The organism is Mesorhizobium sp. B2-1-3A (genome assembly GCF_006442655.1).
In the GTDB taxonomy this organism is placed as follows: Bacteria; Pseudomonadota; Alphaproteobacteria; order Rhizobiales; family Rhizobiaceae; genus Mesorhizobium.
In genome coordinates, this window is record NZ_VFWK01000003.1 from 508,692 (window position 1) to 557,500 (window position 48,809).

45 protein-coding genes, 1 tRNA gene and 2 rRNA genes (2 of these 48 cut by a window edge) are annotated in these 48,809 nt (G+C 63.0%); 26 read left to right on the plus strand and 22 right to left on the minus strand.

Annotated features, from left to right (window positions below):
- The 6 genes from FJ977_RS13755 to phnE (FJ977_RS13780) form a co-directional block, all read left to right on the plus strand.
- Nucleotides 1-7, plus strand: partial view of a DapH/DapD/GlmU-related protein gene (locus FJ977_RS13755; RefSeq protein ID WP_140772147.1) — the final stretch only. The gene continues 611 nt to the left of window position 1, outside the view; 7 of the gene's 618 nt are visible here — the last part of the coding sequence; its start codon lies off the left edge, out of view; the stop codon is at nucleotides 5-7.
- 105 nt (nucleotides 8-112) lie between these two features.
- Nucleotides 113-823: a DUF1868 domain-containing protein gene (locus FJ977_RS13760; RefSeq protein ID WP_140772149.1), complete on the plus strand. Its 711-nt coding sequence runs from the start codon at nucleotides 113-115 to the stop codon at nucleotides 821-823.
- 130 nt (nucleotides 824-953) lie between these two features.
- A complete protein-coding gene (gene phnC / locus FJ977_RS13765; protein WP_140772151.1) occupies nucleotides 954-1,811 on the plus strand; it encodes a phosphonate ABC transporter ATP-binding protein in 858 nt (285 codons plus the stop codon).
- A gap of 102 nt (nucleotides 1,812-1,913) precedes the next feature.
- Nucleotides 1,914-2,822: a phosphonate ABC transporter substrate-binding protein gene (gene phnD / locus FJ977_RS13770; protein WP_140772153.1), complete on the plus strand. Its 909-nt coding sequence runs from the start codon at nucleotides 1,914-1,916 to the stop codon at nucleotides 2,820-2,822.
- 56 nt (nucleotides 2,823-2,878) lie between these two features.
- Entirely contained in the window at nucleotides 2,879-3,835 is a 957-nt protein-coding gene (phnE, locus tag FJ977_RS13775; protein ID WP_140772155.1) for a phosphonate ABC transporter, permease protein PhnE, read from the plus strand.
- A 95-nt stretch (nucleotides 3,836-3,930) separates the two neighbouring features.
- On the plus strand, nucleotides 3,931-5,307 hold the full coding sequence (gene phnE, locus FJ977_RS13780; RefSeq protein WP_140772157.1) for a phosphonate ABC transporter, permease protein PhnE: 1,377 nt from the start codon (nucleotides 3,931-3,933) through the stop codon (nucleotides 5,305-5,307).
- 67 nt (nucleotides 5,308-5,374) lie between these two features.
- On the opposite strand, the gene FJ977_RS13785 is transcribed toward phnE (FJ977_RS13780), so the two are convergent.
- The 3 genes from FJ977_RS13785 to FJ977_RS13795 all read right to left on the minus strand — a co-directional run bounded on the left by FJ977_RS13785 (nucleotide 5,375) and on the right by FJ977_RS13795 (nucleotide 8,696).
- Nucleotides 5,375-6,226 (minus strand): sugar phosphate isomerase/epimerase, encoded by an 852-nt coding sequence (locus tag FJ977_RS13785; RefSeq protein ID WP_140772158.1) that lies wholly within the window; start codon nucleotides 6,224-6,226, stop codon nucleotides 5,375-5,377.
- A 78-nt stretch (nucleotides 6,227-6,304) separates the two neighbouring features.
- Nucleotides 6,305-7,492 carry a Gfo/Idh/MocA family oxidoreductase gene (locus tag FJ977_RS13790; protein ID WP_140772159.1) on the minus strand — a complete coding sequence of 396 codons (1,188 nt, stop codon included), beginning with the start codon at nucleotides 7,490-7,492 and terminating at the stop codon, nucleotides 6,305-6,307.
- 148 nt (nucleotides 7,493-7,640) lie between these two features.
- The gene (locus FJ977_RS13795) at nucleotides 7,641-8,696 is read right to left on the minus strand and encodes a sugar phosphate isomerase/epimerase (RefSeq protein WP_140772161.1); all 1,056 of its coding nucleotides are present in this window, start codon (nucleotides 8,694-8,696) and stop codon (nucleotides 7,641-7,643) included.
- Between the two features lie 401 nt (nucleotides 8,697-9,097).
- Between FJ977_RS13795 and FJ977_RS13800 the strand changes: the two genes are divergently transcribed.
- Genes FJ977_RS13800 through FJ977_RS13820 form a run of 5 tightly spaced genes read left to right on the plus strand, consistent with a single transcriptional unit; the run spans nucleotide 9,098 to nucleotide 13,360 of the window.
- Nucleotides 9,098-9,985 (plus strand): sugar phosphate isomerase/epimerase, encoded by an 888-nt coding sequence (locus FJ977_RS13800; RefSeq protein ID WP_140772162.1) that lies wholly within the window; start codon nucleotides 9,098-9,100, stop codon nucleotides 9,983-9,985.
- 60 nt (nucleotides 9,986-10,045) lie between these two features.
- Entirely contained in the window at nucleotides 10,046-11,215 is a 1,170-nt protein-coding gene (locus FJ977_RS13805; RefSeq protein ID WP_056568326.1) for a mandelate racemase/muconate lactonizing enzyme family protein, read from the plus strand.
- Nucleotides 11,216-11,217: 2 nt separating this feature from the next.
- Complete coding sequence (locus FJ977_RS13810; RefSeq protein WP_140772164.1) at nucleotides 11,218-11,934, plus strand: FadR/GntR family transcriptional regulator; 717 nt, start codon at nucleotides 11,218-11,220, stop codon at nucleotides 11,932-11,934.
- Nucleotides 11,935-11,936: 2 nt separating this feature from the next.
- Nucleotides 11,937-12,929, plus strand: a complete 993-nt coding sequence (locus FJ977_RS13815; RefSeq protein WP_246683077.1) for a hydroxyacid dehydrogenase — start codon at nucleotides 11,937-11,939, stop codon at nucleotides 12,927-12,929.
- Nucleotides 12,930-12,970: 41 nt separating this feature from the next.
- The gene (locus FJ977_RS13820; protein ID WP_140772166.1) at nucleotides 12,971-13,360 is read left to right on the plus strand and encodes a hypothetical protein; all 390 of its coding nucleotides are present in this window, start codon (nucleotides 12,971-12,973) and stop codon (nucleotides 13,358-13,360) included.
- Nucleotides 13,361-13,385: 25 nt separating this feature from the next.
- Here the strand turns inward: FJ977_RS13820 and FJ977_RS13825 are convergent, their stop codons facing one another.
- Nucleotides 13,386-14,681, minus strand: a complete 1,296-nt coding sequence (locus tag FJ977_RS13825; RefSeq protein ID WP_140772167.1) for an amidase — start codon at nucleotides 14,679-14,681, stop codon at nucleotides 13,386-13,388.
- Nucleotides 14,682-14,881: 200 nt separating this feature from the next.
- Here FJ977_RS13825 and FJ977_RS13830 point away from each other — a divergent pair, with 200 nt between their 5' ends.
- Complete coding sequence (locus FJ977_RS13830; protein ID WP_140772169.1) at nucleotides 14,882-15,229, plus strand: GFA family protein; 348 nt, start codon at nucleotides 14,882-14,884, stop codon at nucleotides 15,227-15,229.
- Between the two features lie 16 nt (nucleotides 15,230-15,245).
- On the opposite strand, the gene FJ977_RS13835 is transcribed toward FJ977_RS13830, so the two are convergent.
- Nucleotides 15,246-16,154 (minus strand): SDR family oxidoreductase, encoded by a 909-nt coding sequence (locus FJ977_RS13835; protein ID WP_140772171.1) that lies wholly within the window; start codon nucleotides 16,152-16,154, stop codon nucleotides 15,246-15,248.
- Between the two features lie 98 nt (nucleotides 16,155-16,252).
- Between FJ977_RS13835 and FJ977_RS13840 the strand changes: the two genes are divergently transcribed.
- Entirely contained in the window at nucleotides 16,253-16,825 is a 573-nt protein-coding gene (locus FJ977_RS13840; protein ID WP_140772173.1) for a TetR/AcrR family transcriptional regulator, read from the plus strand.
- A gap of 43 nt (nucleotides 16,826-16,868) precedes the next feature.
- On the opposite strand, the gene FJ977_RS13845 is transcribed toward FJ977_RS13840, so the two are convergent.
- Entirely contained in the window at nucleotides 16,869-18,083 is a 1,215-nt protein-coding gene (locus FJ977_RS13845) for an MFS transporter (protein WP_140772175.1), read from the minus strand.
- Nucleotides 18,084-18,156: 73 nt separating this feature from the next.
- Here FJ977_RS13845 and FJ977_RS13850 point away from each other — a divergent pair, with 73 nt between their 5' ends.
- The gene (locus tag FJ977_RS13850) at nucleotides 18,157-19,143 is read left to right on the plus strand and encodes an AraC family transcriptional regulator (protein ID WP_140772176.1); all 987 of its coding nucleotides are present in this window, start codon (nucleotides 18,157-18,159) and stop codon (nucleotides 19,141-19,143) included.
- Nucleotides 19,144-19,191: 48 nt separating this feature from the next.
- Here FJ977_RS13850 and FJ977_RS13855 read toward each other — a convergent pair whose 3' ends face one another.
- From FJ977_RS13855 to FJ977_RS13885, 7 genes are all read right to left on the minus strand, one after another.
- On the minus strand, nucleotides 19,192-20,277 hold the full coding sequence (locus FJ977_RS13855) for an ABC transporter ATP-binding protein (RefSeq protein ID WP_140772178.1): 1,086 nt from the start codon (nucleotides 20,275-20,277) through the stop codon (nucleotides 19,192-19,194).
- Nucleotides 20,277-21,380: an ABC transporter ATP-binding protein gene (locus FJ977_RS13860; protein WP_140772180.1), complete on the minus strand. Its 1,104-nt coding sequence runs from the start codon at nucleotides 21,378-21,380 to the stop codon at nucleotides 20,277-20,279. Before FJ977_RS13860 ends, FJ977_RS13855 begins: the two co-directional genes overlap by 1 nt.
- Complete coding sequence (locus tag FJ977_RS13865; protein WP_140772182.1) at nucleotides 21,377-21,601, minus strand: hypothetical protein; 225 nt, start codon at nucleotides 21,599-21,601, stop codon at nucleotides 21,377-21,379. The genes FJ977_RS13860 and FJ977_RS13865 overlap by 4 nt, the downstream gene beginning before the upstream one ends.
- The gene (locus FJ977_RS13870) at nucleotides 21,598-22,557 is read right to left on the minus strand and encodes a carbohydrate ABC transporter permease (protein ID WP_140772184.1); all 960 of its coding nucleotides are present in this window, start codon (nucleotides 22,555-22,557) and stop codon (nucleotides 21,598-21,600) included. Before FJ977_RS13870 ends, FJ977_RS13865 begins: the two co-directional genes overlap by 4 nt.
- A gap of 1 nt (nucleotide 22,558) precedes the next feature.
- Nucleotides 22,559-23,464, minus strand: coding sequence for a sugar ABC transporter permease (locus FJ977_RS13875; RefSeq protein ID WP_056568286.1), 906 nt, complete (start codon nucleotides 23,462-23,464; stop codon nucleotides 22,559-22,561).
- Between the two features lie 68 nt (nucleotides 23,465-23,532).
- On the minus strand, nucleotides 23,533-24,849 hold the full coding sequence (locus tag FJ977_RS13880; protein WP_140772186.1) for an ABC transporter substrate-binding protein: 1,317 nt from the start codon (nucleotides 24,847-24,849) through the stop codon (nucleotides 23,533-23,535).
- Between the two features lie 359 nt (nucleotides 24,850-25,208).
- Nucleotides 25,209-25,865, minus strand: a complete 657-nt coding sequence (locus tag FJ977_RS13885) for a TetR/AcrR family transcriptional regulator (RefSeq protein WP_246683079.1) — start codon at nucleotides 25,863-25,865, stop codon at nucleotides 25,209-25,211.
- 90 nt (nucleotides 25,866-25,955) lie between these two features.
- On the opposite strand from FJ977_RS13885, the gene FJ977_RS13890 reads away from it, so the two are divergent.
- Genes FJ977_RS13890 through FJ977_RS13900 form a run of 3 tightly spaced genes read left to right on the plus strand, consistent with a single transcriptional unit; the run spans nucleotide 25,956 to nucleotide 28,454 of the window.
- Nucleotides 25,956-27,152, plus strand: a complete 1,197-nt coding sequence (locus FJ977_RS13890) for a Tm-1-like ATP-binding domain-containing protein (protein ID WP_140772190.1) — start codon at nucleotides 25,956-25,958, stop codon at nucleotides 27,150-27,152.
- 11 nt (nucleotides 27,153-27,163) lie between these two features.
- Nucleotides 27,164-28,030, plus strand: coding sequence for a phosphoenolpyruvate hydrolase family protein (locus FJ977_RS13895; protein ID WP_140772192.1), 867 nt, complete (start codon nucleotides 27,164-27,166; stop codon nucleotides 28,028-28,030).
- A gap of 7 nt (nucleotides 28,031-28,037) precedes the next feature.
- Nucleotides 28,038-28,454 (plus strand): cupin domain-containing protein, encoded by a 417-nt coding sequence (locus FJ977_RS13900; protein ID WP_140772194.1) that lies wholly within the window; start codon nucleotides 28,038-28,040, stop codon nucleotides 28,452-28,454.
- Between the two features lie 210 nt (nucleotides 28,455-28,664).
- Here the strand turns inward: FJ977_RS13900 and FJ977_RS13910 are convergent, their stop codons facing one another.
- Nucleotides 28,665-29,855 (minus strand): Xaa-Pro peptidase family protein, encoded by a 1,191-nt coding sequence (locus tag FJ977_RS13910; RefSeq protein ID WP_140772196.1) that lies wholly within the window; start codon nucleotides 29,853-29,855, stop codon nucleotides 28,665-28,667.
- 367 nt (nucleotides 29,856-30,222) lie between these two features.
- Between FJ977_RS13910 and FJ977_RS13915 the strand changes: the two genes are divergently transcribed.
- The 6 genes from FJ977_RS13915 to FJ977_RS13945 all read left to right on the plus strand — a co-directional run bounded on the left by FJ977_RS13915 (nucleotide 30,223) and on the right by FJ977_RS13945 (nucleotide 36,041).
- Nucleotides 30,223-31,833, plus strand: a complete 1,611-nt coding sequence (locus FJ977_RS13915) for an ABC transporter substrate-binding protein (RefSeq protein ID WP_140772198.1) — start codon at nucleotides 30,223-30,225, stop codon at nucleotides 31,831-31,833.
- Nucleotides 31,834-32,100: 267 nt separating this feature from the next.
- On the plus strand, nucleotides 32,101-33,087 hold the full coding sequence (locus FJ977_RS13925; RefSeq protein ID WP_140772200.1) for an ABC transporter permease: 987 nt from the start codon (nucleotides 32,101-32,103) through the stop codon (nucleotides 33,085-33,087).
- Nucleotides 33,084-33,914, plus strand: coding sequence for an ABC transporter permease (locus tag FJ977_RS13930; protein WP_140772202.1), 831 nt, complete (start codon nucleotides 33,084-33,086; stop codon nucleotides 33,912-33,914). The genes FJ977_RS13925 and FJ977_RS13930 overlap by 4 nt, the downstream gene beginning before the upstream one ends.
- Complete coding sequence (locus FJ977_RS13935) at nucleotides 33,911-34,756, plus strand: ABC transporter ATP-binding protein (protein ID WP_140772204.1); 846 nt, start codon at nucleotides 33,911-33,913, stop codon at nucleotides 34,754-34,756. The genes FJ977_RS13930 and FJ977_RS13935 overlap by 4 nt, the downstream gene beginning before the upstream one ends.
- The gene (locus tag FJ977_RS13940) at nucleotides 34,753-35,538 is read left to right on the plus strand and encodes an ATP-binding cassette domain-containing protein (RefSeq protein WP_140772206.1); all 786 of its coding nucleotides are present in this window, start codon (nucleotides 34,753-34,755) and stop codon (nucleotides 35,536-35,538) included. Before FJ977_RS13935 ends, FJ977_RS13940 begins: the two co-directional genes overlap by 4 nt.
- A complete protein-coding gene (locus tag FJ977_RS13945; RefSeq protein ID WP_140772208.1) occupies nucleotides 35,535-36,041 on the plus strand; it encodes an L-2-amino-thiazoline-4-carboxylic acid hydrolase in 507 nt (168 codons plus the stop codon). The genes FJ977_RS13940 and FJ977_RS13945 overlap by 4 nt, the downstream gene beginning before the upstream one ends.
- A 75-nt stretch (nucleotides 36,042-36,116) precedes the next feature.
- Here the strand turns inward: FJ977_RS13945 and FJ977_RS13950 are convergent, their stop codons facing one another.
- From FJ977_RS13950 to FJ977_RS13965, 4 genes are all read right to left on the minus strand, one after another.
- The gene (locus tag FJ977_RS13950) at nucleotides 36,117-36,872 is read right to left on the minus strand and encodes an ATP-binding cassette domain-containing protein (RefSeq protein ID WP_027043364.1); all 756 of its coding nucleotides are present in this window, start codon (nucleotides 36,870-36,872) and stop codon (nucleotides 36,117-36,119) included.
- Nucleotides 36,865-37,926 (minus strand): ribose ABC transporter, encoded by a 1,062-nt coding sequence (locus FJ977_RS13955; protein WP_140772210.1) that lies wholly within the window; start codon nucleotides 37,924-37,926, stop codon nucleotides 36,865-36,867. Before FJ977_RS13955 ends, FJ977_RS13950 begins: the two co-directional genes overlap by 8 nt.
- A 100-nt stretch (nucleotides 37,927-38,026) precedes the next feature.
- Nucleotides 38,027-39,004 carry an ABC transporter substrate-binding protein gene (locus FJ977_RS13960; RefSeq protein WP_140772212.1) on the minus strand — a complete coding sequence of 326 codons (978 nt, stop codon included), beginning with the start codon at nucleotides 39,002-39,004 and terminating at the stop codon, nucleotides 38,027-38,029.
- Between the two features lie 449 nt (nucleotides 39,005-39,453).
- Nucleotides 39,454-40,359: a sugar-binding domain-containing protein gene (locus FJ977_RS13965; protein ID WP_140772214.1), complete on the minus strand. Its 906-nt coding sequence runs from the start codon at nucleotides 40,357-40,359 to the stop codon at nucleotides 39,454-39,456.
- 289 nt (nucleotides 40,360-40,648) lie between these two features.
- Between FJ977_RS13965 and FJ977_RS13970 the strand changes: the two genes are divergently transcribed.
- Both FJ977_RS13970 and FJ977_RS13975 read left to right on the plus strand, forming a co-directional pair.
- Nucleotides 40,649-41,557 carry a tagatose-bisphosphate aldolase gene (locus FJ977_RS13970; protein WP_140772216.1) on the plus strand — a complete coding sequence of 303 codons (909 nt, stop codon included), beginning with the start codon at nucleotides 40,649-40,651 and terminating at the stop codon, nucleotides 41,555-41,557.
- An 84-nt stretch (nucleotides 41,558-41,641) separates the two neighbouring features.
- Entirely contained in the window at nucleotides 41,642-43,087 is a 1,446-nt protein-coding gene (locus tag FJ977_RS13975) for an ROK family protein (RefSeq protein ID WP_246683081.1), read from the plus strand.
- Between the two features lie 18 nt (nucleotides 43,088-43,105).
- Here the strand turns inward: FJ977_RS13975 and FJ977_RS13980 are convergent, their stop codons facing one another.
- Nucleotides 43,106-43,885 carry a DeoR/GlpR family DNA-binding transcription regulator gene (locus tag FJ977_RS13980; protein ID WP_140772220.1) on the minus strand — a complete coding sequence of 260 codons (780 nt, stop codon included), beginning with the start codon at nucleotides 43,883-43,885 and terminating at the stop codon, nucleotides 43,106-43,108.
- Nucleotides 43,886-44,065: 180 nt separating this feature from the next.
- Here FJ977_RS13980 and FJ977_RS13985 point away from each other — a divergent pair, with 180 nt between their 5' ends.
- Nucleotides 44,066-44,848: a hypothetical protein gene (locus FJ977_RS13985; RefSeq protein WP_140772222.1), complete on the plus strand. Its 783-nt coding sequence runs from the start codon at nucleotides 44,066-44,068 to the stop codon at nucleotides 44,846-44,848.
- Nucleotides 44,849-45,395: 547 nt separating this feature from the next.
- Here FJ977_RS13985 and FJ977_RS13990 read toward each other — a convergent pair.
- From FJ977_RS13990 to FJ977_RS14000, 3 genes are all read right to left on the minus strand, one after another.
- Nucleotides 45,396-45,472: transfer RNA gene (locus FJ977_RS13990), tRNA-Met, on the minus strand.
- Nucleotides 45,473-45,769: 297 nt separating this feature from the next.
- Nucleotides 45,770-45,884, minus strand: a 5S ribosomal RNA gene (gene rrf / locus FJ977_RS13995).
- A 148-nt stretch (nucleotides 45,885-46,032) separates the two neighbouring features.
- Nucleotides 46,033-48,809, minus strand: a 23S ribosomal RNA gene (locus FJ977_RS14000) (it continues 21 nt past the right edge of the window).

Genomic DNA, 48,809 nt, shown 5'->3' on the forward strand with positions numbered 1-48,809 from the left:
GGGGTAGGCAGTTCCAGGAAAGGTGGCTCCCTCGCATCATCGTCATCGGGGAGCCCTTTCATATCCCTGACACAGGACTCGGACAGGACGCCATCTCCCCAAGGAGATCGCCATGCTCGATACAGTCAAACCCTCACTCGCCGGATTCTTTGCCGGCTCCAATCCGATGCCGCCGGCGCATCTCGGCACGCGCTACGACACCTCAGGCAATTTCCTGACCGAGCCCGGCAACACCGTCGTCAGCCATCTCGTCAGCGGCTCACCCTCCGAGGCCGTGGTGCTTGCGGTGCGCGACAAGATGCTGGCGATGCCCGATGCCGATCGGCTGGCCTTCACGCCCGTCTCCAGCCTGCACATGACCCTGTTCCAGGGCATCATCGAGTACCGCCGCCGCCTGCCCTATTGGCCGCAGGACGTGCCGCTCGACACCAGCATCGACGCCATGACCCGGCTTTATCTGGAGCGCCTGAAGGGTTTCGAAGGCTTCGGCCCCTTCAACATCAAGGTGGTCGAGATCGTGCCGACCGGTCTCACCGTTGCCGGCGCGACCGACGAGGATGTGCGCATCATGCGTCAATGGCGCGATGCGCTGGCGGTGCCGTTCGGCTACCGGCATCCCGATCACGACACTTACGTCTTCCACATCACCTTCGCCTATCAGATCCAGCGTCTGGCGGACGACAGGGCGGCTGCGTGGCAGGCGCTGTTCGATGATGGCCTGGCGCTTTTCGCAAGGCAGGCGCCGGTGATCGAGATTAAGCCACCCGCCTTCTGCGCTTTCCGCGACATGAAGCATTTCGAGGAATTGCTGGTGCTCGGCTGATCGCCGGCAAGGCGCCAGCCGCCAAGCCTGTGGAGCGTAACAAAACTGACATGCTGGCGACACGGCAGGTTCATGTGGCTGCGTTAGGCGAATGCCTGACGATCAATATGGACCGGACTGGAACCAGCCCATGTCAGCAAGCTCTGCCACGCTCGAAATCCGCGGTGTCAGCCGACGATTTGGCAAGAACACCGCCGTCAGCGACGTCACCATCTCGATCCCGCAGGGTCAGATGGTCGGCGTCATCGGCCGTTCGGGCGCCGGCAAATCGACCCTTCTTCGCATGATCAACCGTCTCGTCGACCCCAGCCAGGGGTCGATTTTTTTTGACGGCGCCGAGGTCTCCCAGTTGCGCGGCTCACCGCTGCGGCGCTGGCAGCGCGACTGCGCCATGATCTTCCAGCAGTTCAACCTAGTGCCGCGCCTCGACGTGTTGACCAATGTGCTGCTCGGCAAGTTGAACCATCGTTCGACCCTGTCCAACCTTCTCGGCATGTTTTCGCGCGCCGAATGCGCCGAGGCAGTCGCCGCCCTGGAGCGGCTCGACATCGCCCGTACCGCTCTGCAGCCAGCCGGCACGCTGTCAGGCGGACAGCAGCAGCGCGTCGCCATCGCCCGCGCCATGATGCAGCAGCCAAAGGTTATCCTCGCCGACGAGCCGATCGCCTCGCTCGACCCGCTCAACGCCAAGGTGGTGATGGATTCCCTGCAGGACATCAACCTGCGCGAAGGCATCACCGTCGTCACCAATCTGCATACGCTCGATACCGCGCGTGCCTATTGCAACCGCATCATCGGCATGGCCGCCGGCAAGGTCGTCTTCGACGGCCCGCCCGAAGAGCTGAACCGTGAGGCCGTGCGCCTCGTCTATGGCGCCGACAGCAATGGCGCGGAGATATCGGAGGCCATCACCTCCACCAGCGTTGCCTTCAAGCAAAAGATCGCAGCATCCGCCGGACCGCTCGAACCCGCATTCCCGGGTTACTGAGTTCAAGAAAGAGCGGCCTGGATCGTCCGCCCGCGTCAAGGGCACTTTTCAAGATCAAGAACGCTGCCGGCGCGGGGCCGGAACTTACAGGAGAGACATCAAATGTTCAGGAAGATGGTTTTCGGCGCCGTTTCGGTGCTCGCCATGGCGACCAGCATGGCCCACGCCGCCGATCTGAAGGAATTCCGCGTCGGCATCCTCGGCGGTGAAAACGAAACCGACCGGCTGCGCAACTACCAGTGCCTGGCCGACCATCTGAAGGCCGAATTCGGCTTCGAGAAGGTCTCGCTGTTCCCCGCCGCCGACTATGACGGCGTCATCCAGGGCCTGCTCGGTGGCACGCTCGACTTCGCCGAACTCGGCGCCTCCGGCTATGCCAGCGTCTATATCAAGGATCCGAAGGCGGTCACCCCGATCCTCACCACCCAGCAGACCGACGGCGCGACCGGCTATTATTCGATCGGCCTGGCGCTCAAGTCTTCCGGCATCACCGACATCAAGTCGGCCAAGGGCAAGAAGCTCGGCTATGCCGATCCGGATTCGACCTCCGGCTACCTGATCCCGCTAACCCAGATTCCGAAGGACACCGGCGCCTCCAACGAGACCTATTTCGCCTCGACCCAGTTCAACGGCGGCCATGAGAACAACATCCTGGCCGTGCGCGACGGCAAGGTCGATGTCGCTGTCGACGATTCCTCGGGCATCGGCGACTTCAAGAACGGCTTCACCTCCGGCACCTTCCACAAGGTCGTCGCCAAGGGCGCTGTCGACCCGAACGACTTCGTCGAAGTCTGGCGCTCGGGCCTGATCCCGAACGGCCCGCTGGTCGTGCGCACCGCGCTCGGCGACGAGATGACCGCCAAGCTCGCCGCCTTCTTCACCGAACTGCCGAAGAAGGACAAGGCTTGCTTCGAAGGCGTCGAAGGTGGCGATTTCACCGGCTACGTTCCGGTGAAGCCGGACTTCTACAACGTCATCGTCGAAGCCCGTAAGGCAGCCATCGGCGGCTAACGGCGAAATCAAGAAGGGCGGTGTTCAAAAACACCGCCCTTTTTGCATCTCCGATCATGACCCTTTCCGTGACAGCCCCCTCCGGCGCCCCTCATCCGATGGCCGATGCCTGGCGACGCCAGACGTCGCTGCGCAGGCTCTATACCGTGCTCGGCGTCGGCCTGCTGCTCGCCGCGATGTTCGCCAGCATGTGGTTCGCCGACGAAGCCAATGCCGGACACTTCTTCGATCGGCTGCCGCATATCCTGGATTTCTTGAGCTGGCTGGTCCCCAAGGACTGGAACGACGTCTGGCGGGCACTGTTCGACATTGCCTCGCCGCATGATACCGGCACCCAGGAATACAATTTCCCGCTCGGCCGCATCTATGTCTGGGGCGGGTTCTACATTCCCGAATATTTCGAGCTGATGCTGACCACGGTGAACGTGGCGCTGGTTTCCACCTTCATCGGCTTCATCTTCGCCGTGCCCTTTTCCTTCATCGCGGCCCGCAACCTGACGCCCCATCCGGCGCTGCGGCTGATCGTCAAGCGTTTCATGGAGCTGCTGCGCGCCTTCCCCGAGATCGTCATTGCCGGCCTGTTCGCGGCAATTGTCTCCATCGGTCCGATCGCCGCCATCATCGCCATCGGCCTGCATTCGATCGGCGCGCTCGGCAAGCTGTTCTACGAGATCAACGAGAACATCGACATGCGTGCCGAGGAAGGCCTTCGCGCGGTCGGCGCCAACTGGTTCGAGCGGGTGCGCTTTGCCGGCCTGCCGCAGGTGCTGCCAAATTTCACGTCCTACACGCTGCTGCGCGTCGAGATCAATGTCCGCGCCTCGACCATCATCGGCGCCGTCGGCGGCGGCGGCATCGGGGAGGAGTTGAAGCTCTCCATCTCGCGCGGCTTCGGCGCCAAGACACTGGCGCTGGTGCTGCTCTTGTTCACGACCATCTTCATCATCGACCAGTTTTCCGCCTGGCTGCGCCGCAAGCTGGTCGGCGAGCAAGCCTTTCTGATGGGGGCTTAGGCCATGACACCGAACCGAAGGACCGCGTTAGCGAAAAGTGGCATCCGGTTTTCTCGGACAAGCGGGAACCGTTTTGTCCAAGAGGTCATGGCCAAATGGAAAGACAAACGACCATGACCGCCGAGGAAATGCTGTCGATCGAGGAGCGCTATCCGCAAGTGTTCCGGCGGCCGCTGCACAAGCGCTTCGCCCCGCTCTTCCTGTTTGTCGGCATCCTGACTTACCTCATCTATGTCCTGTGGTTCTTCAGCCTGCCGCAAGTGCTGCGGGAATCGCACTGGGAGCGTCTGCCGCTCTTCCTGACACAATGGATCAGTTACGATTTGCAGCCGGAATTCCGTCTCGACCAGCCGGAGATCACGCCAAAATACCCGCGCTTTTCGGCCCTTGGCGAGAACCCGAACCCCGACTGGGTGATCAAGAACACGGACGGCACCTTCACCGTGCTGATCGACGGCCCGGCAAAATCCGTCACCTTCGACAAGGCGCAGGCGACGATCACGGCCAACGGCGAGACCGTGCCTGTTGCGCTGACCAGCGGCAAGCCGGTGATATCAGGTCCGGTGCCGGACTGGATCACCGCCCATGACGACGAGGTGGTCGCCAAGATGGGCTTCGTCGGCGAGGTGCGCGTCACCGTCGACCGCGTCAAGGTGCGCAAGCGCTTCCTCGGCTGGGCGAATTTCGTCTTCGACACACGCTCGCCCTTCTTCGGCAAATCGGCGGGCGAAGTGCTCTCGCTGATCGTGTCGGGGCCCGAATTGAAGCCGGGCACCTCGAACCTGGCACTGGCCGGCGACAACATCTGGAACAACGCCCAGTGGCAACACGGCGACGTCTGGACGAAGCTTTTGCAGACCATCGTCATGGCGTTTCTGGGTACGCTGCTCGGCGCCATCGTCGCCTTCCCGCTTGCCTTCTTCGCCGCCCGCAACATCACGCCGAGCGGCGTGCTCGGTCAGGTGCTCAAGCGCTTCTTCGACTTCATGCGCTCGGTCGACATGCTGATCTGGGCCTTGTTCTTCACCCGCGCCTTCGGCCCCGGCCCGCTCGCCGGCAGTGCCGCGATCTTCTTTACCGAGATCGGCACGCTCGGCAAAACCTATTCCGAGGCGCTGGAAAACATCGACGACAAGCCGCGCGAAGGTGTGCTGTCGACTGGCGCCAACGGTCTCCTGGTGCAGCGCTACGGTGTGATGCCGGAAGTCATTCCGGTCTTCATCAGCCAGACCCTCTACCAGTGGGAATCCAACACCAGGGGCGCCACCATCATCGGCGCCGTCGGCGCCGGCGGCATCGGCCTGAAATTGTGGGAAGCGATGCGCACCAACTCCAACTGGGCCAACGTCTTCTACATGGTGCTGCTGATCCTGCTCGTCGTCTTCATCTTCGACAACATATCCAACTTCCTGCGCCGCCGGCTGAGCCGGACGATCCATGACTACAACCGGATCCAGGCCGAGCAGGGTTAGGTCGTCCTGTGGTGCACGATTAGGAGAGGTCGGTGGGACAGCGCTCGTCAGACGGCGTCCCGACGCCCTAAGCGGCCTTCTTCCACCCGTTCTTGATATGCTTGTAGCCCTCGCGATAAACCGCTTCCGGCGTTTCCGAGAAATCGCGCCACACCTTGGTCGCCGCCGCCAAATCCTTCAGCGAGCGCCCAAACGCCTCGATCGTCAGCCAGTCGTCATAGCCGCTCTTGCGGATCGCGGCGAACGTCTCTTTCCACGGAATATTGCCGCGCCCCGGCACGCCGCGATCGTTTTCCGATATGTGGATGTGCACGACATTTCTGCGATGCTTCGTATAGGCGCCGATCGGGTCGGCCTCCTCGATATTGGCATGAAAAGTGTCGTACATCGCCTTGATGTGCGGCCGGTCGATGGCATCGATGTGCTCCGACAGATCAGCCATCGTGTTGAGAAGATAGCATTCGAAGCGGTTCAGCGCCTCCAGCCCGATGGTGACGTTGCGCTTGCCGGCGTGGTCGCCAATGGCGCGCTGCGAGGCGACGGAACGGTTCTTCTCGGCGGCCGTCGGCCCGGAGCCGGAAAACGCGCCCAGCGTCGAATGCAGCGGTCCGCTGAGCGTCCTTGCGCCAAGCGCATCGGCGCAATCGACAGCCCATTTCATGTACTTGACACCGGCCTTGCGCGTCGCCGCGTCGGCCGAGATCAGGTTCATTGACGGATCGCCCATCGCCGAGACCGCGGTCCGCTCCAGCCCGATCCGGTCGAGCAGTTCGCCGAGCTTCCTGTAGTCGTCTGGCACACCGGCAAAGACCGGGATCTCGACACCATCGAAGCCAGTCGCCTTGATGTCCCGCAGCAGCGCCTCGTGTTTCTTCGAGACGCTGGTCGTCCATAAGAACATGCACATGCCGATTTTCATCGACACTCCCTCCCCATTTAACGGCGCGCCGGCTGTTCCCGCCGGCTTCACGCCATGCCTCCTCACCCGGTCATGCGACTAGAGCTTGGTCCACGCTCCATTCTTCTTCGACGACTTCACGCAGGCCTCGATGAAGGCCATGCCTTCGACGCCGTCCTGGATGGTCGGGAAGACGACATCCTTTGCCGGCTTGCCACCCTTGCGGCGCGCCGCGCGAATGGCCCGTGCCGCCTCCTGATAGATATTGGCGAAACCTTCGAGATAGCCCTCGGGATGACCTGATGGAACGCGGCTGACACGACCCGCGACCGGCAGCGCACCGGCGCCGTTGCGCGTGATCAACTGCTTCGGCTGGCCGAACGGCGTGTACCAGAGATAGTTCGGATCGGCCTGCACCCATTCCAGCCCGCCCTTCGAACCATAGATACGCAGCTTCAGCCCGTTTTCGTGTCCGGGCGCCACCTGGCTCGCCCAGATCATGCCCTTGGCGGGATGCGTCTTGCCGGCGGGCTTGAAGCGCAGCATGACGTTGACATTGTCGTCGAGCAGCCGCCCCGGCACGAAGGCATCGAGATCGGCCGACAGCGAATCGAGCTCCAGCCCGGAGACGAAGCGGGCGAGATTGTAGGCATGGGTGCCGATATCGCCCAGCGCGCCACCGGCGCCCGCCTGCTTGGGATCGCCGCGCCATGAGGCCTGCTTCTGGCCTGTGGCGGCGAGATCCTCGGTCAGCCAGTCCTGCGGATATTCCGATTGCACGATGCGGATGTCGCCGAGCACGCCCTTTGCCACCATTTCGCGTGCCTGCCGCACCATCGGATAGGCGGTATAATTGTGGGTCAGCACGAACACCTTGCCGGTCTTCTCGACGACCGCGGCGAGCTTCTTCGCCTCGGCCAGCGTCGTCGCCAGCGGCTTGTCGCAGATCACGTGGATGCCGGCCTCGAGGAAGGCCTTGGCTGCCGGCACATGCACATTGTTGGGCGTGACGATGGCCACCGCCTCGATGCCGTCGGGACGCTTCGCCTCGGCCTTGGCCATCTCGGCGTAGGACGCGTAGCTGCGGTCCGGATCGAGGCCGAGTTCGGCGGCCGAAGCCTTGGCACGCGCCGGGTCGGACGACAGTGCGCCGGCAACCAGCACGAAATCATTGTCCATGCGCGCCGCGATGCGGTGCACCGCGCCGATGAAGGCGCCTTGCCCGCCGCCGACCATGCCGTAGCGGATCGGGCCGCCTCCCGTTTCCGACTTCGATGCGCCGACCATGTCTCTCTCCCTCGTGCTATTTACCTCTCCTCGAGGAGGGGTCGATCCGCGCAGCGGATCTGGTGGGTCGTAGAGGCGGAGTTCGGCACGAACCGACCCCACCCGGCCCTTCGGGCCACCCTCCCCCTCGGGGGAGGGACAAGCCGCGCTAGATGCCCATCATCGCGCGCAGCAGCTTCTTGTCGGTGGTGCCGCCGGCAAAGTCGTCGAATGCCTTTTCCGTCACGCGGATGATGTGGTGCTGGATGAAGGGTGCGCCTTCGGCCGCGCCGTCTTCGGGATGCTTCAGGCAGCACTCCCACTCCAGGACCGCCCAGGAATCATAATTGTACTGCGTCAGCTTGGAGAAGATGCCGCCGAAATCCACCTGCCCGTCACCGAGCGAGCGGAAGCGGCCGGCGCGGTTGGTCCAGCTCTGATAGCCGGAATAGACGCCTTGCCGGCCGGTCGGATTGAACTCGGCGTCCTTCACGTGGAACGCCTTGATGCGCTCGTGGTAGATGTCGATGAATTCGAGATAGTCGAGCTGCTGCAAGAGGAAGTGCGACGGGTCGTAGTTGATGTTGCAGCGCTTGTGGCCGCCGACCGCATCGAGGAACATCTCGAAGGTGGCGCCGTCGAACACGTCCTCGGAGGGATGAATTTCGTAGCCGACATCGACGCCATTGTCCTCATACACATCGAGGATCGGCTTCCAGCGTTTGCCGAGTTCGCCAAAGGCCTCCTCGATCAGTCCGGCCGGCCGCTGCGGGAAGGGGTAGAGATAAGGGAAAGCCAGCGAGCCGGTGAACGACACCGAGGCGTCAAGCCCGAGATTGCGCGATGCCTTGGCGCCGAACTTCATCTGCTCGACCGCCCATTTCTGCCGCGCCTTGGGATTGTTGTGGACCGAGGCCGGTGCGAAGCCGTCGAACTGCGTATCATAGGCCGGATGTACCGCCACCAACTGCCCCTGCAGATGCGTCGACAGTTCGGTGATCTCGACGCCGGCATCGGCACAGATGCCCTTGACCTCGTCGCAATAGGTCTTGGAAGAGGCTGCCTTCTTGAGGTCGAACAGGCGCCCGTCCCAGGTCGGGATCTGCACGCCTTTATAGCCGAGACCGGCGGCCCATTTGGTGATCGAGGCCAGCGAATTGAATGGCGCCGCGTCACCCGCGAACTGCGCCAGAAACAGCCCAGGGCCCTTCATTGTCGTCGGCATCGGCATCCTCCCTCATTTTGTCGCGACCAAGCATAGCGCCGATTGGAAGCAGGGCCAGCCATTTTGGTCTTTTCGCACCGGGCGCTTTGCAGGCACTGCCATTCTGGTATTACCAAATAGCGGAATTTGGTCAAGCCTCGCAATGCATCTTCAAAGCCGTCGGCACACCCGAAATATCGTCATATATCGCAATACAATCAATGGAATAATTCACACAAGAAGTTGCGCTTCCGCACTTCTTGCCGTTCCAGGCAATTTGCTGTAGACCTCACTTCAGGCCCAATTGGTCGAACCAGTTTGCAGGAAAAGGCTGGGGGTGCCTTGGGGAGGAACCCTTGCGTCGCCTTTCGGCGATGCATGTCGCAGGCAAACCATACGGACGAATTTGGGAAGGACAGACCATGCATCTTTCGACGCACAACTGGATGCGCGCGGAACCCCTGGAGACTACCCTCAAGCGCATCAAGAAGTTCGGCTATGAGTCGATCGAGATTTCCGGTGAGCCCGAACAGTACAAGACCAAGGAGACGCGGGCGCTGCTGAAGGAGCATGGCATCCGCTGCTGGGGCGCGGTGACCTTGATGCTGGGCGAACGCAACCTTGCCGCCAAGAACCAGGGCCAGCGCGAGCGCTCGGTGCAGTACGTCAAGGACGTGCTGACCATGGTCAGCGAACTCGACGGCGAGATCATCACGCTCGTTCCGGCAACGGTCGGCAAGGTGGTGCCGGACGGCACCGAGGAAGAGGAATGGAAGTGGGTGGTCGACGCGACCCGCGAGTGCTTCACCCATGCCAAGAAGGTCGGCGTCAAGATCGCCGTCGAACCGCTCAACCGCTTCGAGACCTATCTGTTCAATCGCGGCGCCCAGGCGCTGGCGCTGGCCGATGCCGTGAGCCCCGAATGCGGCGTCTGCCTCGACGCCTACCACATCCACATGGAGGAATTTAACGTCTACGACGCCATCCGTAAGATCGGAAAGCGGCTGTTCGACTTCCATGTTGCCGACAACAACCGCTTCGCCGCCGGCCTCGGTCAGATCGACTGGCCGAAGATCGTCGCCACCTTGAAGGAAGTCGGCTACGACGGCGCGCTGACCAACGAGTTCGTCGCTCCGGTCGACCGCACGCCGGCGGCGCCCTATCCCGAAATGGTCGAGCGCCACCCGGTCGATATCTCTCCTGAGCAACTGAAGTTCATCCAGGATCACGGCTCCAGCGTGCTCACCGAGAAATTCTACACCGACCAGATGCGCATCACCGCCGAAACGCTGCTGCCGCTGATCAAGTAGTCGACACTTTTTGGGAAATTTGCCCTTCCGCCCTGACCGGCGGCAGGGCTGGGGAAAAACATGCGCATCAAGACCGTCCAAGCCTGGTGGGTCCGCATCCCGATCGAAGCCGCTCGGCAGCACCGCAGCGACTTCGGCCAGGTGACGACCTTCGACGCCGCCATCCTGCGCATCGAAACCGATGACGGGCTGGTCGGCTGGGGCGAAGGCAAGAACGCCGCCGGCAGCGCCGGCAGCTACGGCGCCCTCGTCCACATGCTGAACCATGAGGTCGGCCCGCAGCTGATCGGCCGGGATCCGGCCGATATCGGAATCATCTGGGAGATGCTCTACAACGGCGTGCGCCACGACAGTGCCGCGCGCACCGGCCACGCCATGCCGCAGCTCGCCCGGCGCGGCATGAGCATCGCCGCCATCAGCGCGATTGACATCGCGCTCTGGGACATCCTGGGCAAGTCGCTCGGCGTGCCGGTCTGGCGGCTGCTCGGCGGCCGCAAGGTCGACCGCATGCAGGCCTATGCCTCGGGCGGCTGGGCGTCCGCGGATGCCATCGGCGAGCAATTGAAATCCTACATAGCCCGGGGCGGCTTCAAGGCGCTGAAGATGCGGGTCGGCGCCATGGATGGGGCAGCACACGTCTCCGCCGCCCGTGTGCGCGCCGCACGCCAGGCGCTCGGCCCCGATGTCGAACTGATGGTCGACGCCCACGGCACCTATACGGTGGCGGAAGCCAAGCGCTTCATCCACCTTGTCAACGACCTCGATCTCGCCTGGTTCGAGGAGCCGATCATTGCCGACGACAAGCCGGGCATGGCGGAAGTGCGGGCCTCCGGCGCTGTTCCGATCGCCACCGGCGAGAGTGAGGCGACGCGTTATGCCTTCCGCGATCTTGCCGTGCTCAAATCAGCCGATATCTTCCAGCCCGATCCCGCCTTCTGCGGCGGCATCAGCGAGGCGATGAAGATCGGCACCATCGCCAGCGCCTTCAATCTGCGCTTTGCGCCACATCTGTGGGCCGGCGCGCCCTGCTTCTTCGCCGGCTTGCATGTCTGTGCCGCCTCGCCGTCGAGTTTCATCGTCGAATATTCGCTCGGCGCCAACCCGATGATCCATGATCTGATCGAAGAGACTGTCGAAGCAACGGACGGTATGATAGCGATCCCGGAAAAGCCTGGATTGGGGTTCACCATTTCTGAGCGATTCCTGGAGGCGCACGCGCAACGCAGTTGACGATGAAAGAAAAGAACCTCCTCGCGGAACTCGCCGCCTATCTGTTCTCCCACTCGGACAGCGAGACCGGCCGCACGCCGTCGGAGCGTGAACTGGCCGAGCATTTCGGCGTCAGCCGCGGCCAGATCCGCGAGGCGCTGGCCATTCTGGAAGCCATGCGCATCGTCGAGCGTCGGGCGAAGTCCGGCATCTACATCGACACCAAGCAGGCGAGCGTCGAGGCGCTGGCGCTGTTCGCGCGCGCCGGCCTGCCGCTCGATCCGCTGCAGATCTACGAGACGGTCGAGCTGCGCAAGATCCACGAAATCAAGGCCGCCGAGCTTGCCTGCTCGCGCGCCACCGAGGAGAATTTCGAGCGGCTGCGTGAAATCCTCAGGGCTTCCGAGGAGCGCATCGCCGCCGGCGAAGGCCTCGCCAAGGAAGACCGCGAGTTTCACCTCGAGATCGTTCGCGCCACCAAGAACAGCGTCTTCCACAACATCTGCAGCGTCTATTATCTGATGGGCGAACAGCGCCTGCCGATCTACTTCAACGATCCCGAACGCAGCGTTCGCTCGCATGCGGAGCACGTGCAGATCTACGAGGCTCTGCTGCGCCGCGACGGCAACCTCGCCCAGGCGCTGATGAGTGCCCACCTTCAAGGCGCGGAGAGCTATTGGAAGGGGCTGATCGAGGGCGGCAACGCGGTTGCCGCGAGCCCGGCGCTCGAAAAGGCCTGACCGTGGTCCAGTCCGTGCCAAAGATCCTGTCGACCCATCCGCTGCACCCGCGCGCCTCGGCCAAGCTCGCCGGCGCCGGTCAACTCGTCATCGCTTCGGCCCTCGATGCCGCCACCTTGACCCGGGAGGCGAAGGATTCCGACATCGTCATCGTGCGCGCGCCGCTGCCACCAGCGCTGTTCGAGGGTGCCTGGAAGCTGCGGGCGGCGATCCGCCATGGCGCCGGGCTCGACATGATACCAATGGAAGCGGCGGCGGCCGCCGGCGTGCTGGTGGCCAACGTGCCGGCTGTCAATGCGCGCTCGGTCGCGGAACACGTCATGTTCACCGCACTGGCGCTGCTGCGGCAATTCCGCAAGGTCGACCGCGACCTGCGCGCCAAAGGCTGGCTCGCCGGACGCGAGTATGCCAACGCCAATATAGAGCTTGCCGGCAAGACCATCGGCATCGTCGGCCTCGGCGCTGTCGGCCAGGCCGTCGGCCATATCGCGGCGCATGGTTTCGACCTGAAGGTGGTGGCAACGACGCGCAGCATGCAGCCGGCGCCGGACAAAGTCGGCTTCCTGTCGATCGACGCGCTGGTCGAGCAGAGCGACATCATCGTGCTCTGCTGTCCGCTGACGCCGGAGACGCGTGGCCTGATCAGCCGTGAGCGCATCGCCCGCATGAAACCCAACGCGGTTTTGATCAACGTTTCGCGTGGGCCGGTCGTCGACGACGACGCCCTGATCGAGGCCTTGCGGGAGCGCCGCATCGGCGGCGCCGCGCTCGACGTGTTCTCGACGCAGCCGCTGCCGCCCAATCATCCCTATTTCGGCTTCGACAACGTCATCATCACCCCGCATATGGCAGGGATTACCGAGGAATCGATGATGCGCATGGGCGTCGGCGCAGCGGGCGAAGCCTTGCTCGTGCTGGCCGGCAAGCTGCCGGTCAATCTGCGCAATCCCGAAGTTGTCGATCATTACCGGAGCCGGTTTCCGCTCGACATCTAGAGCATCGCGGTTTCGCCCCAATTCTTCGCGACGGTGCGGCCATGTCCGGTCTTCAATTCGCATTTCTGATTGCCGCAGCCTCGTCCATTTGCGCCTTGCCGGCAGTCGCCGCAGCCGAGAGCAGCTATGTCTATTGTGACAATGGGCTGCGCTGCTTCAAGGCGCCCTGCCCATCGAACAGCGCGCTTGATCTTGCCACTGGCACGATCATCAAGGGTGTGTCGATCGACACCAGCGGTTTGCCGCAGGCCGACAAGGCGATAACGGATCAGTCCGACGTGCTGTACAGCGGGGAGATCGTCGTCAGGGGCTCGATCGAGCACCGCACCCAGACCATCACCGGCAAGGACTACAGCCTGCCCTGGCTGGTCGCGACCCGCATCGTGCGCACCGCCAAGGACAGCGAACGCAAGCATTGTTCGTCACACTGATCCGCAATTCGCGGCTCCCTACCGATCAATCAGCCAGCAGCCTCTCCACTTCGGCGGCAATCCGCAGCAGATGCCGATCGTGGCCATTGCGTGCGACCAGCATCAGCCCCGCCGGCAGCGCCATATCGGGCATCGGCAGCGAGATCGCGCAGAGGTCGAACTGGTTGGCGACCTGGGTGTTGCGCAACAGCAGGCCTTCGACGTGATCGCGCAACTCGGCATTCTCGGCCATGGAGACGATGGTCGGCGCCGCCACCGGCGTGGTCGGCAGCGCCAGCACATCGATCGCCGTCAGCCGCTCATCCATGGCGGCGACAAGCGCGCGGCGGCGGCGCAAGGCCCTGATATAGACCGGCACCGGCAGCATCGCCGCTCGCGACAAAGGCCCGCTGACATGCGGGTCGACTGGCGCCGATGCGCCTGTCGCCAGCCAGTCGGCATGCACCTCGGCCCCTTCCATGGCAGCGATCGAGCCACGTTTGGTCGCCGTGCGCAGATCGGCAATCATGTCGTCGATCGACAGATCCGCAATGCGCGCGCCAGCCTGTTCGATCTTGCCGAGACAACGCTCGAACGCCGTCATGACCTCACCTTCCGTGTCGCCGAAAAGAACGCCGCGCGGCACACCAACGCGAAGTCCCGCGAGCGATACGGCCACCAGCTCGGTCGGCACCTCGCCGGCCATCACGGCATCGGTGGCGGCACATTGCGCGACGGTTCGGGCAAGCGGCCCGATCGAGTCCAAGGTGCCAGACAGCGGAAAGGCGCCGGCCAGCGGCACGCGCCGCGCCGTCGGCTTGAAGCCGACGACGCCATTGAGCGCGGCAGGAATGCGGATCGACCCGCCGGTGTCGGATCCGATCGAGACGTCGCTCGTCCCCTCGCCGACGGAAACGCCGGCGCCGGACGACGAACCGCCGGGGATGCGGGTGGCGTCAACGGCATTGCCTGGCGTGCCGTAGTGCATGTTGTCGCCGATCGCGGTGAAGGCGAATTCGGTCATGTTGGTCTTGCCTATGATGACCGCACCGGCTTGCCGCAGCCGGCGGACGATGGCGGCGTCATCCGAAGCGGGCGCGGCGGTTCTGAGCATCAGCGAGCCCGCCGTCGTTTGTTCGCCCGCGACATCGAACAGATCCTTGATCGAGACGATGGTGCCGTCGAGCGGCCCAAGCGTCACACCGGCGCGCTTACGGGCATCGCTGGCGTCCGCCGCGGCCCGCGCGGGTTCGGCATAGAGCCTGGTGAAGACCTTCTCGTCGGCCGCACGATTGGCAAGACGTGACAGGATGATTTCGAGACGGTCACGGATGGATTGCATGTAGATGTCGGACTCCGCCAGAATGCAACGTCTTTAAAGCAATTCCAGGAAAAGTGTGTGCGGTTTTCCCCGGGCAAAGCGCATGGCGCTTTGCCCTTGGGAATTGCGAAAAAACAAAGACTTAACGCAGCCGGTTGGGCCTGCGAAAGGGATAACCCGGCCAGCGTGCCTTTGCACCTGCCAGCGATAGGAAGATACTGATGCTGTACAAAGGCAGCTGTCACTGCGGCAAGGTCGGCCTGGAATTCAAGGCGGAACTGACCGGTGCCATCAGGTGCAATTGTTCGATCTGCTCACGCAAGGGCGCCCTGCTGTGCGCCATCCCGCATGAGAGCCTGACCGTCCTGGCCTGGGGCGATGATCTGGGCACCTACACATTCGGCAACCACACCATGGCGCACCGCTTCTGCCGCACCTGCGGCATCCACCCTTTCGCCGAGGATCTCCGCGAAAGCGGCGAACGCAACGCTTACATCAACCTCAACTGCGTCGCCGATATCGACCTGTCCGCCTTGCCGGTCTTCGATTTTGACGGGCGTTCGGCCTGAGCGACTCCAGACCGCATCACCGATAGCCCGTTGCGTCGGCTGACTTGCCGGCGTCCTGCACCTCCGGCACATAGCGCCAGGCATCGGGCCGCGAACCGTCGAGGTCGGTAAAGCCGTAGACTCGCGCCAGCCCGCCGCTGGATAGCGACTGCCCGTTCCAGCGTGAGCGATCAGGATCCGCAGCCAACGCGGCAACGGCGCGCCCAACGAAGCGCGGCGTCTCCGAAATGACGAAATGCGGCACCGTCGCGGTTGCATCACGCCAATTTTCCTCGCGTACTCCAAAAGCCTCCAGCATCATCTCCGATCGCAGCCAGCCGGGCGTCAACGAGACTGAGGTGGCTCCGTGTTTCGCAAGGTCCTTGGCATGGGCCCAGGCCATGCGGTTCACCGCGACCTTGGCGAGATCGTAGAAAGGCGACAGGCGGTAGTGATCGGCATTGTATTCGGCGGTGCCGTCCGTGACTTCGACCAGCAGCCCGCCCGGCTGCTCGATCATGAGGGGCAGCGCATGGTGGGCGGTGATCAGATGGGTGTCTATGGCCAGACGCAGCATGCGCAAACCGTTCTCCAGATTGTGGTCCCAGACTGGCTTGTCCCATTCGAAGAGCTTCTCACCGCCCCAGATGTCGTTGACCAGGATATCGAGACGGCCCTGTTCGGTGCGGATGCGCTCGACCAGCCTGCGCACATCGTCGGACACGAGATGGTCGACCTGCACGGCGATGCCCCTGCCGCCGGTCGCTGTGACCATTTCCGCCGTCTCCTCGATTGTTTCGGGGCGCGCATACTCCGATTGCTGCGCGCGCGTGCTCCGCCCGGTGACATAGACAGTGGCGCCGGCAGCGCCGAGCTCGACCGCTATGCCGCGCCCGGCACCTCGTGTGCCACCGGCAACCAGGGCAACTTTTCCTTGCAACGTCATTGAACTCTCCCAAGAACGGCACGCATCGATCAAATAAGGATGGCTTGCGCCACGTCCATCATATATAAATGATCGTTCGGTTATAATGGAATGTCAAGATGACCCGTCCCAAGACCCAATCCGACGAGCAGGTACTGGAGAGCGCATTGCGGCTGATGCACGAGCATGGCCCGGAGGCGCTTACCTTCGAGCGCCTGGCAAAGGCCTGCGGCCTCTCCGGTGCAACACTGGTGCAGCGCTTTGGCAATAAGGCGCGGTTGAAGCAGCGCACCTTGCTGCATGCCTGGGACGACCTCGACGACAGGACCAGGATGCTGGCCGCCAGCGTGCCCAAGACCCCGGCCGGCGCCATTGAATTGCTGGTGGCGTTGTCGCAGGGCTATGGCGGCATCGAAGCCTATGCCGAAGGCCTGCTCGTCTTGCGCGAGGATTTGCGAGACCCCGTGCTCAGGACGCGCGGTGCGGCCTGGAAGACAGCCCTTTGCAAGGCACTGGCGGCTTGTTTCGCGGCAACGCCCACACCTCCGCGGGACATCGGCCTGCTGATGGCGTCGCACTGGCAAGGCTCCCTCCTGTGGTGGAGCTTCGATCCGGCAGTTGAAGTCGCCACCTATATCGAGGACAGCCTCAGCCGCTTCGTTGCCGCCATCACAACGGCAGCGGCCCGATAACCATGATGGTTCTCGGGCCGCTGGGCAGGTCAGGGATGGGAGACTATTCGGCCTGCTTCGGGCCACGCAGGAACACGACGATCGCCGCCAGCAGCGTTGCGATGCCGCAATAGGCGAAGGCGCTGGCCACGCCGGTATGGTCGACCAGCAAGCCGCCGAAGACGGCGCCCAGCGCGATCGCCACCTGGAAGGTCGCCACCATCAAGCCGCCGGCACTTTCGGCCTGGTCCGGCGCTGCCCGCACCAGCCAGCTCTGCAACCCGACCGGCACCGCGCCGAAGGCAAAACCCCAGGCGGCGACGGCGGTGGCGGCAATCGTCGGCGAGGCGCCAAAGATCAGCATCGAGGCGGCGGCCAGCGCAATCAGTAAGGGCGCCAGGGCAACGGCCGCCTGGAGGTTACGCTCCGCCAGGATGCCGCCGGCGATATTGCCGAAGAAACCGCCTACGCCATAGGCCAGCAGCACCAGCGAGATCGTCTCGATGTCGAGCACCGGCACCTTTTCGAGGAAGGGGCGCACATAGGTGAAGCCGGCAAAATGCCCGGACGCGACCAGCAGCACGACCAGCAGCGCCACCCGGATCGACGGCCGCTCCAGCACATCGAGCAAGGTGCGGAAGCTTGCGACACCCACCGGTGGCAGCTTCGGAATGGTGGCCAATTGCACCAGCAGCGCCAAGGCGCCGGCGATGGTGGCAATCATGAACGCCGTGCGCCATCCCCAGATGTCGCCGACATAGGCGCCGACCGGAGCGGCGGTGACGGTGGCCAGCGAGACCCCGGTCAGGATGATCGACATGGCGCGCGGCATCAGCCGCATCGGCACCAGCCGCAACGCCATGGCCGCCGACATCGCCCAGAAGCCGCCGAGCGCAACGCCGAGCACGACGCGGGCAAGCAGAAGCATGGACAGCGATGAGGCAAAGGTGGCCAGGAGGTTGGACAAGATGAGGAATGCCGTCAGCATCCACATCACGAACCTGCGGTCCATGCGCCTTGTGATGATGGCCATGGTGGGCGCTGCGATGGCGCCGACTATGGCGGTTGCCGTCACCGCTTGCCCGGCCACGCCTTCGCTGACACCGAGATCGCGCGCCATCGGCGTCAGCAGGCTGGCGGGCAGGAATTCGGCGGTGACGAGGCCGAAAACGCCAAGCGCCAGCGAAACCACGGCACCCCATGCCGGCTCGGCTCGCTCATCGGTTTCTGTGGGGTTCAGAAGTGCGGCGTCGATGACGCCTGTCGCGGGTTCGGCCATGGTCAGTCTCCGATTTGTTTGCGGCGCAACATAGGGAGTGACGGGCTGGAGTTTCCATGCTAGAAACCCCATCATGCATGACCGTTCGTCCAAAATCCCGATTACCGGCGACCCGCTGACTGACATATTGCGGGGCCTGCGTCTCGACGGTGTCGAGTATGGCCGCTGCGAAATGAAGGAGCCTTGGGGTATCCAGTTCCCGGCTCAGCCCGGAGCGCGGTTTCATTTCATCGGCCGCAAGGGCTGCTGGCTCAAGCAGCCATCCGGCGAATGGGTGCAGCTCAATGCTGGCGACGCGGTGCTGCTTCCACGAGGCGAGGCGCATGTGCTGGCCAGCGAACCCGGGGCGCAGGCCTGGCCGATCCATGGCTACGAGCTCGAGGAAGTCTGCAAGGATGTCTATTGCACGTCAAACGCGGAGATGTGCGACAAGAATTGTCAGCCCGGAACGCTGCTTTTCTGCGCCGCGATGTATTTCAACATCGACGGCCTGCACCCCCTGCTCGGCATGATGCCGGACGTGATGCGCACGCACGAGCTGGAAGCCTACGAGCCCGGCATTCCACACCTGCTGGAGTCCATGGCGCGCGAAGTGACGATGGAGCGTGTCGGCTCCGGCGGCATCCTGGCACGGCTGGCCGATGTGCTTGCCGCCACCGTCATCCGCTCCTGGGTCGAACGTGGTTGCGGCGACTCCTCCGGCTGGATCGCCGCGGTCAAGGACCGCGACATCGGTCGCGTGCTGGCCGCCATCCATCTCGAACCTGACCATGACTGGACGGTCGAGTCGCTGGCCCGGATGATGGGCGCCTCGCGCTCGGGTTTTGCCGAACGTTTCGCCACCATCGTCGGCGAAACGCCGGCAAGATATGTCACCCAGGTCAGGATGCATCAGGCGCGTCAGTGGCTGGTCCGCGACCGGATGAAAATATCAGTCGTTGCCGCCCGCCTTGGCTATGAATCGGACGCCGCCTTCAGCCGTGCCTTCAAGCGGGTCATCGGCGCGGCGCCCAGCCACCTTCGCGCCGAGGAACAGGCCGAAATCCGCCAGGCCAGTTGAGCCAGTATCCTTCGTAGCAAGGCTACCCGGCTGATCAGAAACAGCGCGTCACCCGGCGTGGCGCAAGCTGACACCGCTGCCCTTGTCGAACAGCACCACCTTGTCCGGGTTCCAGGCAAAACGCACCGGCTGTTCGATCGCGACATCGGTCCTGGCCGGCACCGTTGCGCGCAGTGTTGTGTCGCCGACGCGCAGCGTCAGGATCTTCTCGACGCCATGATTTTCCACGTCATGGACACGCGCCTCGACCGGAGCGCCGCTTTCCAGATAGACATCTTCGGGACGGATGCCGAAGACGAGCGGGCGACCGTCGGTCGCCGCACTCGTCTTGGCTCCCCCAGAAAGCGGCAGCTCGAAATTCATCGGTGCCATCACCGCGCGGTTGTTGACCAGCTTGCCGTCGATGAGGTTCATCGGCGGCGAGCCGACGAAGCTTGCCACATAGGTGTCGCGCGGGTTGTTGTAGATCTCGTGCGGCGTGCCGGTCTGGACGATGAGGCCATGGTTGAGCACGCCAACCTTGTCGCCCATCGACATCGCCTCGATCTGGTCGTGGGTGACGAACAGGAACGTGGCGCCGAGCTGTATCTGCAGGTTCTTCAGTTCCGTGCGCAGCGCCTCGCGCAATTTGGCATCGAGCGCCGACAGCGGCTCGTCCATCAGGAACACGCGCGGCTTGCGCACGATGGCGCGGCCGATCGAGACGCGCTGCATCTCGCCGCCGGACAGGCGGTCGGTCTTGCGGTCGAGCAAGTGCTCGATGCGCAGTGTGCGGGCAGCGCGGTCGACGCGGTCCTTGATCTCGGCATCGGGCAGCCGGCGGATCTTCGGCTTCAGCGGGAATTCGAGGTTTTCACGCACCGTGTAGCGCGGATAGAGCGAATATTGCTGCAGCACCAGCGCCACGTCACGTTCGGCCGCGCCCCAGTCGGCAACGTCGACGCCGTCGATGAGGACCTGCCCCTCGCTCGGTTTCTCGAGGCCTGCGATCAGCCGCAGCGTCGTCGTCTTGCCGGCGCCCGTCTCGCCGAGCAACACGAAGAACTCGCCATCGGCGATGTCGAGATCGAGCCCGGTCAGGGCCGTGTGATTACCGAAACTCTTGGAGATATTCTTGAGCTGGATATGGGCCATCACAATCTCACTTCCAGCGACTTGCCGCTTGCCTTGTCGAAGAAATGCGCCTGCGTCGGATCGATCCGCGCAAAGACCTTCTCGCCGGGCCCCGAGATGAAGCCGCTCTTGGTACGGGCGCGCAGCATCTTGGAGCCGACCTTCAGGTCGACGATATCGAAGGACCCCAGCGGTTCGACGATCTGCGTCTCGACGGCCATGAAGCCGTCGGCCGCGTCACGGCGAATGAGCACGCCTTCCGGACGGATGCCGAGCGCCAGCTGGCCGCCGGCATGGCCGTTGAGCTTCGACAGCAGAGCGCGCGGAAACTCGAAGCCGGTGGCCGCGTCACCGACCGTCACCGATGCGGACGCGGCTTTCTCGGCCACCGCCGCGTCGGCGACATTCATCACCGGGCTGCCGACGAATTGCGCCACGAACAGATTGGCCGGGCGCGAATAGACCTCGTCGGGCGTGCCCACCTGCTGCAGCACGCCTTCATGCATGATGACGATGCGGTCGGCGAGGCTCATCGCCTCGATCTGGTCGTGCGTGACATAGATCGTGGTCGAGCCCTGCTTGATGTGCAGCCGCTTGATCTCGGCCCGCATCTCCTCGCGCAACTTGGCATCGAGCGCGCCGATCGGCTCGTCCATCAGCATAGCCTTCGGCCGCCGCACCAGCGCCCGGCCGATGGCGACGCGCTGCATGTCGCCGCCCGAAAGTGCCGATGGCTTCTTGCCGAGCAGATCCGATATCTGCAGGGTCTTGGCGACCGAGCGCACCTCGCTGTCGATCTCGGCCTTGCTTTTGCGCGTGGCGCGCAAGGGGAAGGCGATGTTCTCGTAGACGCTCATATGCGGGTAGAGCGAGAACGACTGGAACACCATGGCGATGTCGCGGTCGGCGGCCTTCAGATGCTGGACCGGCTTGCCGTCGATGAGGATGTCGCCCTCGTCGATCGTCTCCAGCCCGGCGATCGCGCGCAGCGTCGTCGTCTTGCCGCAGCCCGATTGGCCGAGCAGCACGATGAACTCGTTGTCGGCAATCTTGAGGTTGAGGTCCTTGATGACCTGGACGGCGCCGAAGAATTTCTGGACGCCGCGAAGCTCGATCTGGGTCAATGCTCTGCTCCCGGATTTCGCGCGGCATGGCCGGTGCCGGCCTCCTCCTCAGGCGCGATTTTCGAGGTGATGTTGAAGCCGATCAGCCCGATCAGGATGATGGTCAGGCCGTATGTGTGCAGCAGCATGTTCCAGGGCTGGCAGAGTGCCACGATGCCGAGCACCATGAGCACCTGCGAACCAGGCTCCAGGTATTTCTGATTGATGGCGCGAAAGCTCATTTGCGGATCGCTCCGAAGGAGATGCCGCGCAGCAAATGATTGCGGAGCAGGAAGGTGAAGATGGCGACCGGCAGCAGGAACAGGAACGTTCCGGCGGCGATCACCGTCCAGTCGGGCAGGCCGGAACCGACCTGGCTGGGGATGAAGGGCGGCGCTGTCTGCGCACGGCGATTGGTCATGATCAGCGCGAAGGCATATTCGTTCCACGCCGTGATGAAGCAGAACACGGCAGTGGCGGCGATGCCGGTGGCGGCCTCCGGCAGCACGATCTTGAAGAAGGCCTCCATGCGCGTGTAACCGTCGACGAGGGCCGCTTCCTCATATTCTTTCGGGATCTCGTCCATGAAACCCTTCATCAGCCACACCGAGAAGGACAGGTTGAAGGCGGTGTAGAGAATGATCAGGCCGATATGGGTGTCGTTGAGGCCGACCGCGCGGTACATCAGGAACATCGGGATCGCCACCACCACCGGCGGCAGCATGCGTGTCGACAGGATGAAAAAGAGCAGATCCGCCTCCCCCTTCACCTTGAAGCGCGAGAAGCCGTAGGCGGTGAACGTGCCCATGCCGACCGCCAGCACTGTCGAGGTGATGGCGATGATCAGCGAATTCAGGAAGCGGCTCGGATAGCCCGACCACTGCACCTGGCCTTTGCCATCGCGCACGATCTTCTCGCCGCCATCGAAAACGACCCGCTCCCACCATGGCGCCGCCGCGTATTCTTCGGGCGTCGGCGGGCTGCGCAATTGCGAGCGCTTGGTGAACAGCTTCACGAAAGGCGAAATCTCCGGCTGGAAGACGACCGTCGGCGGGATGGTCGTGGCCAGGTTGCGCGGCTTGAATGCCGTCGAGGCGATCCAGTAGATTGGGGCGAGGAAGATGATCGTCACCACCAGCACGGCGACGATGGCGACGCGGTTGAAGCCGATCTCGGAAGAAGTGCGGACGGCGGCCATCTCAGCGCTCCTTCACCTTGTTGAGGTATTTGACGTAGATGTTGGTGATGGCCAGCACCATGATCAGCACGATGTAGGCCATCGCGCAGGAGCGCCCGGTCTGCCATTCCTGGAACGCCATCTTGTAGAGCCGGATCGAGATCAGTTCGGCCGTCGGCTGGCTGGTCAGGATGTAGGCGAGGTCGAAAGTCTTGAACGCTTCCATGGTCCGGAAGATGACCGCGATCATCAGGATCGGCGCCACCAGCGGCAGTGTGATGCGGAAGAACGTATAGAACGGCCCGGCGCGGTCGATCGCGGCGGCCTCGTAGAGATGTTTCGGCACCGCGGAGAGACCCGCCAGCGACAACAGCATGACGAAGGGCGACCACATCCAGATGTCGGTCAGCGCGACGGCGTAGAGCGCCATCTTGGGATCGGCCAGCCACTCGAAATTGCCGAGCCCCAGCGCATAATTGATGACGCCCCATGACGGGTCGTAGAGAAGCTTCCAGAACAAGCCGACGACAGCCATCGACAGCATCATCGGCAGCAGCAGCAGCGTGGTGATAAGGCCCTTGAGCGGGATATCGCGGTTAAGCAGCATCGCCACGCCGAAGCCGACAAGCAGCTGGCCGGCGACCGAGATGATGACGTATTTCGCGGTGATGGCGAAGTTGGACCAGACATAGGGGTCGTTGAGCAGGTCGCGATAGTTCTGCAGCCCCACGAAATTCGCCGGCGCGTTGGTCGAGGCGCGGAAGTCGGTGAAGGAATAGCCAAGCGAATAGATCAGCGGAAAGATGTTGAAGACGATCAGGAACAGGACCGTCGGAACAATGAAGAGGTTGCGGATCGAAATGTCGCTCAGGCCGCGCGTGGCCGCCCGCGAGGACCTGTCCAGCGTTGTGATCATCGTGGTCGCCAAGACCCCTCTCCCATTTGCAGAAAAAGAAACGGAGGAGGCACCAACGCCCCCTCCGTGAGGCATGATTGTTACTGAACGCGGCCGTACTTCTTGAACGTCGCGTTCCAGTCGGCGGCCAGCGCGTCCAGCGTTTCCTTGGCGGTGCCGTCGCCGCCGATCATGTAGGGATAGATGCGCTGGTTGAGCTGCTGCAGCAGTTCGGCGTATTCCGGCACCGCCCAGAAGTCCTTCACCTTGAACATGGTCTCGTAGAAGGCCTTGTTGTAAGGCGTCGCGCTCTGGAATTCCGGCGATTTGAGCACCGCCGCGCTGCAGGTATAGCCGCCAAGGGCCGCCCACTTCTTCTGGGTCTCGTCCTTGATGAACCATTCAAGGAACTTCATCGCCTCGTCCTGCTTCTTCGAGTACGAGATGACGGAGATGCCCTGACCACCGAGTGCGGCGAACTGGTCGCCATTCGGTCCCGGCGGGTTGGCGAAGAAGCCGGTGTTCTTGGCGTTCGGGTTCGACGCCTCGTTTATCAGCGAGGGGAAGAAGGCGAAGAAGTTCATGCTCATCGCCGCCAGGTTCTCGGTGATCGCCTGGTTGTCCTCGACGAAGAACGATTTGGCCCAGCCGGGAGGCGTGAACTTGTAGAGTTCCTTGTAGGCGTCGAGCGCGGCTACGGCCTTGTCGGAATTGATGTGGCCATCGACCTTGTAGGTCGCATAGTCACCCAGCTCGCCGCCGTAGGAGAACAGCGCGTTCTCGAAGCCCATTGCCATCGCATCATAGGAATTGTCGGTATAGATCGCGATGCCGTAGCGCTTCTGATCGGGCCGATAGAAGAACTCGGCTATGTCGCGCAGCGCCTTGAAATCCTTCGGCACATCGAGGTCGTAGCCATATTTGGCCTTGAACGCTTCCTTCTCCTTGGGATCCTCGAACCAGTCCTTGCGGTAGGACCAGCCGACAGCGTCGCCTTCGAGCGGAATGGCCCAGTACTTGCCGCTGTTGCCGGGGTATTCGGCGTAATATTTCACCGTCGCCGGTGCCATGACATTGCCGAGATCGTGCTTCTTGAAGAAGTCCGTCAGGTCGACATAGTGGCCACCGGTAGAGCCGGCGCCCAGCCATTGAGAGTCGCCGACGACCAGGTCATAGGCGTCGCCATGGGCGTTGAACTCGGTGAAGGCCTTCGTCTGGAAGTCGGCCCAGGGCGTGGTCTCCACCGTGATCTTGACGCCGGTTTCCTTCTCGTATTCGTTGCCGAGTTCCTGCAGGTAATTGGCCGGATCCCATTCCGCCCAGAAGATGGTGAGCGACTTTTCCTGCGCGTAGACTGACGTTCCGCAGGCAAGCGTTAAGCCGATACCAGCAAGCACGCTGGTCACTAACTTGCGCATAATGATTTCCTCCCTTGTGCGCATTCTACCCTGTCATGCGAGCCGGCAACGGGGCCGGCTCCGGTAGTTCCTCCCGTGATCGCACCTTTCCGGTTTCGGGCCTCCTCGCCCTGCCGGAAAATGGATCGCAGCCCTCACTTTTGATCCACTTTTCTTTTCTAATCTGGTATTACCAATTTTGCATCGTCGTCAAGCCCTTTCTTGGAAGACGGGCTTGGCCATTCCGACGGAATTCAGGCTTTATCTGCCTGTTTTCCAATGATTTTCCTACTCAGTGATACGCAGGGGCGTTGCACAGATCCCTGCGTCAGGGATAATATTGATAGTCGGCATGCAAATCTGGTCGAACCAGATGGGTCCTACTTCACGACCACGCTTGAACCGTCGCCACCTCCTTCACCAATCGATTCCGCCACCGCCGCGCGCACCAGGGCGCCTGCCGCCCATTGCGCGACGGACCGCGTCTTGCGGCTGTCCAGGCCCCAGATATCCTTGAGCACGATCAGCACCTCGACACCGAAGATCAGCGACAGCGCCTGCGCCAGGCGCTTGAAGTCGCGCGGCCGCAAATGGCCCTTGAGCGGGGCGATCGCCTGCTGCAGCAGATCGACGCGATGACCGCGCGTGAAAGCCGGCTCGCCGCCCAGCGTACCGGCCTGGCGTCGCGCCCATTGATCGAGCGACAGTTTCAGCGCCGCCTTGAACGTCGCCTCAAAAGCCTCGATGCGTGGCATCGCCGTATCGAACAGATCCGCGACCCGGCGCTCGGCGTTGGCAGAGGTCGATTGCCAGGTCAGGATTGGTCCCAGCCCCTCGTCGACGACGGCCTGCACCAGTGCCGCCTGACTGGGGAAATAGCGATAGGCGGTGGCGCGGGAAACCTCCGCCGCTTCCGCCACCTCGCTCACCGACGGCGTGACACCCGCCTGCATCAGCCGTGTCGCCGTCTCAAGCATCAGCCGTTTCGTGCGCGCCCGGGGTCCACGCTCGGCGGCCAGGCCGGTTCCCCGCTCCATGTCGTCGCCTGCAGTGGCTCGTTGACGTGAGATATCCATATCAATATGATACGCGCGTCTCAAAAATTTGCAATGACCTGGGAACCGCCCATGAAGCGCATCTACGTCGTGGGCACCGCCGACACCAAGGGCGAGGAACTTGCCTTCCTGGCCGAAGCTATCGCCGCCACGGGCGCTGCCGTCTCTCGCATTGATGTCGGAACACGCGCTTCAACCGTTCCCGTCGACATCAGCGCGAAGGAGGTGGCCGGTCATCATCCTGACGGCAGTGCGGCCGTGCTCGGCGGCGATGACCGTGGCGCCGCGGTTGCCGCCATGGGTGTCGCCTTCACCCGCTTCGTCCAATCGCGAAACGACATCGCCGCCCTGATCGGCATAGGCGGCGGCGGTGGCACCTCGATCATCACGTCGGGCATGCGCGCGCTGCCGCTCGGCCTGCCGAAAATCATGGTCTCGACGCTGGCTTCCGGTGACACGGCGCCTTATGTCGACGTCTCCGACATCATCATGATGCCATCGGTGACCGACATGGCGGGACTGAATCGGCTTTCCCGCGTCGTGCTGCACAACGCCGCCCAGGCGATAGCGGGCATGGCGGCAAGCCCGGCCCCGGCGCCCGACGGCAAGCCGTCGATCGGGCTCACCATGTTCGGCGTCACCACGCCTTGCGTGACGGCGATCGCCGACCAGCTCCGCTCCGGATATGACTGCATGGTCTTCCACGCCACCGGCACTGGCGGCCGCAGCATGGAAAAGCTGGCCGACAGCGGCCTGCTGTCCGGTGTCATCGACATCACCACGACCGAGGTCTGCGACCTCCTGTTCGGCGGAGTGCTGCCGGCAACGGAGGATCGCTTCGGCGCGATTGCCCGCGGCAAGCTACCCTACGTCGGTTCGGTCGGCGCGCTCGACATGGTCAACTTCTGGGCGCCGTCGACCATACCGGAACGCTATCGCGGCCGGCTGTTCTACGAGCACAATCCCAACGTCACGCTGATGCGCACAAGCGCGGACGAATGCCGCGCGATCGGCGAGTGGATCGGCACCAGGCTCGCCCTCTGCGAGGGGCCGCTACATTTCCTGATCCCGGAGAAAGGCGTCTCGGCACTCGACATCGAAGGTGGCGCCTTTTTCGATCCGGAAGCCGACGCCGCCCTGTTCGAAGCCATCGAGCGCTCGATCAACCCAAGTGCCAACCGTCGCGTCACGCGCTTGCCATTGCACATCAACGATCCCGAATTCGCCAGGGCCGCGGTCGCGGCTTTTCTCGAAATAGCCAGACACTGAGGTTCCAAGAAATGCCCGCCATACCGCGCAAGGACATACTGAAGAAATTCCGTGGAATGATCGACAAGGGCGTGCCGATCGTCGGCGGCGGCGCCGGCACCGGCCTGTCGGCCAAGGCCGAGGAGGCCGGCGGCATCGACCTCATCATCATCTACAATTCCGGCCGCTATCGCATGGCCGGCCGTGGCTCCGCCGCCGGCCTGCTCGCCTATGGCAATGCCAACGAGATCGTCAAGGAGATGGCCTATGAGGTGCTGCCGGTGGTCAAGAAGACACCGGTGCTGGCCGGCGTCAACGGCACCGACCCCTTCGTCATCATGCCGCTGCTGCTGGCCGAACTGAAGACGATGGGCTTTTCCGGCGTGCAGAATTTCCCGACCATCGGCCTGTTCGACGGCACCATGCGGCAGAGTTTCGAGGAAACCGGCATGGGCTTCGGGCTCGAGGTCGACATGATCGCCGAGGCGCACAAGCTCGACCTGTTGACCACGCCCTATGTCTTCAATCCCGACGAGGCCCGCGCCATGACCAAGGCCGGCGCCGACATCGTCGTTGCCCATATGGGCGTGACGACGGGCGGCTCGATCGGCGCCACCTCGGCCAAGTCGCTCGACGACTGCGTGGTCGCGATCGACGCCATCGCCGAGGCGGCGCGCTCGGTACGCAAGGATGTCATCCTGCTTTGCCATGGCGGCCCGATCTCGATGCCGGATGACGCCCGCTACATTCTGTCTCGCGCCAAGGGCCTGCATGGCTTCTACGGCGCGAGTTCGATGGAACGGCTGCCGGCGGAAGCCGCGATCGCCAGACAGACGGCCGATTTCAAGGCTGTCACACTGGGCGGCGACAAAGCGACGACGAAGAAAAAGAAGGGATGAGAGAGAGATGACCGACAAGAGCAAGGTGTTTGTCTATCCGAAGGACGTCAGCGCCTTCGGCTTCGACTGGGGCAGGCTGGCGCTGACGGTGGCACCGGAAGTGAATGGTGCGACCCGCTTTTCCGGCGGCGTCGTCGACCTGCCTTCCGGCAAGGGCCACACCCGCCACAACCATCCGGGCGCCGAGGAAATCATCTTCGTCATCTCCGGCCACGGCGAACAAATGGTCGAGGACGAGAAGGGCAATCCGGTGGTCGCGAAGGTCGGCCCCGGCTGCACCGTCTACGTGCCCGAGAGCCGTTTCCACTCGACGCTGAATACCGGCGACGAACCGATGCAACTCTTCGTCGTTTACTCGCCGGCCGGGCCGGAGCTGGTGTTGCGGGAGCTGCCGGATTTCAGGCTGGTGCCGGCGGGGCAGTGATGGACTTATTATAGGGCAGCGCCGCCCCTCATTGTCCTGCCGGACATTTCTCCCCGTATAGTGACGGGGAGAAAGACGCAGTCATAGGCGCTTTCGCCAATTTTCAACGCCGCAGAATAGGTGCCGAGGGCGCGGCTGCCATCTTCTCCCCGTCACTATACGGGGAGAAGATGCCGGCAGGCGGATGAGGGGCAGCGCCAATCTTGGGTTCTATGAAATCCCACCCCTGTTCCACCCGCGCCCGCGATCGCCAAACATCACATAACCCGCCTCGGTCACCGCAAGCGTATCCTCCAGCTTGATGAAGCCGCGCGTCGGGTGAAGCATGGTCGTCTCGACCGACAGCACCATGTTTTTCTCCAGCGGTTTGGCCGCGTAGGTGCCTTCATAGGCCACCGGGTGGTTGGTCATCAGGAACGGCGCCTCATGCGTGATCAGGCCCATCCCGTGCGCGAAGAAATCCGTGTAGGCCGCGACCTTCGATGACTTCAGCACGCCCTCGGCATGCGAAATCATGTCGCCGCCCAGCGTGCCCGCCCTCACCTTCGAGAAGGCGGCCTGCTGCACTGTCTCGACCTCGGCCAGGAGATCCTCCAGCTCGGCATCCGGCTCGCCCAGAGTGCCCATGCGGCAGAGGTCGCCGATATAGCCGTGATAATTGCCACCGGAATCGATCGACAGCACCTCACCCTTTTTCCACGCCTGCGGCGATGCCGCGCGGTTGTGGCTGGAGCCCAGGGTCAGCAGGCAATATTCGAAATGCGCGCCGCGATTGGTTTCCTCGCGCCGCAGATGTTCGATCATCTCGGCCTTGGTCGTGCCTTCGCGCGCCCAGCCGATGGTCGCCAGCATGGAATCGGTGATCAGCTCGGAGGCGGTGCGCAGTTTCTCCAGTTCCGCATCGGTCTTGATGGCGCGCATGCTCTCCAGCATCGTTGTCGCATCGATCAGCTTGGCGTCGGGCAGCGCCTTGCGGATCAGCGCATAGGCGTCCGACGGCAGGAAGCCCGGCTCGATGCCGATGCGCGCCCCATCCTTGCCGATCTTCCTGACATGCTCGACAGCCAGGTTCGCGGCATCCAGCGTGCCCCAACAGGCGGCATGCAGCGTCGGCGTCCAGAACGGGTTGTTCTGGTGCTCGCCGCCCTCCATGCGGTTGCCGATATAGGCGGCGTGATCCGGGCCGCCCTTTTCGTAGACGACGATGGGCAGGTAACGGCTGTGGCCGATCGCATCCATGGCAGCGAAGAAGATGAACTTGTAGCCGCCCAGCAGGTACTGCGTGTTGTGCTTGGAAGTTGCGAGCAGCACATCGATGCCGGCCTCCTCCATCAGCCGGTCGACCCTCGCCTGGTCAAAAGGGATATTGCTGACGGCATTCTTGCCCGGCGCAATGTTCATGTCTCTCTCCCTGAATTTGCCTGGGATCGATGCTGTTTCGCCCATATCCCTTGGCCGTGGAGCAAATCTGCACCATTTTGCCCACTCTGGTCTAGCCAGAAATACGCGACCGGCGCTTCTGAACGGTCACCAACTCGTCATCTGTCGCATATGCGCCAAATCTGGTCCTACCAGATCGGTTGACTTGACCCCGTTCTCTCAAACTGGTCCAGCGGACGAAAATTTCAAAGCCAAGCAAGGATGCGCCAATTCCGTCTCTGGCGAAACCCTCGGCAAGGCTCATAATCGCCGCCGCAAGGATGCCGATGCCGGCATCCGAGGGGTGTTGTCGCGCCCGGTCGGGTCGCGGAGAGGACGGAGTTCGATCATGCCAGGTTCCACGATTTCCAGACGCACGATGCTTGCCGGCTCGGCGATGCTTCTGGCTTCCACGGCCATGCCGACATTGGGCTGGGCGCAGACGCCGAAGAAGGGTGGACGGCTGGTATTGGCCGCGGACTCCGAACCGCGCAACCTCAACCCGGCGATCGTCGCCTCGAACGGTGTCTTCTTCATCTCCAGCAAGATCGTCGAAACGCTGGCCGAAGCCTCCTTCGATGGCAAGGACGGGCTCGCGCCACGCCTGGCGCTGAGCTGGGTAGGTTCCGCCGATGGGCTCTCAGTGACGTTCAAACTGCGCGAAGCCGTCAAATGGCATGACGGCAAGCCGTTCACCTCTGCCGACGTCGCCTTCTCGGCGCTGCAGATCTGGAAGCCGCTGCAGAATCTCGGCCGCACAGTGTTCAAGGACCTCGCGGCCGTCGACACTCCGGACGATTTCACCGCCGTCTTCAAATTCGCCAAGCCGACGCCGTTCCAGCTGATCCGCAACGCACTGCCGGCGCTGTCGAGCGTCGTGCCGAAACACATCTATGAGGTCGGCAAGATCGAGGACAACCCGGCCAACACCGCCCCCATCGGCACCGGCCCATTCAAATTCGGCGAGTACAAGGCCGGCCAGTATTACCGGCTGATCAAGAACACCGATTACTGGGGCAAGGACGAGCCCTATCTCGACGAGATCATCTACCAGGTTCTGCCCGACCGGACGTCGGCGGCGAGCGCGCTCGAAGCCGAAGAGATCCAGCTCGCTGCCTTTTCCGCCGTGCCGCTGGCCGACCTCGACCGCATCTCCAAGGTGCCGGGCCTGAAGGTGATCTCCAAGGGCTATGAGGGGCTGACCTATCAGCTCGTCGTCGAGATCAACCATCGCCGCAAGGAACTGGCCGATCTGAAAGTGCGCCAGGCCATCGCGCATGCCATCGACAAGGATTTCGTCGTCAAGACGGTGTTCCTCGGCTATGCCGCGACAGCTACCGGCCCGGTGCCCAAGAACGATCCGCAATTCTACACCGCCGATGTGCCGATCTATGCCTTCGACGTTGCCAAGGCCAACGCGCTGCTCGACGAAGCTGGCTACAAGAAAGGCCCGGACGGCAAGCGCTTCACGCTGAAACTTTTGCCGGCGCCCTATTTCAACGAGACCAAGCAGTTCGGCGACTATCTGCGCCAGGCGCTGGCAGCCATCGGTATCGACGCGCAGCTGGTCAATAACGACTCCGCCGCGCACATCAAGGCGGTCTACACCGACCACGCCTTCGACCTCGCCGTCGGCCCGCCCGTATTCCGCGGCGACCCGGCGATCTCGACCACCATCCTGGTGCAGAGCGGCATTCCCGACGGCGTGCCGTTCTCCAACCAGGGTGGCTACAAGAACGATGCGCTCGACGCGCTGATCACCAAGGCCTCGGAAACGCTCGACACCACGGCCCGCACCGACCTCTACAAGGAGTTCCAGAAGGAGGTGGCGGCCGACCTGCCGCTGATCAACGTCGCCGAATGGAGTTTCATCAGCGTCGCCCGCGACACGGTGGGCAACATCGCCAACAATCCGCGCTGGGCTGTATCGAACTGGGCGGACACGTATCTGGCGGGCTAGTGTACTCTCAAGGCTTGCGCATCGTGTAGTCGGGTGCTCAGCTTCCACGGTGAGAGTTCCGTCGCGCCCCCCTCTGTCCTACCGGACATCTCCCCCACAAGGGGGGAGATTGGCAGTTTTTGCGCCTCGCTCAATCCTGCAGCGTTGGAAATTAGCGAAGACAGAGACAACAGCTGATCTCCCCCCTTGTGGGGGAGATGTCCGGCAGGACAGAGGGGGGCGCCGTAGAACTCGACCCTTATGGCTTAATCCGAGTGCGGCTTTCCCATGAACCGCGCCCTCACCCTCATCCGCCGCCGCCTCCTCGGCAGCATCTTCGTGCTGCTGATCGTCGTCATCGGCACCTTCCTCTTGCTCGAGGCCGCACCCGGCGACGCGGTCGACGCCTACATCGTCTCGACCGGCGGCGACGCCGGCATGATCGAATTGCTGCGTCATCGCTGGGGCCTCGACCAGTCGGAACTGACGCGGCTGGCCAACTACCTCTGGGCGCTGCTGCATCTGGATCTTGGCCAGTCGGTGACCTTCTCCAGGCCGATCCGCGACGTCGTCCTCGAGCGCCTGCCCAACACGCTGTTGCTGATGGTCAGCGCCACCGCGCTGTCCTTCGGCCTCGGCTCGGCACTCGGCATCTATGCCGGCGCCCGCCCCGGCAGTTTCCGCGACCGCTTCCTGTCGATCGGCTCGCTGGCGCTCTATGCCGTGCCGGGTTTCTGGCTCGGCCTGGTGCTGATCGTGGTCTTTGCCGTCGACCTGCGCTGGCTGCCGATCGGCGGCATCGAGACCCTCGCCTCGGACAAGACCGGCCTCGACCGCGCCGCCGACATCGCCGTCCATCTCGTCCTGCCGGTGGCCGCACTCGGCTTCATCTATCTGGCGCTCTATCTGCGCATGATGCGCGCCGGCATGGCCGAGGCTTGGCGCCAGGATTTCGTGCTGGCCGCCCGCGCCAGGGGGCTTTCGCGTCGCCGCCTCGTGCTCGCCCACGTCGCCCGCAACGCGCTGCTGCCACTGGTCACCATGCTTGGTCTGCAATCGGCGCAGATGCTCGGTGGCAGCGTCGTTATCGAGAGCGTCTTCTCCGTGCCCGGCCTCGGCCGGCTGGCGCAGGAAGCGGTGGCTTCGCGCGACACGCCCCTGCTGCTCGGCATCATCCTTACCAGCGCCGTCCTGGTCATCATCATCAACCTTCTCGTCGACATCGCCTATGCCTTTCTCGACCCGCGCGTCGGTGCCGGCGAGGCCGGCGCATGAGCCCGCTGCGCCGCTTTCTGCGCACGCCCGAGGCCGCCGCCGGCGCCATCCTCCTGGCCGCGCTGATTGCGATGGCGCTCATCGCGCCGCTGCTGTTTCCAGGTGACCCGCAAGCCATCGCCGGCCCGGCGCTGCTGCCGCCTTTCCAGGATTGGTCGCTGCCACTCGGCACCGACCGGCTCGGCCGCGACTTGCTAGCGGAGCTTTTCCATGGCGCCCGCACCTCCCTGGCTGTCGGCCTAGCAGCGGCGGCGGCGGCACTCGCCATCGGCGCGGTGATAGGTACGCTGGCCGGCTTTGCCGGCGGCCTCGCCGACGAGGTGCTGATGCGCATCACCGATGCCTTCCAGACAGTACCCAGCTTCCTGCTCGCGCTGGCCTTCGTCAGCGTCGTCGGGCCATCGCTCGGCATTGTCGTTGTGGCAATAGCGCTCGGCACCTGGACCGGACCGGCTCGAATTGCCCGCGCCGAAGTCCTCTCCATTCGCGAACGCGATTATGTCGCCAGCGCCCGTGCTATCGGCATGCATCCGCTGGCGATCGCCTTTCGCGAGGTGCTGCCCAACGCCTTGCCGTCGGTGCTGGCGATGTCGTCTGTGATCGTCGCCGCCGCCATCCTCACCGAGGCGGCCCTGTCGTTTCTCGGCCTCGGCGATCCCAACCGCGTCACCTGGGGTGGCATGATCGCCGAAGGCCGCGCGGTTCTGCGCACCGCGCCCTTCCTGTCGATCGTCCCGGGCATCGCGCTGGTGCTCACTGTGCTCGGCGTCTATCTCGCCGGCGAAGGCATCGTCGAAACGACGGCGGTCAGGAGAGGCCTGTCGTGACGGTGCTGGCTTCGATCCGCGACCTGACGGTGACCTACCGCCGCGACGGTCGCGAAGTGGCAGCGCTGAAAGGCGTTGGCTTCGATATTGTGGCTGGCGAGCGTCTGGCGATTATCGGCGAAAGCGGTTCAGGGAAAAGCACGCTGGCGTTGGCGATTGCGGGGCTTTTGCCGGCGAGCGCCAGGGTTGAAGGACGGATCGATTGGTTCTGGCGAACACAACCAATCCTGGGCACCGTAGAGCGCCAACTTCGTCATCTTCGCGGTGGAGTTCCCCTCCTCGGCCGCGACATCGGCTTCGTCTTTCAGGACGCTTCCACCAGCCTCGACCCCGTCATGACCATCGGCAAACAAATCGCCGAAGTCGCCCGCACTCATCTCGGCCTTACCTGGTCTCAGGCATACGCGAAGGCAAAAACCTTGCTCCAACGCGTCCACCTGCCCGACCCGGACTCCGCCCTGCATGCCTTTCCGCATCAGCTCTCCGGCGGCCAGAAGCAGCGCGTGGCGATTGCCGCCGCGATCGCTGCCGGACCGAAACTGCTGATCGCCGACGAAGCGACCAGCGCGCTCGACACCATCGTGCAGGCCGAGATCGTCGGCTTGATCCGGAGGCTGGTGGCCGAGGATGGCATGACGCTGCTGTTCATCAGCCACGACATCGCGCTGGCGGCAGATCTCGCCGAGCGCATGGCCGTCTTCCGCCAAGGCCAGCTGGTCGAGCTTGGCACGGCGGCGCGGATTGTCGGCGCGCCGGCCCAGCCCTACACCCGCGCGCTGCTCGACGCCCATATCGGCCTCGACGCCGAACCGCTGCTGAACCGAAGCGGTCTCAACGCATGAGCCTGCTCACAGTTTCCAACCTCACCAAACGCTACCGTCGCGGCGGCAAGACCGTCACTGCGGCCGACGATGTCTCTTTTCATATCGAGCCCGGCGAAACATTGGCGCTGGCCGGCCCCTCCGGCAGCGGCAAGTCGACGATCGCGCGGCTGGTGCTGCGCCTGATCGAACCGGACGCCGGTCGCATCGAATTCGAAGGCGATGATTTCCTGGCCTTGAGTGGCGCTGCGCTCAGAGCACGCCGCGCTCGCTTGCAAATGGTGTTCCAGGATCCGCTTGCCGCCTTCAATCCGCGCGCCACGGTGGCGCGCGTGCTCGACGATCCCTTGCGCATCCATGGTATCGCCTCTCGCACTGAACGCCCGCGCCGCATCGCTGCCTTGCTCGAGCGCGTCGGGCTGACGGCCGATCTGGCGCCGCGCGCCGTACATGAAATTTCCGGGGGCCAGCGGCAGCGCGTCGCCATCGCCCGGGCCATCGCCACGAAACCGTCTTTGATCGTGCTTGACGAAGCGGTTTCGGCGCTCGACGTCTCGGTGCGCGGACAGATCCTCGATCTGTTGCTCGACCTGCAAAGGCAGGAACGGATCGCCTATCTCTTCATTTCCCATGATCTCGGCGTCGTCCGCGCCGTCGCCCACCGCGTCATCCTGCTCGATGCCGGGCGGATTGCCGAGAGCGGCGACGCCCGTGCCGTCATCGACGCACCGCAATCGGCCATTGGCAAGGCGTTGGTGGCAGCTGCGCCAAGGCTCAAAAGAACCACACAGGACGCATCATGACCGACCCAGAAGCCAGAGCCGAGAAACTGTCGCGCGAACTCGATTCCGCCTTCCGCAACCGCGCCGATCTCTACCGCCTCTTTCTCGACGAACTGACCGGGGAGTTGGGCACCGAGAAGGCGGAGGCAATCATGGTCCGCGCAATCGAACAGCGTGGCAAGGAAGTGGCCGCGGCTGCCTTCGCCAGCTTCGGCGCCAACGACGCGCGCGCCATCGGCGAGGCCTTCCTGGCCGTCAGCCCGGATGGCGGCCTGATGTATCCGACCGATGTCGAGCGCGGCGATGACCGCATCGCCTTCAAGGTCAAACGCTGCCCGCTGAAGGATGCCTGGGTCGAGGCCGGCGTCGGCGATGAAAAGCTCGCCACGCTCTGCCGTATCGCCGGCGCCTTCGACCGTGGCCTGTTCGAGGCGACCGGCGTGCGCTTCGACAACGTCACCTGGACGCCCGGCCACGGCTCCGGCTGCTGCCACATCGCATTGACCAACCGCGATGCCGCCTAAGCAATTCAGTGTCTAAGTTGTGTTGGGATTCAGGTCAGGCCGAGCGTTTACAGGCCGACCGAATATCAATCCACCTTAGCCGCCGACCATCAGCTTGACGACCTCGTCATGATTGGTCTCGGAGATCTTGCGCTCGCCGGCCTGGACGCCGCGCCGCAGCACGACGATGCGGTCCGAGACCGCAAAGATGTCTTGCAGATTATGCGAGATGAAGATCACGCCGCGCCCTTGCGCCTTGAGCTGGTGGATCAGCGAAATGACCTTGCGCTGCTCCGGCACGCCAAGCGCGGCGGTTGGCTCGTCCATGATCAGGATCTGTGCATCCCAGTAGACGGCGCGGCCGATGGCGACGGCTTGGCGCTGCCCACCGGAGAAGTTGCTGACCGGGGCCTCGAGCCGGCTGACATGGAAGTCCAGCCGGCCCATCGTCGCCTTGGCCGCCTCGGCCATGGCCTTGCGGTCTAGCACCGGCAGGAAGCCGAACGCCTTGCGCATCGGTTCGCGGCCGAGGAATATGTTGGCGCCGATCGACAGATTGTCAGCGAGCGCGAGATCCTGGTAGATCGTCTCGATGCCCTTTTCGCGCGCCTCCTGCGGCGTCGCGAACGTCACCGGCTGGCCCCTGAGCAGGATTTCGCCGCCCGTCGGCTGGAACACCCCCGATATCGCCTTGATCAGCGTCGTCTTGCCGGCACCGTTGTCACCGGCCAGCGCCACCACTTCGCCCGGCCGCACGGCCATGGAGAAGTCGTTGAGCGCGCGCACGGCGCCGAAGTGCTTGGACAGGTTTCGAACCTCCAGCAGGGGCGTGGTCTGGTTGCTGCTATTCATCCTGACGGGCTCCACTGAACCGGCGTTGCGCCTGGTCGATAAGGACGGAAATGATGATGACGACGCCGACGGCGATGAACTGCCAGAACGGCTCGACATTGACGAAGACCAGCCCGTACTGGATGACCGCGATTACCAGCGCGCCGGCGACCGTGCCGAAGATGGTGCCGGAACCGCCGAACAGGCTGGCGCCGCCGATCACCACCGCCGCGACGCTGTCGAGCAGCAAGGGCTCGCCGGCTTGCGCCGCACCCGCCGTGAAGCGCGCGGCATAGAGCGCGCCGCCAAGGCCGGCACACATTGCCGACAGCACATAGAGCCGCAGTATGTGGCCCCTGATATCGATACCGGAGCGACGCGCCGCCTGCACATTGGCGCCGATGGCATAATTGTGCTGCCCGAACCGGGTCTGGCTGAGCAGATAGTGCATCACGACGACGAAGATAGCGGTGATCAGCACCAGATAGGGCACGCCAAGGACCTTGCCGTTGCCGAGCAGCGCGAACCAGGAATTCTGCACCGGCACGGTCGTGCCGCCGGCAAGCAGGAAAGCAGCGCCGCGCGCGACGCCGAACATACCGAGCGTGCCGATGAAGGGCGGCACTCTGAGGCGCGAGATGAGCAGGCCGTTGATGACGCCGGGCACGCCGGCAACGATGACCGCGGCGAGGATGCCCGCCAGCATGGCCAGCGGCAAGGGGATGGCAGCACCCGCCATGTTGGTGGCGTGCGCGGCGACGACGGCGGCAAGCCCCATGATGAAGCCGAGCGACAGGTCGATACCGCCCGAAATGATGACAAAGGTTTGCCCGGTCGCCAGCAGCAGCGGCGCCACGGCGAATATCGCGATGGACTGCAGGTTGAACGGATTGAGGACGAAGGTCACACCGAAGGCGAGCCTCGACCAGATCTCGAAACAGACGATCAGGCCGGCGAGGAACAGCCAGGCACGCGCTTCGGCGATACGTCCGATCAGGCTTCTGGCCGGATCGCCGTGGTCGGCCTGAGGGGCGACATGCTTCTCGGCCGGTTGGGCTGGTGATGTCGAGGTCATGGATACTCCGCGGTGCGGCTGCCTTCAAACAGGTCCCGCCTTTGGCGAGGACCGGCACAGGCTCCTCCCGTTGAGCGGGAGGAGCCAAGCACGTCTGGACTTACTCGGAGTAGAGATACTTCGAGATGTTCGGGTCCGCGATGTTGGACTTGTTCATGATCGTGAAGCCGGTGCCGATCGTGACCGGGATCGAGTGGCCGGTCAGGTGGGCGTAGGCCGAGACAACGCCATAATAACCGATCTCGGCGGGATGCTGGGCAATCGCCACGTCGACCAGGCCAGTGTTGATGTTGTCGACGATGCTGGTCGGAGCATCGAAGGCAACCACCTTGACGGTGCCCGTCTGGCCGGCCTGCTTGACGCCATTGGCGGCACCCAGCGCCGAGAACAGATTGGCGCCGAACACGCCGACCAGGTCGGGATTGCGCGCGAACACCGCCTGCAGCTGCGAAGCCGCCTTGTTGGCGTCGTCGTCATTGAACTGGGTCTCCAGCACGGTGATGCCGGGATGATTTGCCATCTCCTTCTTGAAGCCCTCCTCGCGCTGGTCGGTGGTCGAGACGCCAGGCTTGACGTTCGAGACATAGACCTTGCCCTTGTCGCCAATGGCGGTTGCCAGCGCGCGCGCCGCGATCTCGCCGCCGAGAACATTGTCCGAGGCGATGTAGGACAGCGGGAAATCGGCATCGCCGGCACCGGTCTGGTAGACACCGCTGCCGATGAAGGTGTCGACGGTGATGACCGGAATGCCGGCATCATTGGCCTTGCGCAACGGCTCGACCAACTGGACCTTGTCGGTCGGCGCGATCAGGATCGCGTCCGGCTTCTTGGCGATGACCGCGTCAAGCACCGGCACCTGTGTGACCGGGTTGAAGTCCGAAGCTCCCTGGAAAACCAGGTTCACGCCAAGCGCGTCAGCCGCTGCCTGGGCACCCTTGCGCATGGTGATGTAGAAGCCGTCGGTGGTGAGGCCCGGAATGAGCGCGATGGTGTATTTCTTGTCCTGCGCCTGCGCGGGCGCGATCAACACCGTCGCGCTGACGGCGAGCGCCGCGAGCGCGGCAACGATCTTCTTCATGACATCCTCCTCATTATTGGCAGATCTGCCGTTGCGAGTGACATTGGAATGACCGTCATCCGTGCAGAGACGGATACCAACGGCCGTGAAAGCCTGTTTGCCTTTCGCGGGCAGCTCCTCCCAAGCGCCCTCCAGTCAACATGTCGGCCGGTCAGCCGACCGGCGCACTGGGCCACAGCCCCGTCCTCTGCCTCCGAGAGGTCCGACAAACTGTGCCCCGCGCCACGCTTTGCCAGCGGGCGTTCGAACTTGTAACACTTTGCAGAAATAAATTGCAACCCGGTTTTTCCGAGCTTGCAGCGCCGGGATATTCACACAGTCCAACATCTGACCGCTCCGTGGAGCCCCGGCCAACTATTGCTCCGCGCCTTCGGCGACACAACCTATTTCGCGGCAGCGCCCTGGAGCCACCTCCAGAAGGGCAGCGTCAACGCGCTATTGCCGCCGGTCTATGTCTGCGAGAGGGTGGCCAGAATGGCCTGCGCGGTCTTGGTATCCGTCACCAGCGTGTTGATGAGTCCGGCGCGAACGGCGGCAATGATCGCCGTCGCCTTCTCCGGCGATGCGGCAACGCCGATGACCAGCGGCACGGCTCGCAGCTGCGCCGGCGACATTGCGATCATCCGGCTCTCCCCTTCCCAGGCGATCAGCGTGCCCTCGGCATCAAAATAATGGCGAAGCACGTCGCCGGCCGCATGAACGAGCGCCTGCTCACTGGGCGTGGCGGCACTTGCCTCCGGGGCATTGATGGCGTGCGGCAAGCCGATGCCAACGATCGCGACATCGGTCCTCTCCCACAAAGCGACGGCATCGCGAATGGCGGTGTCGCGCAGGAAGACCTCTCGCAATTCGGTAGACGGCAGATAAGGCGCATGGATGAAATGCGGTGTGCCGCCGAACTCCTCGGCGGCGAGTCGCACGAATTCGTTGACCTGAAAATGCGCCGCCTGCTGCTGCATGCCGCCGGTGGCGGCCACGGTCAGCACGCCCGGCATGCGCGGCAGGCCGGCCCGGATGACCTCGCGCACCGCGCGTCCCCAGCCGATGGCGACGACGGAGCCCGCCACCAGTTGCGCCTGCCTGAGCAGACCGCCAAGCGGCGCCGCGAGCGCCGCCAGCGTACCCGCCGCCGGCGTCTCCACCACCGCGGCATCCCGCAATTTCAAGCCGTCGACCAGCTGCCTTGTGATGTCCTCCGGTGTCGCAAGGTCGAGAACCTCGATGCGGACAATGCCCTCGGCCCGCGCCCGCTGCAGCAGACGCGAAATCGTCGCGGTGGAGACACCGAGCTGCCGGGCGATGTCGACCTGCGACATCTCCTCCACGTAATGCAGCTTAGCCACCGTGTGCAGCATCGTCCGCGATGGGGTGGCATCCTGGATGGGAGAAACAGACAGCTTGCAATTCCTTTCAGCAACGTGTTACACACACATACGCCGACGGGAGTTATCGCGCAAATCCAGCCAACTCGCAACTTGCCGCCGATCCCTGGTCACAAGGCCGGCGAGGCGTCGTTCGCGAGGGCGGATGGCGCAGCACCTCGGCAAAATCTCCCTGCCTGCCGGCAAGGCGGGCAGAACCGAACATTCTTGTTTTCACGGATCCGCGCCCTTCGTGAGAGAGCGCCAACATCGGATTGAGACCATGACGAAGATGACCACCGCGGAACTGCGCGGCTATCAGCAGATATGCGGCAAGGACGGGGCCATGGTGGCCATAGCCTGCGACCAGCGCGGCGGCATGCGGACCTTGCTGGCTTCCGACCCGGCCGAACAGGCCAGGATCACCAACGACATGCTTGGCGACACCAAGGAGGATATCACGCGCTACCTCGCCAGTGCCGCATCCTGCGTGCTGCTCGACCCGCTCTGCGCGGTGCCGCGCATTGTCGACGAGGGTGTGCTGAACCGCGATACGGCGCTGCTCATCGGCCTCGACGCTTCCGGTTTCGACGTCTCGCCCGTGGGTTACCGTCTGTCGCGCCTGGTTCCAGACATCGACGCGCGCCGTGTCCGCGCACTCGGCGGCACTGGCGGCAAGATCATGGTGTATCTGCGGGCCGACAAGCCTGAAGCCAACGAGCACAACATCGCCATCCTGCGCCAGTGCATCGCCGATTTCGGGCAGGAAGACCTGCTGCTGGTCGTCGAGTTCCTGACCTATCAGCTCGACGGCGAAAGCCCCGAGGACTATGCGGCCAAGACGCCGTGGCTGGTCGAGGAAGGCACCAGGATTTCGCTCGACTGCGGCGCCAAGGTGCTGAAGCTTCCCTACCCCGGAACGCCGCAAGCTTGCGCCAACATCACCAAAATGGCCGGTGAGGTGCCTTGGGCCGTGCTTTCGGCCGGCGTCAACCACGCCACCTTCCTCGGCCAGGTCGAGATCGCCATGCAGAACGGCGCCTCGGGCGTCATCGCCGGCCGCTCGCTTTGGAAGGACTGCATCTCGCTCGACCGTGACATCCAGCGCGAAAGGCTTAAGACCATCGCGGTGCCGCGATTGCGTGAGATCCAGGCCGTGATCGGGCACTACCGGCAAAAGGCCGCTGCCTGATAGTCGAATTTGGACTAGAGCTATTCCAGCAAAAGTGTGAAGCGGTTTGCGTCCGGAATTGCGTGAAAACAAATGCAGGACGCCATGCCTCTCAGCATAGGAATCGACATCGGCGGCACCAATCTGCGTGCCGCCCGCATCGCCGAGACCGGTGAGATCCTCAAGCGCGTTTCCGAAAAGAGCGCGCCCGACCCCGAGCTGGTGCTCGGCCGCATCGCCGACATGGTGCGCCTTCTCGACACGCCTGATGTGAAGGCCATCGGCGTCGGTGTTCCTGGCCGCGTCGATGCGCGGCGCGGCGCGGTCCTGTCAGGCGGCTATGTCAACCTCGCCTCGGTTGCACTGGCGCGGCGCCTGGAAGACATGACGGGCAAGCCTGTCGTCATCGACAATGACTGCAACATGGCGCTGGCCGCCGAGATGGCGCTCGGCGCCGGGCGTGGTCACGGCAACATTGTCATGTTCACTATCGGCACCGGCATTGGCGGCGCTGTCGCCCAGGATCGGCGGATCACGCGTGGCTCGGCAACGGCAGGGCAGCTTGGCCACATCACTGTCGACGTCGATGGCGAGGTCTGCGCCTGCGGCCGCCGCGGCTGCGTCGAGACCACCAGTTCGGGCACGGCGCTCGGCCGTCACATTGCACGCGCCGGGCTCGGCCCCGGCATTTCGGTCGATCAGCTCTTTGCCCGAGATACGGCGGGCGACACCACCGCGCGCGGCGTACTGGATGCCTGGGCGAGGCCGCTGCGCGCCGCCATCGACACCGCCGTTGCGGTGCTCGATCCCGACCTGGTGCTGCTTGGCGGTGGCCTCGGCCGGGCGGCGCACCTAGCGCTCGGCCGCGCACCGGCGCTGGCGCCCTGGTATCAATGCCAGGTCGAACCCGCGCAGCTCGGTGATGACGCCGGTGTGATCGGAGCCGGCCTGCAGGCCCTGGCGGGGGAGCCGCATGCCGTTTCGGTTGCCCCCTCGGCCCTGTCCGGCCAGATCAAGCGCGCGGTGCTCGTCAACGGAATCCCCGCCAGCGGCAAGAGCACCGTCTCGCGCGGCATCGCCGATCGCATGGGCTGGCCCTTGCTGGCGCTCGACACGATCAAGAACCCGTTTCTCGAAGTGCTCGGCGGCGGCGACCGCCTGTTCAACCGCACGCTCGGCCGCGCCAGCTACCAGGCGATCTGGTCCGTCGTCGGCGAAGCTCCCGCCGGGACCACCGTAATCGTCGACGCCTGGTTCGGCTTCCAGCCACGCGAGGTTCTGGAGGATCATCTGCGAAAAGCCGGTGTCGGGCAGACCGTTGAAGTATGGTGCCACGCGCCAGGCGAAGTGCTTGCCGAGCGATACGGCGCCCGACTCGACCAGCGCCCCGCCGGCCATCCCGGTGCCGCCTATATTCCCGAACTGATCGAGCTCGCCAAGCGCGCCGAGCCGTTGCGGCGCGGGCCGCTTTTCGACGTCGACACCACGAAACCGATCGACTTCGATGCGATCACGGCCTGGCTGCGAGCCAAAATGGCTGGCGACGCATAGATAGCCGGGCGGTCCCGTTCAGCCGCCCAGGACGTGGAGTTCCGTGCCAGCCGCTTCGATGACGGCGCGCAGCGCCGGCTGCGGCTCACGATCGGTGACGATGTCGGAAAGCTCGCCGATTGCGCAGACGCGTTCGAGGCTGTTGCGGCCGAACTTGTCATGGGTCACCACAAGCGCTGTCGACAGCGCTCGTGCAATCATTGCTCGTTTCACGGCGGCCGCCCCCGAGATCATGTCGCTGGGCCCATCCACGGACAGGCTTGAGGCGCCGATGATCGCAACATCGGCATTGTAGCGCCTGACGAATTCCACAGTGTCCTCGCCGAGCACGCTGGCTTCGCGGCTGTCATAGGTGCCGGGGCACAGGATAACCCGGAAGGTTGGATTGGCGCCGGCCACCGAGGCGACACCGATGGAGTTGGTGATGATGGTCAGGTCGCGCCTCAGCTGCGAGAGATTGCGCGCCGCCTCGTAAGTCGTCGAGCCGCCGTCGATCATCACGATCTGGCCTTTCTCAACCAGCCCGGCTACGCCACGCCCGATCCGGGCGCGCTCCTCGATCATGGTCTGGCTGCGCTCGGCGATCACAGGCTCGGATGTCACCAGCGAGATCGTCGCGCCGCCATAGGTCCGGTTGAGCAATCCCGCGTCGCCAAGCTCGATAAGATCGCGCCGAATGGTTTCGCCGGCGACACCAAGGCGCGTTGCGAGCCTGGAGATACGGATGGAGGCCGAGCGCCGCACTTCCGACAGAATGAGCTCATGCCGCTCCTTCTTCGATAGCCGGCTTTGTTCCATGATCGATCCTCCGCGAAATCGACACTATTAACCATGCCGAAGCGGATGGGAAAGAAGTCTCGCGGGGCCCGGCTGATTTGCCTCGGTTCGAACGGTTCAAGCCGGATGCCGGCTGACAAGTGCAAGCGCTGCTGATCAGATGACGTCCTGACGAATCGCCGCAAAACGACGGAGATCGCAATGCATGTCGTGACATTGCTGAAGGCTGATATGTTCGACGTCGAGATCGACGGCAAACCCGCGTCGATCTCGCAGGCCTTGCCGGACTGGAACCCGCATGACCGGTTCGGCCTGGTGATCGACGATGCGCTTGGCGGCATCGGTGCCACCCATCTGCTGCAGATCGCCATCACCTCCTTCTACGATATCAAGCCAAGCCGCCGCACCGAACTCACGGTCTATCCGGAGATCTATGCCTTCCACATCGGCAAGGGTTATGGCGCGCATGCACCATATGATTTCTGGCCGGCCAGGCGTGAGGTGATCACCTCGCGTGATCATCGCGAGGTGCTCGACGCCATCAATGATCGCGGCATCACAAGGCTGGCCATCCCCGACCGCGCACCGCGCGAGGTCGTGCATCGGCCGAAGGAGGTCGATGCCGCGCTGGACCGCATTGCCTCGGCATTCGTCTACAGTCCGTCGGGCCGGGTCCCGGATCCCGACCTCGTCATTTCAGGCAACGACAAGCGAACCGAATACAATCCCAACAGTGCCTTGCGACCGCGCTACACCGACAGCCGGCCGGCTTCTGTTTCAACGGCGGCCAAGCCGGTCAAGGAACTCGACTCGTCCTACCAGGACTGGCTTCGCAAGCGCGAGCACGATTTGACCGCCGAGGAACGCGCCTTTGTCGAACGCCGCCGCCAAGAGTTGAGACGGGACGGCCTCGTCACCGAAACCTATCGCCGCGTCGGTGTCCGTGAGGCCTTGATGCGACTGGCATCGGCCGGGCTCGGCTGAGGCCGGCTTTCCGCCCTTGCCCGAGGCGAGAAGCGTGCCGATGCCGACGCCGTCGGGGATGCTTGGTTTGGGATTTTTATGGTGGGTCGATTTTCTGGTCATAGGCGCAGTGAAGGCGGAGGGAGGGAACCTGACCGGCATTATTCGTCTGGGCCTGGTTTTGGATGGTGGCTCTGATTCGGCCTTCGCAGTTGGATCGGGCGTTTGGGACTGGCTTGGGAGGGGTCTGGGCTTTGCCGGGCCGCGTCAGCGGAGGCTGAGCCCCCGGATGCTGGGAGCGGATTGATGGCGGCGGCCGCCTTCCACGATGGGGACGGCCCGCGGGCTGTGAGCCAGGCGGGCTGATTTCGGGTGTTGTGGTTCATCCGGATAGCAAAACGGCCCGCCGGCGGGATGCCGGGCGGGCCGTTTGTGATGTTGGTTTTGGGGCAGGATTTGAGTTTTCTGTCCCGCGGCGTCGGCTTTGCCTCCTTGCGGGCCCCTAAAATCGGCCGGCCACCACGGCAAAATACAAAAGAGCCCGCACGATGGCGGGCTCTTTTGTATTTGGTTGCGGGGACAGGATTTGAACCTGTGACCTTCAGGTTATGAGCCTGACGAGCTACCGGGCTGCTCCACCCCGCGTCAACCCTAGGCAAGCGCTTGCTTGCTGACCTAGGCAAGCGTTTTCTTGCCGAACTAAGCAAGCGTTTGCTTGCTGATCCGAGCAAGCGTTTGCTTGCTTTGGACGTAAGCGCACACCTACGAATAGGATGGCCTACAAATAGGTAGATGGCTCACCAAATGAAAGGGCCGCTTACGCGGCCCGTGTTTCCCGTTGGCGGGCCTTGTTCGTAGAGAGAAGATTTCATCACGTCGTCCCAAAAATCGGCTTCGATTTTTGGAAAGTACGATGTGACACATAAAACGTGCGTTTAGCAGACCTGGCAGCGACCTACTCTCCCGCGTCTTGAGACGAAGTACCATCAGCGCTGGAGCGTTTCACGGCCGAGTTCGGAATGGGATCGGGTGCAGCCGCTCCGCCATAACCACCAGGTCGGCAAAACGCACGTTATTCGAGAAGCTTTTGAGCAAAGAGCACGAAGAGGCGTCGGCAGCGAAGCTGTCGGGTGCCTCTCGGGGCTGTTCGCTGGTCTTTATGTGCCTGTCATCCTCCATTGGAGCGATGAGCATAAGGAATGAGAACGATCAAGCCGATCGAACTATTAGTACCGGTAAGCTTCAAGCGTTGCCGCTCTTCCACACCCGGCCTATCAACGTGGTCGTCTTCCACGGTTCTCAGGGAATACTCGTTTTAAGGTGGGTTTCCCGCTTAGATGCCTTCAGCGGTTATCCCGTCCGGATATAGCTACCCTGCTATGCGGCTGGCGCCACAACAGGTCCACCAGAGATCCGTCCATCCCGGTCCTCTCGTACTAGGGACAGATCCTTTCAATATTCCTACACCCACGGCAGATAGGGACCGAACTGTCTCACGACGTTCTGAACCCAACTCACGTACCGCTTTAAATGGCGAACAGCCATACCCTTGGGACCTGCTCCAGCCCCAGGATGCGATGAGTCGACATCGAGGTGCCAAACAACCCCGTCGATATGGACTCTTGGGGGTCATCAGCCTGTTATCCCCGGCGTACCTTTTATCCGTTGAGCGATGGCCCTTCCACGCGGGACCACCGGATCACTATGACCGACTTTCGTCTCTGCTCGACTTGTCAGTCTCGCAGTCAGGCAGGCTTATGCCATTGCACTCAGCGAACGATTTCCGACCGTTCTGAGCCCACCATCGCGCGCCTCCGTTACTCTTTAGGAGGCGACCGCCCCAGTCAAACTACCCACCATACATTGTCCCGGACCCGGATAACGGGCCGCGGTTAGACATCCATAGTAATAAGGGTGGTATTTCAAGGGTGGCTCCACCTGAGCTGGCGCCCAGGTTTCAAAGCCTACCACCTATCCTACACATGCCACTACGAATGCCAATGTAAAGCTATAGTAAAGGTGCACGGGGTCTTTCCGTCTAACCGCAGGAACCCCGCATCTTCACGGGGAATTCAATTTCACTGAGTCTATGCTGGAGACAGCGGGGAAGTCGTTACGCCATTCGTGCAGGTCGGAACTTACCCGACAAGGAATTTCGCTACCTTAGGACCGTTATAGTTACGGCCGCCGTTTACTGGGGCTTCGATTCAGAGCTTGCACCCCTCCTCTTAACCTTCCAGCACCGGGCAGGCGTCAGACCCTATACGTCGTCTTGCGACTTCGCAGAGCCCTGTGTTTTTGATAAACAGTCGCTACCCCCTGGTCTGTGCCACCCTCCTCTACTTGCGTAGAAAAGGGTCACGCTTCTTCCGAAGTTACGCGTGCAATTTGCCGAGTTCCTTCAGCATAGTTCTCTCAAGCGCCTTGGTATACTCTACCAGACCACCAGTGTCGGTTTCGGGTACGGTTTATAAGGAGGAGCTATTTCCTGGAACCACGCAGCAGCCCGTTCAATCCGATAAGATTGGACTACCTCAATGATCCGTCACTACCTCCAAGCCCACGAATATTAACGTGGTTCCCATCGACTACGCGTTTCCGCCTCGTCTTAGGGGCCGGCTAACCCTGCTCAGATTAGCTTTAAGCAGGAACCCTTGGTCTTTCGGCGGGGGAGTCTCTCACTCCCCTTACGTTACTCATGTCAGCATTCGCACTTCTGATACCTCCACCACCCCTCACGGGTATGGCTTCATCAGCTTACAGAACGCTCCGCTACCGCTCGTATTGCTACGAACCCTAAGCTTCGGTGTATGGCTTTAGCCCCGTTACATTTTCGGCGCAAAGACCCTTATTTAGACCAGTGAGCTGTTACGCTTTCTTTAAATGATGGCTGCTTCTAAGCCAACATCCTGGTTGTTTTGGGATCCTCACATCCTTTCCCACTTAGCCATAACTTGGGGACCTTAGCTGTAGGTCAGGGTTGTTTCCCTTTTCACGACGGACGTTAGCACCCGCCGTGTGTCTGCCGACTAGTACTCCCAGGTATTCGGAGTTTGGTTAGGTTTGGTAATCCGGTGAGGACCCCTAGCCCATCCAGTGCTCTACCCCCTGGGGTATTCGGTCGACGCTCTACCTAAATAGATTTCGCGGAGAACCAGCTATTTCCGAGTTTGATTGGCCTTTCACCCCTAGCCACAAGTCATCCCGAACTATTGCAACAGTTATGGGTTCGGTCCTCCAGTAAGTGTTACCTTACCTTCAACCTGCTCATGGCTAGATCACTCGGTTTCGGGTCTAATGCGACGAACTGAACGCCCTATTCAGACTCGCTTTCGCTGCGCCTACACCTAGCGGTTTAAGCTTGCTCGTCACACTAAGTCGCTGACCCATTATACAAAAGGTACGTGGTCACCCTTGCGGGCTCCCACTGTTTGTAGGCAATCGGTTTCAGGTACTCTTTCACTCCCCTTGTCGGGGTGCTTTTCACCTTTCCCTCACGGTACTAGTTCGCTATCGGTCATGCACGAGTACTTAGGCTTGGAGGGTGGTCCCCCCAATTTCAGACAGGATTTCACGTGTCCCGCCTTACTCGAGGACGATTGATTGCATTACGCGTACGGGGCTGTCACCCACTATGGCCCTACTTTCCAGAAGGTTCCGCTTGTCTCTCAATCGCCACTGGCCTGGTCCGGGTTCGCTCGCCACTACTTCCGGAGTCTCGGTTGATGTCCTTTCCTACGGGTACTTAGATGTTTCAGTTCCCCGCGTTCGCCACTTTACCCCTATGTATTCAGGGTAAGTTACCTATTATCGATACTTGGAAACCACAGCAGCAAGTCACCCTGCTGCTCTGATTTTCCAAGTACCTTAGGTGGGTTTCCCCATTCGGAAATCTACGGATCAAAGGGTATTCGCACCTCCCCGTAGCTTATCGCAGCGTATCACGTCCTTCATCGCCTGTGCATGCCAAGGCATCCACCAA

Coding starts and splice junctions, on each gene's coding strand:
- FJ977_RS13855 (WP_140772178.1), bottom strand. CDS start 20,277: ATGGCCCATATCCAGCTCAAGAATATCTCCAAGAGTTTCGGTAATCAC.
- FJ977_RS13945 (WP_140772208.1), top strand. CDS start 35,535: ATGACCGACCCAGAAGCCAGAGCCGAGAAACTGTCGCGCGAACTCGAT.
- FJ977_RS13960 (WP_140772212.1), bottom strand. CDS start 39,004: ATGAAGAAGATCGTTGCCGCGCTCGCGGCGCTCGCCGTCAGCGCGACG.
- FJ977_RS13950 (WP_027043364.1), bottom strand. CDS start 36,872: ATGAATAGCAGCAACCAGACCACGCCCCTGCTGGAGGTTCGAAACCTG.
- FJ977_RS13790 (WP_140772159.1), bottom strand. CDS start 7,492: ATGGTCGGCGCATCGAAGTCGGAAACGGGAGGCGGCCCGATCCGCTAC.
- FJ977_RS13930 (WP_140772202.1), top strand. CDS start 33,084: ATGAGCCCGCTGCGCCGCTTTCTGCGCACGCCCGAGGCCGCCGCCGGC.
- FJ977_RS13885 (WP_246683079.1), bottom strand. CDS start 25,865: ATGGAGCGGGGAACCGGCCTGGCCGCCGAGCGTGGACCCCGGGCGCGC.
- FJ977_RS13915 (WP_140772198.1), top strand. CDS start 30,223: ATGCCAGGTTCCACGATTTCCAGACGCACGATGCTTGCCGGCTCGGCG.
- FJ977_RS13965 (WP_140772214.1), bottom strand. CDS start 40,359: ATGCTGCACACGGTGGCTAAGCTGCATTACGTGGAGGAGATGTCGCAG.
- phnC (WP_140772151.1), top strand. CDS start 954: ATGTCAGCAAGCTCTGCCACGCTCGAAATCCGCGGTGTCAGCCGACGA.
- phnD (WP_140772153.1), top strand. CDS start 1,914: ATGTTCAGGAAGATGGTTTTCGGCGCCGTTTCGGTGCTCGCCATGGCG.
- FJ977_RS13850 (WP_140772176.1), top strand. CDS start 18,157: ATGCATGACCGTTCGTCCAAAATCCCGATTACCGGCGACCCGCTGACT.
- FJ977_RS13985 (WP_140772222.1), top strand. CDS start 44,066: ATGCATGTCGTGACATTGCTGAAGGCTGATATGTTCGACGTCGAGATC.
- FJ977_RS13975 (WP_246683081.1), top strand. CDS start 41,642: ATGCCTCTCAGCATAGGAATCGACATCGGCGGCACCAATCTGCGTGCC.
- FJ977_RS13810 (WP_140772164.1), top strand. CDS start 11,218: ATGAAAGAAAAGAACCTCCTCGCGGAACTCGCCGCCTATCTGTTCTCC.
- FJ977_RS13925 (WP_140772200.1), top strand. CDS start 32,101: ATGAACCGCGCCCTCACCCTCATCCGCCGCCGCCTCCTCGGCAGCATC.
- FJ977_RS13955 (WP_140772210.1), bottom strand. CDS start 37,926: ATGACCTCGACATCACCAGCCCAACCGGCCGAGAAGCATGTCGCCCCT.
- FJ977_RS13890 (WP_140772190.1), top strand. CDS start 25,956: ATGAAGCGCATCTACGTCGTGGGCACCGCCGACACCAAGGGCGAGGAA.
- FJ977_RS13840 (WP_140772173.1), top strand. CDS start 16,253: ATGACCCGTCCCAAGACCCAATCCGACGAGCAGGTACTGGAGAGCGCA.
- FJ977_RS13845 (WP_140772175.1), bottom strand. CDS start 18,083: ATGGCCGAACCCGCGACAGGCGTCATCGACGCCGCACTTCTGAACCCC.
- FJ977_RS13825 (WP_140772167.1), bottom strand. CDS start 14,681: ATGCAATCCATCCGTGACCGTCTCGAAATCATCCTGTCACGTCTTGCC.
- FJ977_RS13785 (WP_140772158.1), bottom strand. CDS start 6,226: ATGAAAATCGGCATGTGCATGTTCTTATGGACGACCAGCGTCTCGAAG.
- FJ977_RS13760 (WP_140772149.1), top strand. CDS start 113: ATGCTCGATACAGTCAAACCCTCACTCGCCGGATTCTTTGCCGGCTCC.
- FJ977_RS13940 (WP_140772206.1), top strand. CDS start 34,753: ATGAGCCTGCTCACAGTTTCCAACCTCACCAAACGCTACCGTCGCGGC.
- FJ977_RS13820 (WP_140772166.1), top strand. CDS start 12,971: ATGTCCGGTCTTCAATTCGCATTTCTGATTGCCGCAGCCTCGTCCATT.
- phnE (WP_140772157.1), top strand. CDS start 3,931: ATGGAAAGACAAACGACCATGACCGCCGAGGAAATGCTGTCGATCGAG.
- FJ977_RS13880 (WP_140772186.1), bottom strand. CDS start 24,849: ATGCGCAAGTTAGTGACCAGCGTGCTTGCTGGTATCGGCTTAACGCTT.
- FJ977_RS13835 (WP_140772171.1), bottom strand. CDS start 16,154: ATGACGTTGCAAGGAAAAGTTGCCCTGGTTGCCGGTGGCACACGAGGT.
- FJ977_RS13865 (WP_140772182.1), bottom strand. CDS start 21,601: ATGAGCTTTCGCGCCATCAATCAGAAATACCTGGAGCCTGGTTCGCAG.
- FJ977_RS13805 (WP_056568326.1), top strand. CDS start 10,046: ATGCGCATCAAGACCGTCCAAGCCTGGTGGGTCCGCATCCCGATCGAA.
- FJ977_RS13980 (WP_140772220.1), bottom strand. CDS start 43,885: ATGGAACAAAGCCGGCTATCGAAGAAGGAGCGGCATGAGCTCATTCTG.
- FJ977_RS13900 (WP_140772194.1), top strand. CDS start 28,038: ATGACCGACAAGAGCAAGGTGTTTGTCTATCCGAAGGACGTCAGCGCC.
- phnE (WP_140772155.1), top strand. CDS start 2,879: ATGACCCTTTCCGTGACAGCCCCCTCCGGCGCCCCTCATCCGATGGCC.
- FJ977_RS13895 (WP_140772192.1), top strand. CDS start 27,164: ATGCCCGCCATACCGCGCAAGGACATACTGAAGAAATTCCGTGGAATG.
- FJ977_RS13830 (WP_140772169.1), top strand. CDS start 14,882: ATGCTGTACAAAGGCAGCTGTCACTGCGGCAAGGTCGGCCTGGAATTC.
- FJ977_RS13910 (WP_140772196.1), bottom strand. CDS start 29,855: ATGAACATTGCGCCGGGCAAGAATGCCGTCAGCAATATCCCTTTTGAC.
- FJ977_RS13970 (WP_140772216.1), top strand. CDS start 40,649: ATGACGAAGATGACCACCGCGGAACTGCGCGGCTATCAGCAGATATGC.
- FJ977_RS13870 (WP_140772184.1), bottom strand. CDS start 22,557: ATGGCCGCCGTCCGCACTTCTTCCGAGATCGGCTTCAACCGCGTCGCC.
- FJ977_RS13795 (WP_140772161.1), bottom strand. CDS start 8,696: ATGCCGACGACAATGAAGGGCCCTGGGCTGTTTCTGGCGCAGTTCGCG.
- FJ977_RS13800 (WP_140772162.1), top strand. CDS start 9,098: ATGCATCTTTCGACGCACAACTGGATGCGCGCGGAACCCCTGGAGACT.